The organism is [Clostridium] ammoniilyticum, assembly GCF_025566905.1.
GTDB classification, from domain to species: Bacteria; Bacillota_I; Bacilli_A; order Erysipelotrichales; family Coprobacillaceae; genus Faecalibacillus; species Faecalibacillus intestinalis.
Genome location: NZ_JAOQJR010000001.1, coordinates 57,672 through 99,206 on the forward strand (window position 1 = coordinate 57,672; position 41,535 = coordinate 99,206).

General features: G+C 29.3%; 39 protein-coding genes and 1 other RNA gene (1 of these 40 cut by a window edge). 32 read left to right on the forward strand and 8 right to left on the reverse strand.

From position 1 onward, the window contains the following. The 14 genes from OCV55_RS00255 to OCV55_RS00320 form a co-directional block, all read left to right on the forward strand. A protein-coding gene (locus tag OCV55_RS00255; protein WP_119363760.1) for a hypothetical protein crosses the window boundary here: on the forward strand, window positions 1-32 show its 3' portion. Its footprint begins 361 nt before the window's first position; only the last 32 of its 393 coding nucleotides appear in the window; its start codon lies beyond the left edge, outside the window; the stop codon is at window positions 30-32. Further along, complete coding sequence (locus OCV55_RS00260) at window positions 4-393, forward strand: hypothetical protein (protein WP_147579462.1); 390 nt, start codon at window positions 4-6, stop codon at window positions 391-393. Before OCV55_RS00255 ends, OCV55_RS00260 begins: the two co-directional genes overlap by 29 nt. A 78-nt stretch (window positions 394-471) precedes the next feature. Further along, window positions 472-1,389 carry a calcium/sodium antiporter gene (locus OCV55_RS00265; protein ID WP_147579463.1) on the forward strand — a complete coding sequence of 306 codons (918 nt, stop codon included), beginning with the start codon at window positions 472-474 and terminating at the stop codon, window positions 1,387-1,389. 37 nt (window positions 1,390-1,426) lie between these two features. Continuing rightward, the gene (locus OCV55_RS00270) at window positions 1,427-2,425 is read left to right on the forward strand and encodes a D-alanyl-D-alanine carboxypeptidase family protein (RefSeq protein WP_147579464.1); all 999 of its coding nucleotides are present in this window, start codon (window positions 1,427-1,429) and stop codon (window positions 2,423-2,425) included. Continuing rightward, window positions 2,418-2,972, forward strand: coding sequence for a hypothetical protein (locus OCV55_RS00275; protein WP_147579465.1), 555 nt, complete (start codon window positions 2,418-2,420; stop codon window positions 2,970-2,972). Before OCV55_RS00270 ends, OCV55_RS00275 begins: the two co-directional genes overlap by 8 nt. Then, window positions 2,965-3,468: a hypothetical protein gene (locus OCV55_RS00280; protein ID WP_267309744.1), complete on the forward strand. Its 504-nt coding sequence runs from the start codon at window positions 2,965-2,967 to the stop codon at window positions 3,466-3,468. The genes OCV55_RS00275 and OCV55_RS00280 overlap by 8 nt, the downstream gene beginning before the upstream one ends. A gap of 35 nt (window positions 3,469-3,503) precedes the next feature. Continuing rightward, the gene (spoIVA, locus tag OCV55_RS00285) at window positions 3,504-4,976 is read left to right on the forward strand and encodes a stage IV sporulation protein A (RefSeq protein WP_022001834.1); all 1,473 of its coding nucleotides are present in this window, start codon (window positions 3,504-3,506) and stop codon (window positions 4,974-4,976) included. A gap of 90 nt (window positions 4,977-5,066) precedes the next feature. Continuing rightward, on the forward strand, window positions 5,067-5,339 hold the full coding sequence (locus tag OCV55_RS00290) for an HU family DNA-binding protein (protein ID WP_022001833.1): 273 nt from the start codon (window positions 5,067-5,069) through the stop codon (window positions 5,337-5,339). 59 nt (window positions 5,340-5,398) lie between these two features. Beyond that, window positions 5,399-6,112, forward strand: coding sequence for a zinc metallopeptidase (locus tag OCV55_RS00295; RefSeq protein ID WP_147579467.1), 714 nt, complete (start codon window positions 5,399-5,401; stop codon window positions 6,110-6,112). Window positions 6,113-6,174: 62 nt separating this feature from the next. Next, on the forward strand, window positions 6,175-6,657 hold the full coding sequence (locus tag OCV55_RS00300) for a hypothetical protein (protein ID WP_147579468.1): 483 nt from the start codon (window positions 6,175-6,177) through the stop codon (window positions 6,655-6,657). 6 nt (window positions 6,658-6,663) lie between these two features. After that, window positions 6,664-7,251, forward strand: coding sequence for a DnaD domain-containing protein (locus OCV55_RS00305; RefSeq protein ID WP_147579469.1), 588 nt, complete (start codon window positions 6,664-6,666; stop codon window positions 7,249-7,251). Further along, window positions 7,244-7,885 (forward strand): endonuclease III, encoded by a 642-nt coding sequence (gene nth / locus OCV55_RS00310; protein WP_032090596.1) that lies wholly within the window; start codon window positions 7,244-7,246, stop codon window positions 7,883-7,885. The genes OCV55_RS00305 and nth overlap by 8 nt, the downstream gene beginning before the upstream one ends. 2 nt (window positions 7,886-7,887) lie before the next feature. Next, the gene (locus OCV55_RS00315; protein WP_147579470.1) at window positions 7,888-8,526 is read left to right on the forward strand and encodes a lactate utilization protein; all 639 of its coding nucleotides are present in this window, start codon (window positions 7,888-7,890) and stop codon (window positions 8,524-8,526) included. Window positions 8,527-8,537: 11 nt separating this feature from the next. Next, the gene (locus OCV55_RS00320; protein ID WP_147579471.1) at window positions 8,538-9,038 is read left to right on the forward strand and encodes a flavin reductase family protein; all 501 of its coding nucleotides are present in this window, start codon (window positions 8,538-8,540) and stop codon (window positions 9,036-9,038) included. A gap of 29 nt (window positions 9,039-9,067) precedes the next feature. On the opposite strand, the gene OCV55_RS00325 is transcribed toward OCV55_RS00320, so the two are convergent. The 5 genes from OCV55_RS00325 to recU form a co-directional block, all read right to left on the reverse strand. After that, window positions 9,068-10,519 (reverse strand): C69 family dipeptidase, encoded by a 1,452-nt coding sequence (locus OCV55_RS00325; RefSeq protein WP_147579472.1) that lies wholly within the window; start codon window positions 10,517-10,519, stop codon window positions 9,068-9,070. A 54-nt stretch (window positions 10,520-10,573) separates the two neighbouring features. After that, window positions 10,574-12,175: a sensor domain-containing diguanylate cyclase gene (locus OCV55_RS00330; protein ID WP_147579473.1), complete on the reverse strand. Its 1,602-nt coding sequence runs from the start codon at window positions 12,173-12,175 to the stop codon at window positions 10,574-10,576. 87 nt (window positions 12,176-12,262) lie between these two features. Then, window positions 12,263-14,920, reverse strand: a complete 2,658-nt coding sequence (locus tag OCV55_RS00335) for a transglycosylase domain-containing protein (RefSeq protein ID WP_147579474.1) — start codon at window positions 14,918-14,920, stop codon at window positions 12,263-12,265. A 94-nt stretch (window positions 14,921-15,014) separates the two neighbouring features. Further along, complete coding sequence (locus OCV55_RS00340) at window positions 15,015-17,297, reverse strand: transglycosylase domain-containing protein (RefSeq protein WP_147579475.1); 2,283 nt, start codon at window positions 17,295-17,297, stop codon at window positions 15,015-15,017. Next, window positions 17,294-17,881 carry a Holliday junction resolvase RecU gene (recU, locus tag OCV55_RS00345; protein ID WP_022001822.1) on the reverse strand — a complete coding sequence of 196 codons (588 nt, stop codon included), beginning with the start codon at window positions 17,879-17,881 and terminating at the stop codon, window positions 17,294-17,296. Before recU ends, OCV55_RS00340 begins: the two co-directional genes overlap by 4 nt. A gap of 139 nt (window positions 17,882-18,020) precedes the next feature. On the opposite strand from recU, the gene OCV55_RS00350 reads away from it, so the two are divergent. The 9 genes from OCV55_RS00350 (at window position 18,021) to OCV55_RS00390 (ending at window position 27,144) form a co-directional block, all read left to right on the forward strand. Next, a complete protein-coding gene (locus OCV55_RS00350) occupies window positions 18,021-18,353 on the forward strand; it encodes a DivIVA domain-containing protein (protein WP_022001821.1) in 333 nt (110 codons plus the stop codon). A gap of 2 nt (window positions 18,354-18,355) precedes the next feature. After that, window positions 18,356-18,680: RNase P RNA component class B (rnpB, locus tag OCV55_RS00355), an RNA gene on the forward strand. Window positions 18,681-18,737: 57 nt separating this feature from the next. After that, window positions 18,738-20,141, forward strand: coding sequence for a TrkH family potassium uptake protein (locus OCV55_RS00360; RefSeq protein ID WP_119363748.1), 1,404 nt, complete (start codon window positions 18,738-18,740; stop codon window positions 20,139-20,141). A 4-nt stretch (window positions 20,142-20,145) separates the two neighbouring features. Further along, entirely contained in the window at window positions 20,146-20,805 is a 660-nt protein-coding gene (locus OCV55_RS00365) for a potassium channel family protein (RefSeq protein WP_022001819.1), read from the forward strand. A gap of 9 nt (window positions 20,806-20,814) precedes the next feature. After that, complete coding sequence (locus OCV55_RS00370; RefSeq protein WP_032090589.1) at window positions 20,815-21,354, forward strand: TetR/AcrR family transcriptional regulator C-terminal domain-containing protein; 540 nt, start codon at window positions 20,815-20,817, stop codon at window positions 21,352-21,354. Window positions 21,355-21,581: 227 nt separating this feature from the next. Continuing rightward, complete coding sequence (locus tag OCV55_RS00375) at window positions 21,582-22,922, forward strand: dicarboxylate/amino acid:cation symporter (RefSeq protein WP_147579476.1); 1,341 nt, start codon at window positions 21,582-21,584, stop codon at window positions 22,920-22,922. Between the two features lie 258 nt (window positions 22,923-23,180). Further along, a complete protein-coding gene (locus tag OCV55_RS00380; RefSeq protein WP_147579477.1) occupies window positions 23,181-23,906 on the forward strand; it encodes an Rpn family recombination-promoting nuclease/putative transposase in 726 nt (241 codons plus the stop codon). 133 nt (window positions 23,907-24,039) lie between these two features. Continuing rightward, complete coding sequence (locus OCV55_RS00385; protein WP_147579478.1) at window positions 24,040-25,677, forward strand: SulP family inorganic anion transporter; 1,638 nt, start codon at window positions 24,040-24,042, stop codon at window positions 25,675-25,677. 132 nt (window positions 25,678-25,809) lie between these two features. Beyond that, the gene (locus OCV55_RS00390) at window positions 25,810-27,144 is read left to right on the forward strand and encodes an MATE family efflux transporter (RefSeq protein ID WP_147579479.1); all 1,335 of its coding nucleotides are present in this window, start codon (window positions 25,810-25,812) and stop codon (window positions 27,142-27,144) included. 305 nt (window positions 27,145-27,449) lie between these two features. Here the strand turns inward: OCV55_RS00390 and OCV55_RS00395 are convergent, their stop codons facing one another. Beyond that, window positions 27,450-28,118, reverse strand: coding sequence for a type II secretion system protein (locus OCV55_RS00395; protein ID WP_147579480.1), 669 nt, complete (start codon window positions 28,116-28,118; stop codon window positions 27,450-27,452). 236 nt (window positions 28,119-28,354) lie between these two features. Here OCV55_RS00395 and OCV55_RS00400 point away from each other — a divergent pair, with 236 nt between their 5' ends. Continuing rightward, complete coding sequence (locus tag OCV55_RS00400) at window positions 28,355-29,539, forward strand: DNA/RNA non-specific endonuclease (protein WP_267309746.1); 1,185 nt, start codon at window positions 28,355-28,357, stop codon at window positions 29,537-29,539. A 139-nt stretch (window positions 29,540-29,678) separates the two neighbouring features. After that, window positions 29,679-30,077 carry a hypothetical protein gene (locus tag OCV55_RS00405; RefSeq protein ID WP_147579482.1) on the forward strand — a complete coding sequence of 133 codons (399 nt, stop codon included), beginning with the start codon at window positions 29,679-29,681 and terminating at the stop codon, window positions 30,075-30,077. A gap of 304 nt (window positions 30,078-30,381) precedes the next feature. Here OCV55_RS00405 and OCV55_RS00410 read toward each other — a convergent pair whose 3' ends face one another. Beyond that, window positions 30,382-30,825: a dUTP diphosphatase gene (locus OCV55_RS00410; RefSeq protein ID WP_022002981.1), complete on the reverse strand. Its 444-nt coding sequence runs from the start codon at window positions 30,823-30,825 to the stop codon at window positions 30,382-30,384. A gap of 106 nt (window positions 30,826-30,931) precedes the next feature. On the opposite strand from OCV55_RS00410, the gene rfbD reads away from it, so the two are divergent. The 4 genes from rfbD to OCV55_RS00430 all read left to right on the forward strand — a co-directional run bounded on the left by rfbD (window position 30,932) and on the right by OCV55_RS00430 (window position 34,109). After that, on the forward strand, window positions 30,932-31,789 hold the full coding sequence (rfbD, locus tag OCV55_RS00415; RefSeq protein ID WP_147579483.1) for a dTDP-4-dehydrorhamnose reductase: 858 nt from the start codon (window positions 30,932-30,934) through the stop codon (window positions 31,787-31,789). Beyond that, window positions 31,779-33,050: a dicarboxylate/amino acid:cation symporter gene (locus OCV55_RS00420; protein WP_147579484.1), complete on the forward strand. Its 1,272-nt coding sequence runs from the start codon at window positions 31,779-31,781 to the stop codon at window positions 33,048-33,050. Before rfbD ends, OCV55_RS00420 begins: the two co-directional genes overlap by 11 nt. Before the next feature lie 84 nt (window positions 33,051-33,134). Further along, on the forward strand, window positions 33,135-33,299 hold the full coding sequence (locus OCV55_RS00425) for a hypothetical protein (protein WP_267309747.1): 165 nt from the start codon (window positions 33,135-33,137) through the stop codon (window positions 33,297-33,299). 129 nt (window positions 33,300-33,428) lie between these two features. Next, window positions 33,429-34,109: an ROK family protein gene (locus tag OCV55_RS00430; RefSeq protein ID WP_267309767.1), complete on the forward strand. Its 681-nt coding sequence runs from the start codon at window positions 33,429-33,431 to the stop codon at window positions 34,107-34,109. Between the two features lie 136 nt (window positions 34,110-34,245). On the opposite strand, the gene OCV55_RS00435 is transcribed toward OCV55_RS00430, so the two are convergent. Then, complete coding sequence (locus tag OCV55_RS00435) at window positions 34,246-35,094, reverse strand: patatin-like phospholipase family protein (RefSeq protein ID WP_147579486.1); 849 nt, start codon at window positions 35,092-35,094, stop codon at window positions 34,246-34,248. A 106-nt stretch (window positions 35,095-35,200) separates the two neighbouring features. Here OCV55_RS00435 and pulA point away from each other — a divergent pair, with 106 nt between their 5' ends. The 3 genes from pulA to mfd are packed head-to-tail and all read left to right on the forward strand — an operon-like array spanning window position 35,201 to window position 41,277. Then, window positions 35,201-37,282 carry a type I pullulanase gene (gene pulA, locus OCV55_RS00440; protein ID WP_147579487.1) on the forward strand — a complete coding sequence of 694 codons (2,082 nt, stop codon included), beginning with the start codon at window positions 35,201-35,203 and terminating at the stop codon, window positions 37,280-37,282. A 3-nt stretch (window positions 37,283-37,285) separates the two neighbouring features. After that, entirely contained in the window at window positions 37,286-37,840 is a 555-nt protein-coding gene (pth, locus tag OCV55_RS00445) for an aminoacyl-tRNA hydrolase (RefSeq protein WP_117481910.1), read from the forward strand. Window positions 37,841-37,848: 8 nt separating this feature from the next. After that, complete coding sequence (gene mfd / locus OCV55_RS00450; protein WP_147579488.1) at window positions 37,849-41,277, forward strand: transcription-repair coupling factor; 3,429 nt, start codon at window positions 37,849-37,851, stop codon at window positions 41,275-41,277. The last annotated feature ends 258 nt before the right edge of the window (window positions 41,278-41,535 follow it).

Genomic DNA, 41,535 nt, shown 5'->3' on the forward strand with positions numbered 1-41,535 from the left:
ATGATGAAAGTAAAACTCATTTTAAGTCTTGATCAACTAGAAAAAGCATATAAGGAATATAAAAAAGCCTTTCGTTTTTCTGGGTTATTCTTTGGTATTCATCAAGAAATAATGGAAGATAAAGATTTTGAAAAATATTTATATTTTTCAAGTGATAAAGTTGAATGTTATGATATAGAAAAACATAAGCTTTTTGAAATAGACTATGATGATTTTTATGAAGTTGATTTATCTTTAAAACAAAAGGTAGTTTGTATGTTAGTAACAACAAGCAATCAACAATATTCTTTTGAATGTAAACAAGATGCACGTTTTTTACAAATAATTGATCTTTTTGAACAAAAGAAAATAAGATATATAGATAGACGTCATTTTATTTCAATCAAGCGATAATCATTGAAAGAAGGGAAATTTACCCTTCTTTTTCATTTAATGAATAAATCTTAATAGAATGAAAACAGGAGGGATAAAATGATTTATTCGCTTATTGTACTAACAGCAGGCTTTTTTGTTTTAGTGAAAGGAGCGGATTGGTTTGTAGATGGAGCATCTTCACTGGCAAGTATTTTTCATGTTTCTCAATTAGTTATTGGATTGACGATTTGTGCGATGGGAACCAGTTTGCCAGAGGCAGCTGTTTCATTAGTAGCAGGGTTAAAAGGAAATTCAGGAATTACCATTGGGAATGTTGTTGGAAGTAATATTTTAAATATTTTGATTGTTTTAGGAATGAGCGCTTTGATTACAAAAATAAAGATTGAAAAATCAACATTGTTCATTGAAATTCCTTATATGTTGCTTTCAAGTCTTGTTTTACTTGTTATGGGAAAAAGTCAACAAGTTGTATCATTTCAAGAAGGACTTATTTTAATAGGTATGTTTATCATTTATTTACTTTATTTGTTTTGGCTGTCACAAAAAGAAAGTGAGGAGGAAGTTTCTCCACAATACTCTTTTATAGGATGTGTGTTGTTGATTGGTTTAGGCATCTTTTTTGTTATGATTGGTAGTCAACTGGTTGTTAAAGCAGCCACTCAAATAGCTTATTGGTTACATTTTTCTCAAAGATTCATCGGTTTAACGATTGTTGCTTTTGGAACATCATTGCCTGAATTAGTAACCTCTTTACAGGCAGCTAGAAAAGATCATACGGGTATTGCGATTGGAAATATTGTCGGAAGTAATATTTTTAATATTTTATTTATTGCTGGAGGTGTTTCTTTAATTTGTCCAGTACCTTTTGAAAGTAAATTTATTGTAGATATGTTTGTAGCTATAGGAAGTGGTTGTTTATTATGGCTTTTAACGATTTATCGACATGAATTAAATAGAATAGGTGGTCTTTTGATGTTACTTTCCTATGTGATGTATTTAATCTATTTGTGTTAAATGGAAAGAAGAAACATAGAATGATATAGGTGATATAATGAAATTATTGATTAGTTTTTTGATGATTTTTCAAATGATTTGTACCAATGTCGAGTTTTATGGAAAGAGTTATATTGTATATGATAGTTTAAATCAATATGTTGTAGAAGGCAGAAATATAGATTATTTACAAAGTGTTGCTTCAATTTCTAAAATTATGACTGCCATCGTTGTTATTGAAAATAGTCGCTTAGATAAAAAGATTACGGTTGATGAAACGATTAATAAAGCCTATGGGAGTTGTGTCTATATACATATAAAAGATCGAATTACGATTCAAGATCTTTTATATGGTTTAATGCTTCGAAGTGGGAATGACTGTGCTTTAATGCTGGCTAAAAGTGTTGGTGGAAGTGTTGAACGTTTTGTGGAAATGATGAATGAAAAAGCTAGAGATATAGGGATGAAACAGACACATTTTTCGAATCCTTCAGGTTTAGATGAAGAAGATGAAGGAAATTTATCAACAGTTAAAGAAATGGCGATGCTTTATCGTTATTGTTGTCAAAATCCTCTTTTTAATCAAATTGTTAAAACAAAAGAGTATAAAAGACTAGATGGAAAAGGTTATTGGCATAATAAAAATCGTCTTTTAAAAGAATACCCTTATTGTGTTGGTGGTAAAACAGGTTATACCAAAAAAGCCAAAAGAACATTGATTACACGAGCTATAAAAAAACAAGTTGATTTAATTATTGTTACTTTTAATTGTGGAAATGATTTTGAGTTTCATCAAAAAAAGTATGAGGAATGTTTTAAAAATTATGAAAAACTTGTGTTGTTTGATAAAGGGGTTAGAAATATTAAAGGAAACTGGTACTTGTTTGAAAATGATTTGTTGATGTCAAAAGAAAAGGATGAAAGTGTAAGTTATTTGATTCATAATGAAGAAATGTTTATTTATAGAAATCAAACATATATTAAAAAAATTAAATTAAAGAGATATCGGTTTAGAAATTTTTATTTAATGATCTTAAAGGATCTAGTTTATGAATAAGATCTTTCATTATGGGATTATTCTTTTTATTATTGTTGGTTTGATTTTTAATAAACAAGAAGCCATGTTAAAAGCTCTTTTACAAACACCTTTTGATGTCTTTGAACTTTGTAAAACACTTATTTTAAGTATTTGTTTATGGAATGGCTTATTAAAAATCATTCAGGCTTCAAATATGGTGAATCATTTAAATTTTCTATTTAAACCACTATTACGTTGGATCTATGGACGATGTATTCAAGATGAACAAATCTATCAAGCACTATCTTCAAATTTGATTGCTAATCTATTAGGACTTGGAACACTTGCTACAATGAGTGGTTTACAAGCAATTTCTAAATTAAAAGAAAAGAATTATCCTCTTCAAATAAAAATACTAGTAGTAATCAATACGGCAGGTTTTTCTATTTTACCAACTACCATGATGACAATTAGACAAAATTATCATAGTCAAAATATTTTAGCTTTTTATCCTTATAGTTTATTTATTGGTTTTTCAATTACAATTATAGGAATTGTTATTATTAAGGTGATTGAACATGTCTAATTTAATTCTACTTATTATTTTATGGAGTTTTTTAGAATGTGCTTATAAAAAAATACCTATTTATGAAGAATTTATTACAGGAGTCAAAGAAGGAATGCATTATTTAATGATTCTTTTTCCTTCCTTAATGCTTCTTACTTTATGGGTCAATCTTTTTTTAAGTAGTGGTTTTATCTCTTTAATAGGTACTTTCTTTATTCGATTTTTTTCAATTCCCCTTGATTTATTATTAATGGCTTTTACAAGACCAATAAGTAGTCAAACTTCTCTTATTATTTTAAAAAGAATTTATGATTATTATGGAATAGATCATCTTTATAGTTTAATGGGATCAATTTTACAAACTGGAAGTGATACAACTTTATATGTTGTTTCTTTATATTATGGAAGTATTCATTTAAAGAAGTATAGCTATACATTATGGTTAGGCTTTTTCTTAGATTTTCTTTCATTTGTTTTTATGCTTTGTTTTTATTATTTAGGAATGATTTCGTAAGTTTTTAATATATTGGAATAAAAGGAGTTATGATAATGGAAACGAAACAAATTCTTAAAGATATTGGTAAAAGATGTCAAGGTGATATTTATTTAGGAATTGTTGGACCTGTAAGAAGTGGAAAATCGACTTTTATTAAAAGATTTATGGAAATGGCGGTTATTCCTTATATTGAAGATCCTGATGTAAAGATAAGAACGATCGATGAACTTCCACAATCAGGAAAAGGCAAAATGATTATGACTGTAGAACCTAAGTTTATACCGAATCAAGCCGTTAAGATAGATTTACAAGATGATTTTAAAATCAATGTACGTTTAGTTGATTGTGTAGGATATGTGATTGAAGGGGCAAGTGGTTATCAAGATGACAGTGGGATACGTCTTGTTAAAACACCATGGTATAATGAAAGTATACCTTTTGATCAAGCAGCTAAAATTGGAACAAAAAAGGTTATTCAAGATCATTCAACGATTGGAATCGTTGTTACTAGTGATGGTAGTTTTCTAGATATTGATGAACAAAGTTATCACAGTGCAACAAAAGAAATCATTCAAGAGTTGCAAGATATAGGGAAACCATTTATTGTGATTGTCAATAGTAAAGATCCTTCAAGTTCAAAGTGTCAAAATGTTGTTGAAAGTTATCAAAAAGAATACGATGTACCAATCATTGCTATTGATACAACCAACATGTTAGAAACTCAAATCGTGCATCTTTTACAAGAAGCACTTAATGAATTTGGAATTCATGAGGTGAAAATTGAAGTTCCGCGTTATATTGCAATGTTAAATCAAAAACATTGGTTAAAACAAACATTAGATGAAGCACTAAAAAATTCATTAGTAGAAATCAAAAAAATAAAAGATGTCAAACATCTTACAGAAGGTATTGAATCGTATGACTTTGTTAAAAGAGCTTATTTAAAAAGTGTCGATACATCTCATTCTTCAGCGACGATTCGCATTGAAGAAAGAAATGGTTTATATGATGAATTACTAACAAATATTGTTGGTTATGAAGTAGATCGTTCTTCTATTCTTGCCTTGTTACAAGAATTGATGACTATCAAGGATGAATATGATGGTATTTCGAATGCCCTTAGTATGGTAAGACAAACAGGTTATGGTTATGCGATTCCACGTTTAGAAGAAATAGAATTATCAAAACCAGAAATTATTAAACAAGGTTCTAGATATGGAATGAAGTTAAAAAGTAAAGCAGCAACCACTTATATGATTAAAATTGATATTGAAAGTACATTTGAACCAATTATTGGTTCAAAGCAACAAGCGGAAAGCTTTATTGATTATTTAAATCATAATGGAAATGATAAGGAAGCTATTTTTTCATGTGATGTTTTTGGCAGAAAATTAGGTGATTTAATAGAAGAAGGGATGTATTATAAATTGAATATGATTCCAGAAAATGCAAGTTTAAAAATACATGATATATTGTCAAAAATTGTAAATAAAGGTAAATCAAATGTGATAGCAATTGTTTTATAATTTTTTAAAAAAGTTCTTTAAAAATCTCTTGAAACAACATTTTTTAGATGCTATACTAACCTAGTATTTTTATTATTGCGGGGTGTGAAAATGAATAAGAAAGAATTAGTTGAATCAGTTTCAATAGAACGTAATTTAACAAAAAAAGAAGCAGAACTACTTGTAGATACTGTGTTTAATACGATTACTAGAAGCGTTGTTGAAGGAGATAAGGTACTTATTTCTGGATTTGGTACTTTTAAAGTCAATGATCGTAAAGCTAGAAAAGGAATTTCTCCTAAAACTCAAGAAGAAATGATTATTCCTGCTAGTAAAACAGTGACATTTAAACCTAGTAACAGATTAAAAGATGCTATGAATTAAGCATCTTTTTCATTTTCTGTTCATAATAGAAGTGTAAACTATAAATCGAGGTGAATAAAATGTTTAATTATTACTATTATACAAATTCTTATTATATGTTAGGGAATATACTTGTTTTAGTTGGTGTTGCTTTGATGGCACTTGCACAAATGAAAGTTTCAAGTGCTTATAATAAATATTCAAAGGTTCAAAATAGCAGACATTTAACGGGCTATGATGTGGCGCGAGAAATTCTTGATCAACATGGTTTGTCTTCTGTTCAAATCTTTGAAGTTCAAGGACGTTTAAGTGATCACTATAATCCAAGTAACCAAACATTACATCTATCTCGTGATATTTATCATGGGACAAGTATTGCTTCACTTGCGGTAGCTGCTCACGAATGTGGACATGCACTTCAACATCAAGAAGGTTATAGACCATTGACATTTAGAAATGCTATCGTTCCTGTATGTAACTTTTCTTATAATTTAGGATGGGTTGCTATTATGATTGGTCTTTTTATGGGAAGAACATCTATTGCTTGGACTGGTGTTTTACTTACAAGCTTAATGTTATTATTTCAAATTGTTACCCTTCCAGTTGAATTTGATGCATCTTCTAGAGCTTTGAGTATTTTAAATGATCGTTATTTAGTTCAAGATGAATATTTTGGAGCTAAAAAAATGTTAACAGCTGCAGCGCTAACCTATGTTGCAGGAATGTTATCGACCCTTCTTTCATTACTTAGAATTGTCTTAGTTGTTTTAGGAAATGATCGAGGAAGAGACTAAGCCAAAAGGCTTTTTCTTTTTGTTTAAAAAGGTTATAATAAGGTGGCATGGAGGAATAATGTATGAAAGCTTTTTTTAGAAAACATCGTTTTAAAATCGTGTTAACATTTTTAGTTATTGTTTTTGTATATATATGTTTTTACATGCTTTGGGTACATGTTCCTTACACAAAGCATAAAAATGATTTAGTAAGTATACAAGAAGAAATATGTAGTCAATACCATTATGACTATGATGACTATTTTAATGCTTATCAAAATAAGAAAATAAATTATATTGTTAAAGTGAAAAATAAAAAGAAAACAATGTATGTTGTATGTAATAAAAAATTAAAAAAGGTGGATATTTTTGAAGGTAAAACTATTTCTAAAAAAGAAGTGAAGAATGCTTTTGTTCAAAAATATCAAGTAAATCCAACAAAAGTAGAGATAGGATATGAAAATGATCAATTTGTTTATTGTTTAACTTATAAAGGAAAGGATACTTTATTATATGCGTTTTATTCTTTAGATAATGGAGAATTTTTGAAAGCATATAAATTATAAAAAGATATGATTAAATATTTAAAAGATTTAGAATGTATAAATTTAGAAAGATTATTACTTTTAAGAGGGAAAGAACTCTCTTTGACAGATGAAGAATGTCATATATTACTATTGATTGATACTTTTGTTACGTTGCACAAAAAAATGATTACACCTTCATTATTATTAAAATATTCATCACTTACTCCTCATGAAATGGATCATATTTTAGATTCTCTTTTAAAGAAAAAATGGATTTTTAATAAAAATGGAGCGATATGTTTAAATCATTTTGAAGAAAAACTTTTAGAAAATAAAGAAGTTCCAGTAGAAGAAAAAATGAATATGATTGATGTTTTTGAAGAACAATTTGGTAGACCATTAACACCGATGGAATTTGATAGTATTAAAGAGTGGGTTCAAAGCGGTTATAGTGAAGAAATGATTTTAAAAGCTTTAAAAGAAGCTGTTAAAAGTCAAGTTTTAACTTTAAGATATATTGAAGGTATTTTAATTAATTGGGCTCAAAATGGAGTTAAAGAAAGATATATTGATGAAAAACCACAAGAAAGAAAAGTAAAAGAAAGTCATTATCATTGGTGGGAAGATGAATAAAGAAAAAACAAACAAAGTATTAGATTACTTTGAAGAACTCTTTCCTGATGCTCATTGTGAACTCAATCATCAAAATGTCTTTGAACTTTTAGTAGCTGTCATGCTTTCAGCACAAACAACTGATAAAAAAGTCAATCAAGTGACAGCTTCACTTTTTAAAAAGTATCCTACTGTTGAATCTTTTGCTTTAGCATCTTTAGAAGATTTACAAGATGATATTAAAATTATTGGGCTCTATAGAAATAAAGCTAAAAATTTAAAGAAAATGGCACAGGTTTTGCTTGAAGAATACAATGGTGAAGTGCCAAAAACAAGAAAAGAATTAGAAAGTTTACCAGGAGTAGGGAGAAAAACAACGAATGTTGTTTTATCTGTTGGTTTTGATGAACCTGCATTTGCTGTAGATACACATGTTGAACGGATTTCTAAAAGATTAGGTTTTGCTAAAAAAGATGATACAGTAAATGATGTTGAAAGAAAGGTTTGTCGTTCTATTCCTAGAGATAGATGGAATAAAGCGCATCATCAGTTCATATTCTTTGGTAGATATTTTTGTAAAGCACAAAATCCAAATTGTAAAGAATGTCATTTATATGATATGTGTAAAGATAAAATAAAAGAAGTGAGAAAATAAGCATGGATCAAAATATTCAAAAAATATTAGAAATAAAAAATAAAAAAATGCAAAAAGCATTTAATCAAAATCATATTGAATTACTTTTTTTAGATAACAAACAAGAATTATTAAATTATTTAGATTCTTTACTTAAAGATGATCAAACAGTAGGTGTTGGTGGTTCAATGACTTTATTTGAAACAGGAGTTATTAATTATTTAAGAAATAAACCTGTTCGTTTTTTAGATCGTTATCAAGAAGGTCTTTCTAGAGATGAAATTGAAGATGTTTTTCATCAATCATTACTCGCTGATGTTTATTTAACAAGTTCAAATGCAATCGATAGAAATGGAAATCTTTATAATATTGATGGAAATGGAAATCGAGTAGCAGCAATGATTTATGGTCCTAAAAAAGTGATTGTGATTGTTGGAATGAATAAGATTTTTGATGATGAAGATTCAGCTATTCAACATATTAAAAACATATCATGTCCAGCCAATGCATTACGTTTACATAAGAACACACCATGTGTTCAAGTTGGAAAATGCGTAGATTGTCAAAGTGATGATCGTATATGTAGTGCTTATGTGAAGATTTCAAGGCAACCGTTAAGTAGAATGACGGTGCTTGTTATAAATGAAGAATTAGGATATTAGGAGGTAACACTATGTTTGAAAAAGTAAATATTCAAGATTTAAAGTTTAATCCTTTTGATGAAATTAGTAATCATTGGGTACTTATTTCAGCTAAAAAAGATGGAGTTGTTAATACAATGACAGCAAGTTGGGGACAACTTGGGCATTTATGGGGTAAAAATGTAATGACTGTTTATATTCGACCTCAAAGATATACGAAAGAATTTGTAGATGCCGAAGATTATTTTACAGTTACTCTATTTGATGGTTATAAAAAGGAATTAGGTGTTTTAGGTTCTAAATCTGGTAGAGATGGCGATAAAATTGCTGAAGTTTCTTTTGATATAGAGGAAGTAGAAAACCAACCAACTTTTAAACAAGGTAAGATGGTATTTGTATGTAAAAAGATTTATAGTGATATGATTGATCCTAAACAATTTATTGATTCATCTTTAGATGAAAGATGGTATCCACAAAAAGATTATCATCAAAGATATATTGGTGAAATTATTGCTGTTTATGAAAATAAATAGGAGATAAAAGAGGTTCGAATGAACCTCTTTTATGCGTCTGAACGTTCAAATTTATTTTTCATTGAAAGACTTAATTCGTTTAAAACAAGTGAAATTGTTTTATTTGTTTCTTCTTTTAACATATCAGCTATTTTTTGATTGGCTTGATGTTTAAGTTGAAGTTGTTTGTCTAAATCGTTTTCTTTTTGCAAAAGTTCATCATAGATGTTTATTAAGTGATGCCCTTTAGCCATAACATTTTTTTGATAACGTTCGATATGAATAGATGATTTCTTATAGGAAGCATCTGCCATAGCTGCAATTAAACGACTTGACCAATAGAAATTATCTGTAGAAACAGTATCTGTTGTATTAGATAAATAATCTGGTGTTTCACTGATACTTCCATAGAAAGGAACCAATGTGTTAAAGACATTTGATGCATAGGCAATCCATTCAATTGCTTGGAAAGACTTAGGTACATCATTTCTTAATTGAATAACTGATAAAAAGTCATTACGATTAATTCCTATAGGACGATACATTCCTTTTTGAGATAAATCACCATAAGATTTATAAGGATCATAATTAGTTCCTTGAAAATGTAAAGAAAGAGCATATTTAACATCTTCAACAGTGATTTTCTTTTCTGGTACTTGTGACCATGGAATATCATCATCATATGGTTGATGAGTAAATGTATGTGGATTCAAATATCTTTCAATATCAAAAGCACGAGGTGTGTTATAGACATGATCTGAATCATCATGACTTCCAAATGTGTCACGAGCATTAAATTTAGCATTTAAAGAAAGATCTAGATGATATTTTTCTATGAATTCTTTCATATCTGAAGAACACATATGATTTTTCTTGGAAGTAAGTGCATCTTCTAAATCAAAATTATCAATACCAAATTGATTAGGCATAGCTACATAGTGATCATCAGGTACTTTTTTTGCAATCCAATGATGTCCACCAATTGTTTCTAACCACCAAATCTCATCATGATCTTGAAAAGCAATCCCATTCATTTCATAAGTTCCATATTTTTCTAAAAGACTTCCTAATCTTTCAACACCTTCACGTGCACTATGAATGTATGGTAAAACAATATAAACGATATCTTCTTCACCAATTCCTCCAGAAATATGATTGATTTCATCATATTCAACAAGTGGATCAGCACCTAAAACACGTGGATTTGAAGTGATTGTTTCAGTTGCAGTCATTGCAATATTTTCTTCATTAATACCACTTGCAGCCCAAATTCCCTTTCCTTTAACTGCATTTGGCATAGCTGTATACGACATTGGATTATCAGGTAAATCAATTTCTAAATGCGAAATAACAGTTTTATATTTTCTTTTTTGTTCTTTTGAAGAAATAACGACGAACTTTTTTGGAGTGAACCCATCAGCACCAGAATCATCATTTCTAGCAATCATTGTTGAGCCATCATAAGAAGCGTTTTTCCCCACTAATAATGTTGTACAAGACATATATTTTTCCCCCTTTGTACCTTATTATAATATAAAAAAAGGGAATTTCATCCCTTATTTTTGATATTTAATTGTATAACGATTTCTACCATTTCTTTTTGAATGATAAAGAGCATCATCAGCTATTTTAAAAATAGTATCAAAATTTTGTTCATTAGAAAATGTATAAACTCCCATGCTTATTGAAAAATGTATCCCGTGATGAGAAAGAGAAATTTCATTTAGATGAGACATTAATTGGTTACAAGGATAAGTCAAATCATCATGTACATTTTTTAAAAAAACAACAAATTCATCGCCACCCATACGAATAACGATATCATTTGGATTTGTATGAAATAACAAATATTTTGCAAGAGCAATCAATAATTCATTTCCCACTAAATGTCCATAAGTATCATTTACTTCTTTAAAATGATCAATATCTAAAACAATTAAAGCGTTTTGTTGCTTTGGATTCTTTTTAATATATTCATCAATGATATATTTTCCAGCTTCAAGATTATACAAATGAGTAAGAGAATCTCTTTGAGCTTGTTGTTTTAAAGAGTTTTGTTCATGCCAATTAACAGTAATATCAGAAGCTGTTGCAAGTATGATTTCTGCTTCATCATTCGAATTATAGATGACTGTTGCATCGAGTGTTTTAACACAGTATTCTTGTGAACCTCTATAATATTTACGATAGATAATAGGTCCTTTTATTTTTTGAGTAAATAAATCTACAATTTTTTGTTTATCTTCTTCAAAAACAGTTGATTTGGAAGAAGAAACATAATCTAGATAATGATCATAAATTTGTTTTTTAGATTGTTCTAAAATATCAATAATCATTCGATCATCTTGAATATGATATTCAAGAATAGAAATAGAATTATCTTTTAAAGCCATTTGATATTTCTCTTTTTCAACAGATGAAGCAAGTTCTCTGTTTTTAATAGGAGAAATATCACTTAAATAACATTGAACAATTAAATTTTTTTGATTATTGAAAATGAAATGTCCTTGATCATAAATCCATAAATAACTATCATCTTTTCTTTTAATACGATATTCTAAGTGGTGTCTTTCTAAAGCAGAAACATTTTCAGAAAGTGCTTTTATAACATTAAAAATATCATTTTTATGAATACAATTGATCCAATGGTAATCAATATCATTTAAAAATTCTTCTTTGTTATCATATAATAAAAGTTCTAATAGATTATCATTAATATCAACAATTGAAAGCTGTTCATCTAATTTAAAAGAACATGAAGCAAGAATAAAAGGTGCTTCTTTTAAGTCCTTTGGTGTATTTCCAATAGAGGTATGAAGAAGTTCTATTTGATGATCTTTAAATACAATTGTATAAAAATATTTAGTTCTTGTTTGATATTCTTCCATATTAAGGTAAAAAACACCTTCAGTAATACATACAGAATTATTTTGATAAATAACAGTGCATGTAAACTGATCAATATAAAAAGTAAAATGATTTGATTTATAGGTTTTTATATGATTAATAATGTCATTGTATTTTAAGACATCTTCTGTATATAATCCCATGGCTTTAACATTTTTAGATAAATAAGGGATAAGTTGATCGATATCTTGATTACTAAAAATTAAATTTAAGACATCTTTTGTATATATTTTATAATTATCATTATCCATTAGTCTTTTCCTCTCTGATAGAGATATTATATCACAGATAGTTTTGTTTTAAATCAATAAATAAAAAACCATCCATTTAACGGATGGCTAATTTACATAAAAATGTATTGTTTTCTCTGTAGAAGAAGAACCATTTGATTCAACAAATTTAATGGAATATTGTTGACCATGAGATAAATTAGAAAATGTTGCATTTGCATGATTTACAGATGATAAAACATTACCATTTCGATCATAGATTGTAATTGTTACCGTATTACTTTGGCTTTGAGTATAAATATTTGCCTGAACAGAAGTTGCTGTAATTGTTGCTCCATCATTAATTTGACCACTGGCACATGAAAGAGAGGCATTAATATTTGATAAGTTTTGCGATAAATCTCTTTCTATTTTATTTGATGTACGATCAGGTGCTTTTTCATAACTATAGAAACCAGTAATCTTAAGATTAGATGTAACGGCATAGTTAAGTGTTCCTGATGCAGTAGAGAAATTTTCTCGGTGAAGCTCTTGACCATTTTGATCACTTACAACAACTGTATAAACAACTTTACCAAATGTTTTTGTTCCTTCGGTAGCATTTTCATCAGTAACAGCATTTTCTGGACTATATGGAGCAAAGTTAAATGAAAGACTTTGACCATTAAGACTTACATCAAATGAAGTAAGTTCACTTAAATTAAAGACATCACTATCAACACTTTGAGTAGGGGCAGTTCCTTTTTTAAACCAAGCTTGAATAATCATATCTTCGCTCATTCCTTCACTTGGTGAAACATATGGATAAATACCTTTGACCATCGCTGCTTGTTCAACATCATCTGGTTGATCAGGATAAGATTTTTGACTTCCTTTACTTTGTAAATGATTTAAAAGTGTTTGAACAACTTTACCAGGGTAGGCTTTATATTGACTCGTTGTTTTACCTTTATCAATACCTTCTTTACCAAATCCCATCCATACAGAACAAATATAGTCAGATGTATAAGCTGACATCCATAAATCACGGCTTTTTCCAGCCATACCATTTTTAGCACTGCTTGACCAGTTAGATGTTCCCGTTTTAGCCCCGACATTATTAATACCAGAAACGTAAGCATAATTACCACTACCATTTTTTGTATAATCAAGCATGACTTGTCTTACCATAAAAGCACTTGCTTTTGAATAAGCACTTTGTTTTGCATTATTTTGGATTTCTTCATCGATATTAAAGGTTTCTCCAGTTTGTACAACTTCTACATAATTGATCGTATGACTTTCTGTGTAAAGACCATTATTAGAAATAGTAGCGTAAGCTCCTGCCATTTCAAGTGGGGAAATACCATAAGACCAACCACCAATGGCACTTGCTAGACCAATGTTTTCTTTTTCCATTGAAATACCTATGGATTCCATGGCTTCTTTGATTTTATCACTACCAATTTTTTGTTCTACTTCATCAAATGTTTTAATAGCAGGAATATTCCATGAATTTTCAAGAGCGTTTTCAACTGTCACTAAACCATGGAATTGACGATCCCAGTTTTTAAATTTACCATTATAGTAATCATCATCATTAATTGAATGTCCTGTAGACCAATCAAGATTTTCAAAAGCAAGTCCATAATCCAAAAATGGTTTTACGGAAGAACCAGGTTGTTGTTTTCTAGTAGCGTAGTTGTAATCCCCATAAGAATAATTACGACCACCAATAACAGCAACAATTCGACCATCTTGGCTTGATTGAACAGCACCACCCATACGCATATCTTCATCACTATAATCATATTTTTCACCATTACCAATAGCAGCAGCCAAAGCTTGAGTTTCACTATTACAATATGTATAGATATTCATTTGTGTTTTTAAAGGATCTAATCCTGTTCTTTTCTTTACTTCATCTGTTACGATATCTACATAAGCTGCATTAACGGAACTGTTTGTAATTTTAGATGAGCATAACATGTTTTCAACCTTCACATTTTTGGCGTCATCACATTCTTTTTGAGTGATATAACCATGCTTCACCATAAGATTTAAAATTGTATTACGTCTTTTCGTAGCGTTATTTAAACAATAATAAGGATCATAGTTGTATGGTGAATTTAAACTTCCTGCAAGCATAGCTGCTTCTGGTAGGGTCAATTCACTAACGTCTTTATCAAAATAATAACGAGAAGCAGAAGAAATACCAATTGAACGTGTACTTCTACCAAAATAGATCTTATTTAAATAAAGTGTTAAAATTTCCTCTTTACTTAAAGCTTTATCCGCTTGGATAGCAAGAATAATTTCACTAAACTTTCTCGTATATGTTTTTTCAGCATTAGGAAAGTAAGTTTTTTTAATCAATTGTTGTGTGATTGTAGAACCTCCACCTCTAATACCTCCGGCTACTAAATTAGACATAGCTGCTTTAGCAATACGTGGCAAATCAAAACCATTATGTTCAAAAAAACGTGAATCTTCAGCAGCGACAACAGCATCGACAAGAACTTGTGGAAGATCTTCATACGTGATATTTTCTCTTGTTCCGTTTTCTTCACTACCATAAGTATAAAGAACTTGTCCTTGATCATCGTACATCACACTTGCACCGGATGATAAAAGTTTCTTTGCATCAAAGGCTTCTGTATCTTTATAGACACCATAGGCTAGGACACTCACACCACCAATTAAAGCAACTAAGATACATATAGTAAGAGCGATAAATACTTTCTTTTTATTTATTTTCTTTTGTGTTTTATTTTTTTTCGAAGACATAAGATACCTCCATGTTTTTCTTATACAAGTATACCTTATTTTGTATATTAAAAGCAAATTTTAGTAAAAATAAAAGCCAACCGAAGTTGACTTTTTATTGATTTGTTCCTTGGTTTTGAGATTGATTGGTTCCTTGGTTTTGAGAAGGCTGACTATCTCCACCGGTATTACCACCCGTGTTATTGCCATTATTGTTATTACCATTAGTATTATCACCGTTATTATCATTATTAGAGTTATTATTAGAGTTATTATTAGAATTATTATTAGAGTTATTGTTAGAATTATTATTATTTTGATTATTTGAATTATTTTGAGATGATTGGTTATCATCTGTTGTTTGGGTTTCATTTGTTTCTGTTGTTTCTTCTGTTGTTTCTTCACTTACTGAAGCATGAGATTCATGTTTTGAACCTTTTTTATAATAATCATCTCCATCTTGTACAACAGTTGATGGTTGACTTGGATATGATTTTTTACCATCTTTACTTTGTAAATGTTTCAATAATCTTTGAACAACTTTACCAGGATAAGCTTTATAACGACTGGTTGTTTTTCCTTTTTCAATACCTTCTTGACCAAATCCCATCCATACTGAACAAATATAATTAGAAGTGTAAGCAGTCATCCATAAATCTCGACTTTTTCCAGCCATACCTTTTTTAGCACTGCTTCCCCAGTTGGATGTTCCTGTTTTAGCTCCTACATTAGAAAGTCCGGATAGGTATGCGTAATTACCACTACCATTTTTAGTATAATCAAGCATGACATGTCTAATCATGAAAGCACTCGCTTTTGAATAATCACTTTGTTTTGCATTGTTTTGAATTTCTTTATCAATTTCAAAGGTTTCACCAGTTTGGACAACTTCTACATAGTTAATTGTATGACTTTCTGTATAAAGTCCATTATTAGAAATCGTTGCATAGGCACTTGCCATTTCAAGAGGGGAAATTCCTTTATTCCATCCACCAATAGCATAAGATAAATTGGTTACATTACTTTCACTAGACATATCAATACCAATTGATTCCATTGCGGAAGTAACGCCTGATTTACCAATTTCTTTAGTCACTTCTTCATAAGTTTTAATGGCTGGGATATTCCAAGAATTTTCTAGAGCACTTGTAAGTGTAACAGTTCCATGGAATTGTCCATCCCAGTTTTTAGGAGTAAATTTACCTTTAGAATAAGGTGTATCCTCTAATGTTTTACCAGTACACCAATCTAAGTTTTCAAAAGCTAAACCATAATCTAAAAACGGTTTTACAGAAGAACCGGGTTGTTGCTTACTTGTTGCGTAGCTATAATTTCCAAAATTATAATTACGTCCACCAATGACAGCGACGATACGGCCATCTTGACTTGATTGGACGGCACCACCCATGCGCATATCTTCATCACTATAATCATATTTTTCACCGTTACCGATGGCACTTGCTAATGTTTGTGTATCAACATCACAATACGTATAGATATTCATTTGTGTTTTCAAAGGATCTAAACCAGTACGTTTTTTAACTTCAGCAGTTACAATGTCAACATAAGCAGCAAGTGTGTTATTATTTGTTGTTGGTGAAGCACAAAGCGTGTTTTCTATTTTGGTAGCTTTTGCTTCTTCATATTCTTGTTGTGTAATATAGCCATGAGTAACCATTAATTTTAAAATTGTATTACGTCTAGCAGTTGCTTTATCAAGGCAATAATATGGATCATAGTTATAGGGTGAATTTAAGCTACCTGCAAGCATGGCTGCTTCTGGAAGGGTTAATTCACTTACATCCTTATTAAAATAATATTTAGTTGCTGCAGCAATTCCAATCGAACTTGTACTTCTACCAAAATAGATTTTATTTAAATAAAGGGTTAAGATTTCTTCTTTACTTAAAGCTTTATCAGCTTGAATGGCTAAAATTATTTCACTTAATTTACGAGAATACGTTTTTTGTGCATCAGGAAAATAAGTCTTTTTAATCAACTGTTGAGTAATTGTAGAACCACCACCAGTGATTCCTCCAGCTTTTAAGTTAGATAATGCCGCTTTAACAATACGTGGTAAATCAAAACCATTATGTTCAAAGAAACGAGAATCTTCAGCAGCTACAATGGCATCTACTAAAACTTGTGGTAAGTCATCATAGGTAACATTTTTTCGTGTACCGTTTTCTTGGCTACCATAAGTATACATAATATCACCATTACTGTCATACATGACACTTGCTCCAGAGGATAAAAGTTTTTTTGAATCAAAAGCAGCTGTATCCTTATATACACTATAACCAAATATACATGCAAAAACTAAGATTAAACAAAGAATAAGCATTGTTACTACTTGAATGATTTTTTTTGAATTTAATTTTTTTGTTTGTCTTTTCATTTAAATACCTCACAATAATATTGATCAATAATTTCTAAATAATGAAGACGAGGAAGAAATCCTTGCCTTATCAAATGACCTTTTTCTTTTATTGTTTCATAACGAAGGGATTTACGATCGTTTTTTCTATATGCTTCTACCATAAAAGAAGCATCTAAGAGATAAACTTCATTCACTTTTGTAAAGGCAATAATTAAAAAAGCAATTCCTCCATGATGAATGACTTTATCGAGATGATTAATTTGATGTAAAGAAATGTTCGTAAAGGGAAAAGATAATGTTTTTGTTTCTTTTGCTTCAAAATCAATATATTTTCCTTTATAAATACCATTATAATCTGTTGTTGAAGGGGTTCTAAAATAAGCTTCTACTATTTTTGCTGAACTTCTTTCTGGATAAGAAACCTTGACAATTTGAATAGGGGTAGGTTTTTTATGAATAACTGCAATATCATGTGATAAATAGTATTCATTTGTTAAGTTAATATCTTCTTCTAAGTTCATTCCACGGTGAGCAGTATTATGTTTACCTTCAATCATAGATGTATAATGATTATTTTTTTTCTTATTTGGATAATTAACCATAGAAACTCCTTTTTATTTGCATATATATGGGTATTATAACACATATTTTTTTTGTGATAACAACTCTTTGATAAGAAATCATATTTTATCTTGAAAAAAGGAAATAAATTGGTACAATGAGGTAAAGGAGTTGAAAAGCATGGAATATAAAGTCGTATTAAGTCCAAAAAAAATTGTTAGTAAAGAATTTAAAGTTGATTTTAAAGGGTACAATGCGGATGAGGTTGATCACTTCTTAGATCAAGTTGTAAAAGATTATGAAGCTTTTGCTGGACTATTGAACAATTCTTATGATAGAATAGAACAGCTTGAAAGACGTCTTGCTGATCAAAAAGCTATGATAGCTCGATTAGAAAGAGAAAAAGCTTTACAAGATGATAATTTAAGAGCATTAGAAGATAATGTTTCTTCCAATGTAGATATCTTAAAAAGATTATCATTATTAGAAAAAGCAGTATTTCAAAATAAATAACAAATGACAGATAATCGCTGCTTCATTGAAGTAGAGGAAAGTCCAGGCTGCCACAATCTGCGATGATTGTAGTGTTTGTGCCTCACGAATCAATAAGTGAGGGTAGTGTAAACTAACGACAGAAGGAAAACCTAAGGGCAACTATGGTAGAACTTCATAAATGGCTCCACAGAGACAATTCCATAGGAAACTATGGCTGAAAAGAGGAAAGCTCCGCAAGGCAGAAACCCAAATTTGGTAGGGGAACCTTTAAAACGAAATTGAACGGGATAGAGGACGTGTAAACGTAGATAAATGATTATCTAATACAGAACTTGGCTTATTATCATTTGTTTTAAATTGGCATGGAAACATGTCTTTTTTTAATAGAACCGAGGGGAAAATATGCAAAGAAAAACACTTCATAAACAATATAAAAAACTAGGTATATCAGCAGTTAGAAGAATTGGCTTTAGCTTTTTTGCGGTTATTTTAATAGGGTCAATTTTATTAAGTTTACCAATGAGTCATAGTGTTCATTCAACAAGTAGTTATTTAGATCATCTATTTGTTGCAACTTCAGCAACCTGTGTAACAGGCTTAGTGACTCATGTAACAGCTAGTGAATATACGCTTTTTGGACAAATAGTCATTATTTTATTGATTCAAATAGGTGGGTTAGGATTTTTAACACTGATGTCGATGTTCTTTGTTCTTTTAAAAAGAAAACTAACCTACGCTAATAAGATTGTCATGCAGGAAGCTTTAAATAGAAATTCATTAAATGAAACAGGTATTTATATTAAAAGAGTTATTAAATATACAGTTTGTTTTGAACTTATTGGAGCAATTTGTCTTGCTTTTGTTTTTATTCCACAATTTGGAATCCTTAAAGGAATTTATTATAGTTTATTTCATGCAATTTCAGCATTTTGTAATGCTGGATTTGATATTTTAGGAAATAATTCAATGGTTCCTTATGTAGGCAATGTTTGGATCAATTTAGTTATTTGTGGTTTGATTATTGCTGGTGGTTTAGGTTTTGTTGTGTGGATCGATTTACGTTTATCTTTGATTCATTATAGAGAACATTTTAAGTATTTTAAAATGAAAAGGTATTTAGAATCTTTATCTTTACATACAAAGATTGCATTGATTTCTACATTTGTTTTAATTTTTGGAGGAATGACCGTTATTTTCATATTAGAATTTCAAAATCCGCTAACATTAAAATCTTTACCATTTTCACAAAAGATACTCGCAAGTTTTTTTCAATCAGTAACACTTAGAACAGCTGGATTTGCGACAGTAGATATGGCTTCTTTACATCAAGCAACGAAGTTTTTTATGTCTATTATTATGTTTATCGGTGGTTCTCCTGCAGGAACTGCTGGTGGTGTTAAAACGGTAACTTTTGTTATTGGATTGTTATACGTCCGTGCATTAATGCGTGGTGATGAAAATATTCATGTTTTTAAAAGAACAATTGATGATCAAATTGTTAAAAGAGCATTAACAATTATGTTGATTAGTTTTGCGATTGCTTTAACAGGTTTATTTATTTTATCAATAAGTGAGCAGGCAGATTTTATTGATCTACTTTTTGAAGTTTTTTCTGCTTTTGCGACAGTAGGATTAACAGCGGGTATTACACCAACACTGACATTTGTTGGAAAAATTGTTATAATTATTTTGATGTATATAGGACGTATTGGTCCTATTACTATGGTTTTGATTTTTGTAAGAAAATATAACGCTAAGAAAGGAAAAGATGTGAACTATATAAAAGAACATATCTTAATAGGATAATGAGATGGAAAAACAATTTGTTGTATTAGGGCTTGGAATTTTTGGCTCTACACTTGTTAAGACACTTTCTCAATATGGTAGAGAAGTCATTGCAATTGATAAAAATCCTGAAAATGTACAAAGAGTGGCTGATTTTGCGACAAAAGCAGTTATTGGTGATGTCACAGATTTTCAATTTTTATCAGATTTAGGATTAGATGATATGGATGTAGGAATTGTTGCTATTGGAGATCGATTAGAAGATAGTATTTTAGCTACAATGAATCTAAAAGAACTGGGAGTACCTTATGTTATTGTTAAAGCTAAAAACAAACGTTTTAAAGTTGTTTTAGAAAAAATAGGTGCTGATTATGTTGTCCGTCCTGAAAAAGAAATGGGAGAAAAAGTAGCAAGAACATTACTTCGAAAAAATATTAAAGATTTAATTGAATTAGATGAAGAAAATTGTATTGTTGAAATGAAAGTACCTCAAGCATGGGTAGGAAAAACATTATCACAACTAGATTTAAGAAAACTTTATAGTATCAATGTTTTAGGTAAACGAAATCCTCATACACATAAGTTAGAAGTTCCTGTAGATCCTAATTTAGAAATAGAATTAAATGATACTTTCCTTGTTTTAGCACAAACTGATGAAATAGAAAAATATGATTATTTATTATAGAGGTTTATTATGAAAAACGAAGAAACTTTATTTTTGTTTGCTAAAGCAATCAAAAGCTTAATAAAAAAACAGCCTTTAGATAAAATTACTGTAACAGATATTGTTTCAACAGCAGGAAAAACCAGACAAACATTTTATCGACATTTTCAAGATAAATATGATTTAGTTAATTGGTATTTTGAAAAATTAGTTTTAAAATCATTTGAAGAAATGAATCAAGGTGGTTCGTTACAAGAAGCACTTAATTTAAAGTTTGCTTTTATTGAACAAGAACATGCTTTCTTTAAAGAAGCTTTTAAATCAAATGATTATAATAATTTAATTCATTATGATTTTTGTTGTATCTATGATTTTTATAAAAATTATATTTATAAAAATACAGGAAAGACATTATCTTCAGATATAGATTTTTTATTAAATATGTATTGTCGAGGTTCTGTAGATATGACAGTAGAATGGGTCTTAAATGATATACCTATCAAAAAAGAAGAAATAGTTAGCTATTTAATAGAAGCTATTCCTGATAAACTAAAAGAATATATGAAATAATTGGTCATACTGACCAATTATTTTTTTTGGACAATCTGTCCAATATAAAAACCTCCTTCATATAACATGATAATGGAGAAGATTAGAAAAGAGAAATGATGGTGACATTTTCGCTGAATTTTATCATGACAAAATCGCTGGGTCTTAACATTTTTTATAAAAGGGATTGTATTTTAAAAAAAATAATGTATAATGTTGGCAATTTGGGAACTTTTAGGAGGATGGATATGAAAGAAAATAGTGGAAAGCAGTTAGCTAAGAAAATGTTGATTGCATTAGTATGTGGTTTAATTGCTGGATTTGGTTGTATTTTATTGAGAGAACACTTAAATTCAAGTGGTCAAGGAGACTTGTGGCAAACGATTAATAATATCTTTTTCCAAGATATTACAGCAGAAGGTGCTACAAGTGCTATCGGAATTTTCTATATTATAGGTCAATTATTTGTTAATGCATTACAGTTAATTATAGTACCAATGGTTTTTGTTTCTATTACACTTGCTATTTGTACAATTACTGATACTAAGAAATTAGGTAGAATTTCTTCTAAAACAATTTTAACTTTCTTTACGACAACAATATGTGCTTTGATTTTTGCTGGTATTGTAAGTACAATTATCTATCATTTAGGATTATTTAATTCAGTAGACGCAGGAAAGATTACTGTTCAACAAGGAACAACAGGATCTAATCCATTAAATATTATTGTATCAATTATTCCAAACAATTTTGTAAGTGCCTTTACAACAAATGGAAATGTCCTAGCAATTGTATTTTTAGCAGTAGTTACTGGACTTGCTATGAATACCATTGAAGAACAAACAAAAACATTAAAAAAAGTATTTGAAGAAGTTTCAAAAGTTATTAGTTTATTTCTAACGTTTGTAATTAATAAATTTGCCCCATATGCAATCTTCTGTTTACTTACAAGAACATTTGCTATTTATGGAATTGATTCATTAAAACCGGCTTTAGCTTATGTAGTAACAGTTATTATTGCTTTATTTGCTTATTTATTTATCGCTTATCCAATTTATTTAATGACAATGGCTAGGGTTAATCCTAAACCATTTATGAAAAAAGCTGTTAAAGTTGCTTTATTTGGATTTTCAACATCTTCATCTGCAGCAACACTACCATTAAATAGAAAAACAACAGTAGAAGAATTAGGGGTACATGATCAAATTGCTTCGTTTGTTTTACCTCTAGGTATGACAGTTAACATGGATGGAACAGCAATTATGCAAGTTATTGCAGCCATGTTTGTAGCTGTTAGTTCAGGTTATAAAGTAACTTTTATGTCAATGGCTATTATTGCTATTTTAGCTTTAATTGCTTCTATTGGAACACCTGCTGCACCTGGTGCAGGAGCTGTTATCCTCTTTACGATTTTAACAGGTATGGGTTATACAAATGATGCCGCTTTACTTGCTTATTCATTGATTCTTGCAATCAATAGACCAATTGAAATGCTTGTAACTTCCCTCAATGTTACAGGAGATGCAGCAACCTCTGTAATCGTTGCTAAAAAAGAAAAAATGCTTGATAAAGAAATTTATCATAGCTAAAAAATTATATAGCTAAGATGAAACTGCAGATAGTATGCAGTTTCTTTTTTTGGACTATCCGTCCATTGAAAGAAGGAAAAGAGAAAGATAAAATAATAAAAAAGAAATATTTGTGAATTAAATGTGAAACAAATATGAGACAAATTATCTTTAAGCATATGATACAATTAAATCAGAAAGCTCCTTACATCAATATTAAAAAAAGATTTAAATAGCGATGACGACTAACTATAAAACACTCATGTAAGGAGGTAAAAAATGAGTCAAATAAGAAATGCAAGTGATACAACCTGTAAACAGTTATTAAGAGACGGGGAATGTTTTGCAGATCTATGCAATGCTCTCTATTTTCATGGAAGACAGGTCATCAAACCAGAAGATCTGATATCACAGGAAAATGATGTCTCAACATTGATAGGTAAAGAACCCTTACCAATGAAAATGAAAAGATACCGAGATATCGTCAGAAAAGTAAGTATCAATGGGGATTATATGATCATTGGAGTAGAGCATCAAAGTAGTTTAGATAAAAATATGATTATTCGTATACTCAACTATGATGCACAGCTTTATATCAATCAGGTAGAAAGAGGAAAAGAAGTGGTAGAGATCAGTCAAAGCATGCTTGAAGGAGACTATGAAAAGTTAAGGACAAACCGTACGATCAGTGTAGAAAATTATAAGATGGCATCCATCTTGACACATGCGGACATTAAAGAAGAAGACTTACCAGAAGGAAAGGAAATCAACATGTGTAAGGCAATGGATCAATTATTTCAAAGATTTGAAAATCAAGGAATTGAAAAAGGTCGACAAGAAGAAAAACGAAATACTTTAAAAGAACAACTTAAAGTAAAACTAGGAACTTTATCAAATCCTTTAGAAGAAAGACCTACAACAACATCGCTAGAAAAATTGAATGAACTTACATTAAATATCTTTAACATCAATAGTAAAGAAGAGGTTTTAAAAATCATTCATTAATGAAAATAGGTTATAACGAATTAAATCGCTATAACCTATTTATTATTATAATTTTAATAGGATTATTTCTACATAAACTTAACAAAAGACAGTTTAATGTGTATAATGACACGGGGTAAAAAAGGGGGATTTTATGTTTAAAGATTATATAAGAGACTTGAAAAATGAGTTTAAAGGTTATAACATGCAAACTCTTTTACAAGATATCTTAGCTGGTTTAACAGTAGCTGCTGTTGCTTTACCACTTGCCTTAGCGTTTGGTGTAAGTAGTGGGGCTGATGCAGGTGCTGGGTTAATTACAGCGATTATTGCTGGTTTAGTGATTGGTGTTTTATCGGGAGCAAGTTACCAAATCTCTGGACCAACAGGTGCTATGTCAGCTATTTTAATTGGACTTTCAACAACATATGGTTTACAAGGTGTCTTCATCGCAAGCTTTTTATCTGGATGTATGTTGATTATTGCTTCATTATTTAAGTTTGGAAAAATTGTTTCTTTTATTCCAACTAGTGTTATTACTGGTTTTACAAGTGGAATTGCAATCATTATTGCATTAGGGCAAATTGATAATTTCTTTGGGACAACATCTGTTGGTTCAAGTGCTTTAGAAAAACTGTTTTCATATTTAAAATTAGGTTTTCCAGTATCATTACCAACTGTTTTCTTTGGGATTTTAGTTGTTGTGATTATGCTTATTTGGCCTAAAAAATGGGGAGAATATTGTCCTTCATCATTAGCAGGGATTATTATTGCTTTAATTTGTCAATTATGTTTAAATTTACCGGTTCATGAAGTAGGGACTATTCCAAGTACTTTGTTTCCAGAAGCAAGATTATCCTTTTCTTCATTACATTTAAGTACAATTACACAATTGATGCTACCTGCTTTAAGTATTGCTGCACTTGGAATGATTGAATCACTTTTATGTGGAGCAAGTGCTGGTAAAATGAAAAATGAAAAATTAAATGCTGATCGTGAATTAATGGCACAGGGTATTGGAAATATGTTGATTCCATTATTTGGTGGCGTTCCTGCAACAGCTGCGATTGCTAGAACATCTGTAGCTATTAAAGCAGGTGGAAAAACAAGATTAGTCAGTGTCTTCCATTCAATTGTTATTTTGATTTCGATGTTTTTACTTGGTTCACTTATGTCACGTATACCTTTATCTGCACTTGCTGGTGTTTTAATGGTTACTGCTTGGCGTATGAACGATTGGCAAGAAATTAAAACATTATTTCATAATAGAGTTAAAACAAATATTTCACAATATTTAATTACAATGTGTGCGACTGTTGTTTTTGATTTAACTGTTGCGATTGTTATTGGAGTCATGGTTTCAATTATCTTATTTGTTTTAAATAATTCTCATTTACATATAGAAGTACGTGATATTGATAAAGATCGTGTAGGAAAAGATTTAAAACATCATCATAAAAAAACAAGAATTATGTATTTAAGTGGACCTATTTTCTTTGGAACACAAGAACAAATGACACATGTTTTAGATGAATTAGATGATTCATTAGAAGCTATTGTTTTTTCAATGAGAGGTGTTCCTTCTATTGATGATTCAGGGATTCATGAATTCTTTGATATCGTTGATCGTTTAAAAGCACAAAACTGTATCATTAAATTCAGTGGTGTTCAAGAAGAAGTGATGATTCAATTTAAACGTAATCATTTTGATGAATATGTTGGTAAAGAAAGTTTCTGTTGGGATGCTATTATGGCTTTAGAAGCTTTGGATCAAGAATTAATTTCTGCTTAAAACAATTGACAAAGATAAAGATATTTATTAATATAGACATGCAAATTGAATATTGCTTAGGTAAGCTATAGATTTCTCTATTTCTGATCATAAATAGACATCTATAGTTTTTTTTATGGAAAGGAGATTTATATGGAAAATAGAAACCCAATGGAATACAAGCCTGTATTTCCTTTATTAATGTCAATGGCGATTCCGCCAATGATTTCAATGTTGATTCAATCATTATATAATATTATAGATAGTATCTTTGTTTCTCAACTTGGAGAAGAAGCTTTAACAGCAGTATCATTGATTTTCCCTTTACAAAATTTATCATTAGCCATTTCTTGTGGAATAGGGATTGCGATGAATGCCTTTATTGCAAGACATTTAGGAGCTAAAGATGATAATAAGGCATCTTATTATGCAACTCAAGGAATTGTGATGTCACTTGTACATTCTTTATTATTTTTAATTATTGGTTTATTTTTTATTCGACCATTTTTAAATATGTTTACAACAAATCAAAATGTAATTAACTATGGAATGCAATATGGAATGATTGTTGTCTCATTAGTTATTGGTCAATTTATTCATCTAGCTATTGAAAAGATGTTTCAAGCAACTGGAAACATGATGATGCCCATGATCATGCAAATCTTTGGAGCTGTTATTAATATTATTTTAGATCCAATCTTGATTTTTGGTTATTTTGGATTACCTGCTTTTGGTGTTGCTGGAGCAGCTATTGCGACAGTAATTGGTCAATTTTCAGCAGCTTCTTTAGCATTTGTCTTATTTAAAAAATACAATACACATCTTCATATTTCATTTAAGAAATTCAGAGTAGATTTTCATGTTATTTCTCAACTTTATAGTATAGCTATTCCTTCAAGTGTGATGATGTGCTTACCATCTGTTCTTGTTTCTTTATTAAATGGTATACTTTCATCTATTTCACAAAGTGCAGTTGCTTTCTTCGGGGTTTATTATAAGTTACAAACATTTATTTATATGCCAACATCAGGAATTGTACAAGGGATGAGACCTTTAATGAGTTATAATTATGGGGCTAAGTTAAAAGAAAGAATGCATCAAATTTTAAAAGTATCTGGTTTGGTCATTGCTGCTATTTTAGGAGCAGGAACATTACTATTCTTTATAGTTCCAAATGTTTTACTTTCTTTATTTAATGCAAGTAGTGGTATGTTAGAAATAGGTGAAACAGGGCTTAGAATTTTATCTTTAAGTTTTATTGTTTCATCTTTTGGAGTTTTAATGTCAGGTGTTTTTGAAGCTCTAGGTTTAGGAAAATATTCTTTAATAGTTTCTTTACTTAGACAATTATTGATTACAGTACCATTAGCATACATTTTATTAAATATCATGGGGATTGAAGGTATTTGGTTATCATTTGTTATTGCTGAGGCAATTGCAAGTATTGTAGCTTATATCTTATATCATAAAAAATTTAAAACCATATAAAAAAGAGGCTGTTACGAAATTAAATAATTAATTTCATACAGCCTTTTCTTTTGTAAAATAAAAATATATTAAAAATAAGAATTTTAAATATCTATATAATAAAATTATTCTACTATAAGAAGCAATTGTTTCTAATTACAATAATTCCTCAAACGTTATCGTTGAGAAATTAATTAGTAGGAAATAAATATCATTGGTAAGATATCAATATCCTATTTTTTAGTTAGAATTTATAACAAAAAAGATGTTACGATTTTAAATTATTTCGTAACATCCCCTTTTTTACATAAAAATTATTTTTTATACTATTTCTTTTCTATTGATTTTATTGATTTACCACCTTTAACACAATTTAATTTTCCATTATAAATAGTAACCATATAATTATCTCTCGCAAAATTTATAGCTTCTATCTTACCTTGTTGGTTATAGAATATATTAATAGCAAATCCATTGGTTTTACTAGGAGTATAATCGTTAAGGGATTGACCGTTGAGGCAGTCAGTTGGTACTTTGTATTTATAAATAGCTGAATTTTTATTTTCACTTTGTAAAAAATGTAATACATTTTTTACAATTTCTTTATCAATATATGATGCGCCAGAATAGCTATCACTAAGATACTTGTCAGGCTCTTTTTGTCCATGACTCATTAAAGAATCAGACACTCTTCCAACTGAATTTGTTGTTGTCTTTTTATAAGGAAAATCTGCAGGTAATGTGTAGTTATATTTAAAAATTGATTGTTTTTTAAATTCATCTTCATCTGTTGCATAGCATTTTGTAGCAGCAATTTGCGCTGCTTCATAAATACCATGTGCTTCTTGTATAATACCTGCTTTTTTTGCTTCATCTACATATCCTAAAACGGATGGAATAGCCACAGCAGCTAAAATTGCAAGAATGACAAGAACAACTATTATTTCAACAAGCGTAAAACCATGTTTATTTCTAATTTTTTTAGTATCTATCATTTCTTTTCTCCTAATTATCTGATTAAATAAGATAATATTTTTATTACTATTTTAATATGTTAATCTTTATTTAGCAATGATTAAAAGTAGATTGCCATGATACTTTTTGTATTTGATCATGTTTTCTATTTTTTATATTTTATCCAATAAAACCTTGAAATAGGTTTCTATTTAAAAAAAATAGAAAAGAAAAAATATAAATTTATGATATACTTGTACTCCAAGGAGGAACTATGATGAAAAAACTCTATTTATTATTACTTTCATTATTGATGACATTTACTTTAACAGGATGTAATCAACAAGTAGAAAAAGCATCCTCTAAGCAAAGTGTAACACTTTCTTTAGAACAAACAAGTAGTCAGGATGTAGATGTTTATGTTGATCAAGATCAAATTGATACTTTAAAAAGTCAAGGTGCAGGAACTTATGAGTTAAAGTTAACTAAAGGAAATCATGAGTTAAAAGTTGTACAAGATGGTGAAGAAACTCAAAAATCGTTTTATGTAGACTCTAAAGAAACCTTACATTATCAAATTACAAATATAGAAAACCAATTACAAATAGAAACAGATCAGGTTTCTTTTGATGAAAATAATGTTCAAGATATTTTAAATCAAATAGAAGAATATAGTGGACAACCATATATTGAAATCAATAACAATATTCCTACTTTTAAAGAAAATGAATATACTACAAAAACATATATTCAATTAAATGATTTAGATGAATATGGACGTACTCAAAAAGATCAAGCTTGTTTAGGTCCTGAAACACTTCCAACAAATAAAAGGGAATCTATTGGAATGGTTAAACCGTCAGGATGGAAAACACAAAGATATGATGATTTGATTTCTACAAAATATTTATATAATCGTTGTCATCAAATTGGTTTTGCTTTAAGTGGTTTAAATGCTGAAGAAAGAAATTTAATGACGGGAACACGTTATTTTAATGTTACAGGTATGTTGCCTTTTGAAGAAGAGGTTAGAGATTATATTAAAAATACGAATCATCATGTTTTATATGAAGCCATTCCTGTATATAAAGATGATGAATTAGTAGCAAGAGGCTTGATTTTACAAGCAGCTTCTGTCGAAGATGAAACGATTCGTTTTTGTGTTTATGTTTATAATGTACAACCGGGTGTTACTATTGATTATCAAAATGGAACTTCAAGAAAAGCCAAAGAAGGAGAACCAACTTATGGCATCAAAGAAACAAAGGATCCATTTGATTATCATAATAAGTCAAGTAATAAAAGTAAAAAGTATGTTATTAATATAAAAAATAAAAAATATCATGATCCAAATTGTTCAAGTGTTTCAAAAATGAGCGAACAAAATAAAGAAGTAGTTACTTCAACTTCAAAAAAATTACAACAACAAGGATACAGTCCTTGTGGCATCTGTCAAAAATAAAAAAGTGTTGCGATAACCGCAACATTTTTTTATAAATTGTAAAATTATGTAATAAATTAAACATTTAAAGTAAGCGGTACAAATAATGTATAATATGTCCAAGGAGGAGATATTATGAAAAAAAATATTTAAATTTGTTATGACGGTTGTTGTTTCCTTATGTTTATCATTTTCTTTTTCAATACCTGTTTTTGCTAGTGAAAGTGGCGAAACTGATATTATTAATGAAATGATTAGCTATTACAGTACTTATCAAAGTACAGCAAAAACAGATATTCAAAGATTAGTTGAAAAATTAAAAGCTCTTAATTCAACTAAAGGGGAAGAATGGGAAAAAATCATGAAATATGGGGATTATGTCAATACTGATATGAATGTCAATGTTGATGTTTTACCAGATGGTTTACCAAATGATGATAGTTTATGTATTACTGTTTTAGGATTTGCTTTAAATGATGATGGTACAATGAAAGATGAACTTGTTGGAAGATTGCAAACGGACTTGCAAGTGCTCAAAAATATCCAAATGCTTATGTAGCTGTTACAGGTGGTGGAACTGCTAAAAATAATCCAAATGCAATTGAAGCAGATCAAATGGCAGCATGAATAATTGCAAATGGATTAGATGAAAATAGACTTATTGTTGAAAATAAATCTAAATCTACAGTTCAAAATGCTCAATTTACTGGCATGTATTTTGATTTAGAAATATATTCAAAATGGTTCATATTTTAATCCTCTTATTTTTTATGCCATTTAAAACAAAAAGTTTTAAATCATTATATTATAAATCTAAGTATAAACATATGCAATAAAAAAGTGAGATGTTTCCATCTCACAAATTAAATATGATCAATAATTTCATCTAAATCAATACCTAATTGAAATCCTAAAGAGAAATAGTCATCAATTGTATTTTGGTAATCTTGACTAGAATAAGTTGATGAAACATTCATCATTGATTGATAAATTTTTAAAAATAAGTCTTCTAAAGATAAACGATTAGGAATTTCAGTATGATTTTTAATAGTATCAATTCTTAATTCATAACCAATAGACATTAACATTTTTAAACCATCTAAATAATGTTCTAATAGTTCATCGTGATGAATAGCTTCTTCTTTTTCCCAAAAGATAAAACATCTTGAATCCTGACAAACTTCTCCTAAATCATGTAAGAAAGATAACGTTTTTTGCTTAAGTCGAGCGACATTTAAAATTTCATTTTTGTTTACTTGTAATTCTTTATTTACGTAAACTTGATACATTTTAGATAAATCATTCATAAAAATCACCTCAATACTATTATATCACGAAATATGAACTAGGTTTGAATTTGACATCAAATAATCCTCTAGATATAATATTCAAGATTTAAAGGAGGATGAAATTATGCGAAAAATTTGGATATGCGGTGCTAAAGGACAAATTGGACAAGCAATCAATGAAATTATTGATAAACTTGAATTCAAAGTTCTTGATACTGACATAGACGATTTGGATATTACAAACACAGATGAGGTCTTACGTTTTGGGGAAATGAATAGACCAGATATTATTATTAACTGTGCAGGACTTACAAATATAGAGGAATGTGAAAATGATATTTCTAAAGCTTATAAAGTTAATGCTTTAGGTGCTAGAAATTTATCTATTATTGCTAGAAAATTAGAAGCTAAATTGGTTCATATTTCTACAGATGATGTTTTTGATGGGAAAAGTGATCAACCTTATAATGAGTTTGATCAAACAAGACCACAAACAGCTTATGGTAAATCTAAATTAGCTGGAGAACAATATGTTAAAGAATTTACTTATAAGCATTTTATTATTAGAAGTACATGGGTCTATGGTTTGGGAAATAATTTTATTAATGATTTATTAGAAAAAGTAAATAAAGGTGAATCTCTAGCAATTGCCTCTGATCAATTTGGCTCACCTACAAGTGCTAAAGAACTTGCACGTTTTATTTTACATTTAATTGATACAAATGAATATGGAACATATCATGCGACAAATAAAGGGGTATGTAGTCGATATGAATTCGCTCATGAGATTTTAAAACTTACAGGAAAAGAAGCTCAAATGAAGGCAGTACCTACTCATTTATCTGATTTTTCTAAAGTTAGACCAGCTTATTGTGTCTTAGATAATTTTATTATGTCAATGACTCCAGTTTATACTTTTCCTTCATGGAAAGAATCTTTAAAAGAATATTTTAAAGAAAGGGGTCTATATAATGAAAAATAAAAAGAAGTTAGGTTTAACAACTTTGATTTTTATAGCACTTATTGCAGGTGCAATTACCGGAATTATTATTAATTATTGTATTCCTAGTAATAAAATCGTTGATGATTTTATTGTTAGTGGTTTATTTTATGTTGTAGGACAAGGATTTATACGTTTAATGCGTATGTTAGTTGTACCACTTGTCTTTTGTTCAATTGTTTGTGGAAGTATGGCAGTAGGAGATACTAAAAAATTAGGATCTGTAGGACTTAAAACAATGCTTTTTTATCTATGTACGACAGCACTTGCCGTTGTTGTTGCTTTATGTATCGCTAATGTTATTAATCCAGGTATTGGTTTAGATATGTCAGCAATTAAAATCACTTCAAAAGTAACAGAGTCAACACAAGCAACAAGTGTGACAGAAACATTGTTAAATATTATTCCAACAAATATTTTTGAATCACTTGCAAATGGAACAATGTTACAAATTATCTTGTTTGCGCTTATTTTAGGTGTTATTCTTGCAAATATGTCAGATCGTGTAGATATTGTTAAAAACTTCTTTAGTCAATTTAATGATATTATGATGGAAATGACAATGGTTGTTATGAAGTTAGCACCAATAGGTGTTTTCTGTTTGATTTCTAAAACATTTGCAGAAATAGGTTTTGATGTTTTCATCCCATTATTAAAATATATGTTCTGTGTATTACTTGCATTAGGAGTTCAATGTTTTGGGGTTTATATGTCAATGTTAAAGATTTTTTCAGGATTAAATCCAATTATCTTTATTAAAAACTTTTTCCCAGTAATGGCTTTTGCCTTTTCAACATCAACATCCAATGCAACAATTCCAATGAATATTGATACTTTAGCTGAAAAAATGGGTGTCTCTAAAAAGATCTCATCCTTTACAATTCCATTAGGAGCAACAATCAATATGGATGGAACATCCATCATGCAAGGTGTTGCGGTTGTCTTTACAGCTCAAGCCTTTGGAATTCATCTATCTATGATGGATTATGCTACAGTTATTGGAACAGCAACGCTTGCTTCAATAGGAACAGCAGGGGTACCAAGTGTTGGATTAATTACACTTACCATGGTCTTTAATTCCGTTGGTTTACCAGTAGAAGGAATTGCTTTAATTATGGGAATTGACCGTATCTTAGATATGACAAGAACAGCCGTTAATATTACTGGAGATGCAGTATGTACAACAGTTGTTGCTTCAATGAATAAAGCAGTTGATCGAGATATTTATTATGGTAGAAAATAAGGAATGATCGAAAGGTCATTCTTTTTTTATACCTTTTGTACTATAATATCTTTCGACAAAAGTTGATGAAAATTAGGTGATAGAGTGTCAAAAGTAAATGATTTAAAACAAGAAAACGAAATAAAAATAAGAGAATGCCTTTATGATGGACAAATTTGGACAAAAAATGACTTAGCGTATAAAACAAGTCTTTCATTGGCGACAACTACTAATATTTTACAAGAAATGTTGAAAAGTCATGAAATTTAATATGTAAGTGATTCTAAGTCAACGGGTGGTAGAAAGTCTAAAGAATATCAGTTATATAAGGATTATAAGCACCTGTTAAAAATAGTTTTAAAGAAGAATAAGAAGAGTTATGAATTTATTTTTGAAATCATAGATTTACATGATCAAATTGTTTATCAAAAAAATTATTCTTCTTTAAAAGGAACAGTTGAAGAGTTTTTAAAGATGTTAAAAAAGGTATTAAAGAAAGATCAAGAAATTGCTGTCATTTGTTTATCACTGCCAGGGGTTTGTGATCAGGGAATGATTGATTTGTGTGATTTTGAAGATTTTCAAAATAAAAATATATTAGAAATTTTAAAAAAAGAAATAAAACAAAAAATAATCATTGAAAATGATGTCAATTGTGCCAGCATTGGTTTTTATCATCAATATTCACACTATCAAAATAGTGCTTTGATTTATCAGCCTGCGGTTGATTATGTAGGCTGTGGAATGATCATTCAAGGGAAACTTTATAATGGCTTTAGTCATTTTGCGGGAGAACTTCGGTGCTTACCTTTTTATGATCATTTACAACAAGTGCGTTTATTAAAAGATGCTCCTCAAGAATTATTAGAAAAACAGATTGTTACTTTATGTTGTGTCTTAAATCTAGAAGCTATTGGTATTTGTAGCGATGTTTTAAAAGACATACAAATATCTTTACCAACGATTCCTTTAAAACATCAACCTCAAATAATTAAAATTAATCAACTATATACATTAATTAAAGAAGGACTTTTTCAAATAGGAAAGAATCAAATGATAGGAGAGATGAATAATGAATAAAAGTTATATTGATTTACTTGTGAAAGTGATTTTCATGGTAAAACGAAATCAGCAATTCATCTAGGTGAAAATGGATGTGTTTCACCAGATGAAATTAAAGAACTTTTAATTAAATACCAATTAATAAGAGGCTAATTTAGCCTCTTAAGTATTTTTTTAAGTTTTCTAATTGATTATTACAATCACTTACACCTAAGTCATACATTTGTTGAATGACTTCTTTGTCTTTTTCAAGTCGTCCAATAGGGATGAGTTGACTAGGTCTTAAAACAAAAATCTTCTTTTCTTTTTCTAATTTTGTAATCAAATCTAAAGACGCATTATAATTTAAATAACGATTATTTAAGGTTTCTACAAAATGAGGATATTGATGATAAAAGAGTTTATTAAGATGTTTATTGGATGGCTTTTTGCGATAATCTAAGGGTCTTGTTAAAACGACAATGATTTTATCAACATCCATCTCTAACATTTTTTTAATAGGAATACTGTCACTACAGCCACCATCTAAATATTCATGACCATTGACTTGAATGATATGAGATACAAAAGGCATTGAACCTGATGCTCTTAAATATTCAACTTGATCATAATTATCTAAAGTATCCAACAACTTATATTCTGCTTTTCCTGTTTGTAAATTTGTCACAACGGCATAAAAATCAACAGGAGATTCTTGATAACTTTGATAATCAATTGGATCTAAATCATCAATCAATTTTTCGAAACAAAATTCTTCATTCATGACATTTCCTGTTTTTAAAAAAGAATAAACACCCATATAATCTTTATTTCCAACGTAAGCTTTATTATATCTCAAAACACGTCCTATTTGTTTTGATTTATAATTCATTCCAAATAAAGCTCCCGCTGAAACACCAATAATTGTATCAACATCAATCTTTTCTTTTAAAAATGTATCAATGACACCCGCTGTGTATAAACCACGCATAGCGCCACCTTCTAATACTAAACCAACTTTCATTTATATCACCGAGGGTATTATATCATAAAATTTGAACATCAAAGCAAAAAAGAAGATGTTTGAATAAAATATATATTTTGCGTATAATACGATTAGGTGATTAAAAATGGAAAAAGGCAAAATACGTATGCTCGCCAATTTAATAGAGCTTAATAAAATAGAAGTAAGACTTTCAAAAAAATATTATGGGGGAATTTCTCCAAAATTTTATTTGAGAGATTTAAATAAAGAAACACTTGTAGAAATTCCTGTTGCTGAAACATGTGAAGATGATATTTGTGTTAAATATTATTTTAAAAATGTTCATATTGATTTAACGCATCATTATGAGATGGTAGATAATTATGGTTTAAGTGCTATTTTACAATATGTAAGACTTTCTGAATTGGATGATTTTGATGAATTATTTTATTATGATGGAAAATTAGGCCCTCTTTATCAAAAAGAAAAGACAACTTTCAAAGTATGGGCGCCTACGGCTTTAGAAGTCATGGTTAAAGTAGGAAATGAAGCTTATCAAATGGAAAGAAAAGAAAAAGGGGTTTTTGAAGTAACGATCCAAGGAGATTTGGATAATCAAGAATATAATTATTTGATTCGTCATCATAAAAGTTTTCATGAAACATTAGATCTTTATGCTTATGCTTCTAATGCTAATAGTAATAGTAATATTGTCATTGATGTTGATAAAATCAATGAACCACTTTATTTAGAAAACTTACAACATATGAAAAGAAAAACAGAAGCGATCATTTATGAATTAAGTGTTCGTGATTTTACTATGTCTAAGACAATTAACGCAACACATCCAGGGACTTTTATGTCTTTAGTAGAAAGTGGTTTAGTTACACCACAAGGTAATAAAGCAGGGTTTGATTATCTTGTAGATTTAGGTGTTACTCACGTTCAAATCATGCCAATGTATGATTTTGCGACAGTAGATGAACTTCATCCTACAGTGATGTATGACTGGGGTTATGATCCAATTCAATACAATGTTCCTGAAGGAAGTTATGCTTTAGATCCTCAAGATGGTTATTCGCGAGTTAAAGAATGTCGTCATATGGTTTCAACACTTCATCAAAAAGGTTTAAGAGTGGTGATGGATGTTGTTTATAATCATATGTATGATTATTATACAAGTGCGTTTGAAAGAACAGTACCGGGGTATTATTTTAGAAAGAATCAATATGGAGAAATGTCTAATGGTTCTTGGTGTGGAAATGATTTGGAATCAAGACATCAAATGGTAAGACGATATATTAAAGATATGTGTTTGCGTTGGCAAAAACTTTATGGAGTAGATGGTTTTAGATTTGATTTAATGGGTATTATTGATATTGAAACCTTAAATCAAGTTTATGATCAAGCTTCAAAAATAGATGATAGTTTTATTATGTATGGCGAAGGATGGAATATGCCTACAGCTATGGATGATCATGAAAAAGGAATGCAAGATAATCATCGTAAGATGTTAAATATTGGCTTCTTTAATGATTATTATCGTGAAACTTTAAAGGGTGGAAGTGGAGATTCTGCTTTAAAGGATAAAGGTTATTTTGCAGGGAATATGTATAATTGTGAAATTGGTGGTGAATGTATGAAAAATACAAATCGCTACAGCTATGTTGATCAAAGTATTAATTATGTTGAATGTCATGATAATGCGACAACATTTGATAAATTTGCAATCAGTAATGGGGATGAACCACTTGAAACTCGTAAGAAAAGACAATTGATGTTGAATGTTGCGCTTATTTTATCACAAGGAATTCCTTTTATTCATTGTGGTCAAGAGTTCTATCGTAGTAAAGATGGACTTGGAAATACGTATAATACATTAGATCATATTAATGCAGTCAATTGGTCTTTAGTTGATGAAAATCAAGAGGATATTGAAACTCTTAAACAAATGATTCAACTTAGAAAAGAAAATGGTGGATTTAAGTATGAGACAATTCAAGAAGTAAATGAATATGTAAGTACAAATCATTTTGATTATCGTATTTTAAGATATTGTGTGAAACAAAATAAAGGAAAATATCAAGAGATTGTTGCATATTTTAATCCTTCGTATTATGATTTTGAAATAAATGATATGGATGAATATGAAGTGATTTATAATGATCATGAATCACGCACATATTTAGCTCCTATTTCGATGAAAATATTTGGATTAAAGAGGTAAAAAATGAAATTAATTATTGGTTTAGGTAATCCTGGAAAAGAATATGAAAATACAAGACATAATACAGGATTTATGGTATTAGATCGTTTAAGTGAAAAATTAAATATTGAAATGACACAAAACAAATTTAAAGGACTTTATGGAAAAAGTAAATATAAAGGTGAAGATGTGATTTTATTAAAACCACAAACTTATATGAATTTATCTGGAGAATCTGTTAGACAAGTTATGGATTTCTTTAAAATCAATCAAGAAGATATCTTAGTTATTTATGATGATTTAGATATGCCAGTAGGGAAGCTTCGTTTAAGACAAAGTGGTAGTGCTGGTGGGCATAATGGTATTAAAAATATTATCTTGCATACTGGAAGTCAAAATTTTAATCGTATTCGTGTAGGTATTGATCGTAGTAAATATATAAAAGTTGTTGATTATGTTTTATCACGTTTTACAAAAGATGAACAAGATGCTATCAATCAAGGGATTGAAAATGCCAGTGATGCAGTCATTGATTATTTGGATCATGGATTTAACCATGCAATGAATCGTTTTAATTAGAGGCACATATGAAAAAGATACTACATTTATTAAAAGATAATAAAGCATTTAATGCTTTATTGAATAAACAAAATATCGTTGTCAATTCTTCCAACAGCGAAGCGCTACTGATTGCTAGCGCATTTTTGACTTTAAAAAAAGATATGCTGATTGTTAAATCAAACCAATATGAAGCTAATCTTCTTTATAAACAAGTTTCTCAAATGATTGATGAAGCCCTTTATTTTCCTGTAGATGAATCTTATCGTATTGAAAGTTTGGCCGCTTCAGGAGAATTATTAGGACAAAGATTAGGAACGATGTATCAACTTACACGACCTGGTCCACATCTTTTGATCAGTCATGGTCATAGTGTGATGCGATATGTTCCAACTGTTGATGTTTTTAAGAAAAACTGTATGACTTTAAAAGTAGGAGATCATATTGATGTTTATGATTTACAAAGATTTTTAGTGCAAGCAGGTTATATGCATACAACACGTGTTGATCAACCTTTCTATTTTTCTAAACGTGGGGGAGTCGTTGATATTTTTTCAATGCAATATGACCATCCTATTCGTATCGATTTCTTTGATGATGAAATTGATTATATTAAATTTTTTGATGAAAAAACACAAAGAACGATTGAAAAAGTGGATGAAATTGAAATTATTCCAGCTACTGATCTTCTTTATTTAGATCAAGAAGTAGGTTCAGTTGTTACACAAATCAAAGATTCTTTTGAAGAACAATATCAAAAGATGGATGATTTATTTAAAGATGATTTTGAAGAAAAAATCATGATCGATATTGAAAACTTAAAAGCACATGCTACAGATAGTAGTCAATATGCGTATTATCATCTCTTTAAAAATGTGACGAGTATTAAAGATTATTTAGATGATCCAATTACTATTTTATGTCAAGAAGAAGATATTCATTTTCAAATCAAAAACTATATTTCAGAAAACTTCTATTATTATCAAGAATTAAGCCAAAGTGGACGCTTTTTAAAAGATAATCAACTTTATCAAGATTTTGATAGCATTATTAAAGATAACTATCAAGCTATTAATACTTTTGCAACAAATAAAGATGATGTTGTCTTTTTAAGTCACGATGTGATGTTTAATCGAGATGATGAAAAACGTGTCATCCAACAAATCAATGATTATTTAAAGAATAGTCAAATTTTAATTTCTCTAGAAAATAAACATCAACTTCAATTGATGGTGGAACTTTTTGATCGGCATGAAATGAAATATACACTTGTAGGAATTGATGAAGTAATTTATCCAGGTATTAATCTTTATGTAGGAAAACTTGCATCAGGATTAGAACTTATTGAAGAAAAAGTAGTTATTTTAACAGCCTATGAATTATTTGGAGAAGTCAATGTTTCTAAAACAAAATATTTTAGATTTAAAGATGCTAAAACATTACGTAACTTCCAAGAATTAAATGTTGGTGATTATGTTGTTCATGATAGCTATGGAATAGGGCAATATTTAGGAATTAAAACACTTGATGTTAAAGGATATCATAAAGATTATTTATATGTGGCTTATGCTGGAGATGATACGCTTTATATTCCAGTTGAACAATTTAAAATGATTCGTAAGTATGCAAGTGCTGATGGTAAAGTACCAATGATCCATGCTCTTGGAAGTAGCAAATGGACAAAAGCTAAACAAAAGGCTAAAAATAAAATTGATGATATTGCTGATCGATTAATAGAATTATATGCTAAAAGAATGTCTTCACCAGGGTTTGCTTTTTCTAAGGATAATGAATTACAAATCGATTTTGAAAATCAATTTGGTTATGCTTTAACTACTGATCAACAAAGAAGTGTTGATGAGATTAAATTGGATATGGAAAAACCTCAACCAATGGATCGTCTTTTATGTGGAGATGTTGGTTTTGGTAAAACTGAAGTGGCCTTACGTGGTGCTTTTAAAGCAATTTTAGATCATAAACAAGTAGCTTTTCTTTGTCCAACAACTATTTTATCAATGCAACATTTTAAAACAGCCACCGAACGTTTTAAAAATTTCCCTGTAGAAATTGCTTTACTCAATCGTTTTACTTCATCTAAAGAAAAGAAACGTATTTTAAAAGAAGTTAAAGAAGGTAAAATTGATTTATTAATAGGAACACATCGTATTTTATCAAAAGATGTCGCGTTTAATGATTTAGGGTTACTTGTTATCGATGAAGAACAACGTTTTGGTGTTAAACAAAAAGAAAAAATCAAAGAATACCGTGAAACCATTGATGTTCTTTCTCTTTCAGCTACACCAATTCCTCGTACATTACAAATGTCTTTAATGGGAATTAGAGGATTATCGAAAATCGATACACCACCTAAAAATAGATTACCTGTACAAACTTATGTTGTTGAAAAAAATAATACGTTAATTAAACAAGTTATTGAAAGAGAACTCGCTAGGGATGGACAAGTTTTCTATCTTTATAATCGAACAGATCAAATCGCTAATGTAGCTTATAAAATTTCTTCTACTGTTCCTAATGCAAAAGTAGCTATAGGACATGGTCAAATGGATAAAAATGAACTAGAAGATGTTATGCTTCGTTTTATGAATAAAGAATTTAATGTTCTTATTTGTACAACAATTATTGAAACAGGAATTGATATTCCTAATGCTAATACGATGATTGTTGAAGATGCTGATAAATTTGGTTTAGCCCAACTTTATCAAATTAGAGGACGTGTAGGTCGTAGTGAAAGAGGCGCCTATGCTTATCTTCTTTATAAAAAAGATAAGTCTATTCAAGATGATGCATTAAAACGTTTAAAAGCGATTAAAGAATTTACTGAACTTGGTAGTGGTTATAAAATTGCCATGCGTGATTTATCAATTCGTGGTTCAGGAGATATTCTTGGGGGTAAACAAGCTGGGTTTATTGATGATATTGGTTTTGAAATGTATATGAAGATCTTACAAGATGCCATCAATGTAAGAATGCATAAAGATGAAAAGCCTGAAGAAGAAGTTAAAAACTTAAATGTGAGTGTAGATGGTTATATTCCTGATGACTATGTAGAAAGTGATTATGAAAAACTTGAATTGTATCAAAGATTAGATAAAGCAAAAACAATGAGTGAACTTAATAGTTTAAAAGCGGAATTTGATGATTATTATGGAAATTTACCGGAAGCTATTTTAACATTGATTGAAAAGAGAAAACTTGAAATTCTTTCACATTATTCTATTATTGAAGATATTAAAGATTCTGGTAAACAACTAGAAATTATCTTTTCACCAAATGCTTTTGAAACAATTTCAGGTGATAAATTATTCTTGCTTGCTAATCAACTTTTTACAAAGCCAGCCTTTAAATCTTTAGATAATAAAATAACAATTAAAATCAATAAACATGATCAATGGCTTAATCGTTTAAATGAGTTTATTGAAACGTTATCAAAAAAATAAACGAAAGAAAAGTACGACAAAACCGTACTTTTCTTTTTTATAAAAAAAGCAAGCCAAATAAAATGCCTTGCTTTTTCTTGTTTATATATTAACTTATTAATTAATGATTTTTAAAACGTCATCTTCGTTTGTGATAGCAAAAATTGAAAGTGTTAATGTATTAAGTTTTTCAATTGAACTATTTGGTATTGCTTGTTCGAGTTGATTTGATACATTTCCTAATTTTACTTTCAATAATGATAATACAGTTTTCTTTTC

What these genes read in the sequence shown, in the direction of transcription:
- OCV55_RS00260 (WP_147579462.1), top strand. Translation starts at nt 4, where the DNA reads ATGAAAGTAAAACTCATTTTAAGTCTTGATCAACTAGAAAAAGCATAT.
- OCV55_RS00265 (WP_147579463.1), top strand. Translation starts at nt 472, where the DNA reads ATGATTTATTCGCTTATTGTACTAACAGCAGGCTTTTTTGTTTTAGTG.
- OCV55_RS00270 (WP_147579464.1), top strand. Translation starts at nt 1,427, where the DNA reads ATGAAATTATTGATTAGTTTTTTGATGATTTTTCAAATGATTTGTACC.
- OCV55_RS00275 (WP_147579465.1), top strand. Translation starts at nt 2,418, where the DNA reads ATGAATAAGATCTTTCATTATGGGATTATTCTTTTTATTATTGTTGGT.
- OCV55_RS00280 (WP_267309744.1), top strand. Translation starts at nt 2,965, where the DNA reads ATGTCTAATTTAATTCTACTTATTATTTTATGGAGTTTTTTAGAATGT.
- spoIVA (WP_022001834.1), top strand. Translation starts at nt 3,504, where the DNA reads ATGGAAACGAAACAAATTCTTAAAGATATTGGTAAAAGATGTCAAGGT.
- OCV55_RS00290 (WP_022001833.1), top strand. Translation starts at nt 5,067, where the DNA reads ATGAATAAGAAAGAATTAGTTGAATCAGTTTCAATAGAACGTAATTTA.
- OCV55_RS00295 (WP_147579467.1), top strand. Translation starts at nt 5,399, where the DNA reads ATGTTTAATTATTACTATTATACAAATTCTTATTATATGTTAGGGAAT.
- OCV55_RS00300 (WP_147579468.1), top strand. Translation starts at nt 6,175, where the DNA reads ATGAAAGCTTTTTTTAGAAAACATCGTTTTAAAATCGTGTTAACATTT.
- OCV55_RS00305 (WP_147579469.1), top strand. Translation starts at nt 6,664, where the DNA reads ATGATTAAATATTTAAAAGATTTAGAATGTATAAATTTAGAAAGATTA.
- nth (WP_032090596.1), top strand. Translation starts at nt 7,244, where the DNA reads ATGAATAAAGAAAAAACAAACAAAGTATTAGATTACTTTGAAGAACTC.
- OCV55_RS00315 (WP_147579470.1), top strand. Translation starts at nt 7,888, where the DNA reads ATGGATCAAAATATTCAAAAAATATTAGAAATAAAAAATAAAAAAATG.
- OCV55_RS00320 (WP_147579471.1), top strand. Translation starts at nt 8,538, where the DNA reads ATGTTTGAAAAAGTAAATATTCAAGATTTAAAGTTTAATCCTTTTGAT.
- OCV55_RS00325 (WP_147579472.1), bottom strand. Translation starts at nt 10,519, where the DNA reads ATGTCTTGTACAACATTATTAGTGGGGAAAAACGCTTCTTATGATGGC.
- OCV55_RS00330 (WP_147579473.1), bottom strand. Translation starts at nt 12,175, where the DNA reads ATGGATAATGATAATTATAAAATATATACAAAAGATGTCTTAAATTTA.
- OCV55_RS00335 (WP_147579474.1), bottom strand. Translation starts at nt 14,920, where the DNA reads ATGTCTTCGAAAAAAAATAAAACACAAAAGAAAATAAATAAAAAGAAA.
- OCV55_RS00340 (WP_147579475.1), bottom strand. Translation starts at nt 17,297, where the DNA reads ATGAAAAGACAAACAAAAAAATTAAATTCAAAAAAAATCATTCAAGTA.
- recU (WP_022001822.1), bottom strand. Translation starts at nt 17,881, where the DNA reads ATGGTTAATTATCCAAATAAGAAAAAAAATAATCATTATACATCTATG.
- OCV55_RS00350 (WP_022001821.1), top strand. Translation starts at nt 18,021, where the DNA reads ATGGAATATAAAGTCGTATTAAGTCCAAAAAAAATTGTTAGTAAAGAA.
- OCV55_RS00360 (WP_119363748.1), top strand. Translation starts at nt 18,738, where the DNA reads ATGCAAAGAAAAACACTTCATAAACAATATAAAAAACTAGGTATATCA.
- OCV55_RS00365 (WP_022001819.1), top strand. Translation starts at nt 20,146, where the DNA reads ATGGAAAAACAATTTGTTGTATTAGGGCTTGGAATTTTTGGCTCTACA.
- OCV55_RS00370 (WP_032090589.1), top strand. Translation starts at nt 20,815, where the DNA reads ATGAAAAACGAAGAAACTTTATTTTTGTTTGCTAAAGCAATCAAAAGC.
- OCV55_RS00375 (WP_147579476.1), top strand. Translation starts at nt 21,582, where the DNA reads ATGAAAGAAAATAGTGGAAAGCAGTTAGCTAAGAAAATGTTGATTGCA.
- OCV55_RS00380 (WP_147579477.1), top strand. Translation starts at nt 23,181, where the DNA reads ATGAGTCAAATAAGAAATGCAAGTGATACAACCTGTAAACAGTTATTA.
- OCV55_RS00385 (WP_147579478.1), top strand. Translation starts at nt 24,040, where the DNA reads ATGTTTAAAGATTATATAAGAGACTTGAAAAATGAGTTTAAAGGTTAT.
- OCV55_RS00390 (WP_147579479.1), top strand. Translation starts at nt 25,810, where the DNA reads ATGGAAAATAGAAACCCAATGGAATACAAGCCTGTATTTCCTTTATTA.
- OCV55_RS00395 (WP_147579480.1), bottom strand. Translation starts at nt 28,118, where the DNA reads ATGATAGATACTAAAAAAATTAGAAATAAACATGGTTTTACGCTTGTT.
- OCV55_RS00400 (WP_267309746.1), top strand. Translation starts at nt 28,355, where the DNA reads ATGAAAAAACTCTATTTATTATTACTTTCATTATTGATGACATTTACT.
- OCV55_RS00405 (WP_147579482.1), top strand. Translation starts at nt 29,679, where the DNA reads ATGACGGTTGTTGTTTCCTTATGTTTATCATTTTCTTTTTCAATACCT.
- OCV55_RS00410 (WP_022002981.1), bottom strand. Translation starts at nt 30,825, where the DNA reads ATGAATGATTTATCTAAAATGTATCAAGTTTACGTAAATAAAGAATTA.
- rfbD (WP_147579483.1), top strand. Translation starts at nt 30,932, where the DNA reads ATGCGAAAAATTTGGATATGCGGTGCTAAAGGACAAATTGGACAAGCA.
- OCV55_RS00420 (WP_147579484.1), top strand. Translation starts at nt 31,779, where the DNA reads ATGAAAAATAAAAAGAAGTTAGGTTTAACAACTTTGATTTTTATAGCA.
- OCV55_RS00435 (WP_147579486.1), bottom strand. Translation starts at nt 35,094, where the DNA reads ATGAAAGTTGGTTTAGTATTAGAAGGTGGCGCTATGCGTGGTTTATAC.
- pulA (WP_147579487.1), top strand. Translation starts at nt 35,201, where the DNA reads ATGGAAAAAGGCAAAATACGTATGCTCGCCAATTTAATAGAGCTTAAT.
- pth (WP_117481910.1), top strand. Translation starts at nt 37,286, where the DNA reads ATGAAATTAATTATTGGTTTAGGTAATCCTGGAAAAGAATATGAAAAT.
- mfd (WP_147579488.1), top strand. Translation starts at nt 37,849, where the DNA reads ATGAAAAAGATACTACATTTATTAAAAGATAATAAAGCATTTAATGCT.